This window comes from Vibrio sp. TH_r3, from assembly GCF_033101115.1.
Lineage (GTDB): Bacteria > Pseudomonadota > Gammaproteobacteria > Enterobacterales > Vibrionaceae > Vibrio.
Map to the genome: position 1 here is coordinate 1 of NZ_JAWMPW010000009.1, position 57,671 is coordinate 57,671.

General features: G+C 40.0%; 42 protein-coding genes (1 of these 42 running past the window's edge). 25 read left to right on the forward strand and 17 right to left on the reverse strand.

Annotation, left to right across the window (positions count from 1 at the left end; translation table 11 throughout):
- Positions 1–61: 61 nt before the first annotated feature.
- From R3X26_RS09830 to R3X26_RS09845, 4 genes are all read right to left on the reverse strand, one after another.
- The gene (locus R3X26_RS09830; protein WP_317717129.1) at positions 62–1,027 is read right to left on the reverse strand and encodes an ABC transporter permease; all 966 of its coding nucleotides are present in this window, start codon (positions 1,025–1,027) and stop codon (positions 62–64) included.
- A gap of 2 nt (positions 1,028–1,029) precedes the next feature.
- A complete protein-coding gene (locus R3X26_RS09835) occupies positions 1,030–2,142 on the reverse strand; it encodes an ABC transporter permease (RefSeq protein ID WP_317717130.1) in 1,113 nt (370 codons plus the stop codon).
- Positions 2,142–3,698: an ABC transporter ATP-binding protein gene (locus tag R3X26_RS09840; protein WP_317717131.1), complete on the reverse strand. Its 1,557-nt coding sequence runs from the start codon at positions 3,696–3,698 to the stop codon at positions 2,142–2,144. Before R3X26_RS09840 ends, R3X26_RS09835 begins: the two co-directional genes overlap by 1 nt.
- A gap of 106 nt (positions 3,699–3,804) precedes the next feature.
- Positions 3,805–4,803, reverse strand: coding sequence for a BMP family ABC transporter substrate-binding protein (locus tag R3X26_RS09845; protein ID WP_317717132.1), 999 nt, complete (start codon positions 4,801–4,803; stop codon positions 3,805–3,807).
- 430 nt (positions 4,804–5,233) lie between these two features.
- On the opposite strand from R3X26_RS09845, the gene R3X26_RS09850 reads away from it, so the two are divergent.
- The 7 genes from R3X26_RS09850 (at position 5,234) to deoD (ending at position 12,488) form a co-directional block, all read left to right on the forward strand.
- Positions 5,234–5,374 (forward strand): hypothetical protein, encoded by a 141-nt coding sequence (locus R3X26_RS09850; RefSeq protein WP_317717133.1) that lies wholly within the window; start codon positions 5,234–5,236, stop codon positions 5,372–5,374.
- Entirely contained in the window at positions 5,367–6,164 is a 798-nt protein-coding gene (locus tag R3X26_RS09855; protein WP_317717134.1) for a TatD family hydrolase, read from the forward strand. The genes R3X26_RS09850 and R3X26_RS09855 overlap by 8 nt, the downstream gene beginning before the upstream one ends.
- A 201-nt stretch (positions 6,165–6,365) precedes the next feature.
- Positions 6,366–7,637: a NupC/NupG family nucleoside CNT transporter gene (locus R3X26_RS09860; RefSeq protein ID WP_317717135.1), complete on the forward strand. Its 1,272-nt coding sequence runs from the start codon at positions 6,366–6,368 to the stop codon at positions 7,635–7,637.
- 562 nt (positions 7,638–8,199) lie between these two features.
- The gene (deoC, locus tag R3X26_RS09865) at positions 8,200–8,976 is read left to right on the forward strand and encodes a deoxyribose-phosphate aldolase (RefSeq protein WP_317717136.1); all 777 of its coding nucleotides are present in this window, start codon (positions 8,200–8,202) and stop codon (positions 8,974–8,976) included.
- A 94-nt stretch (positions 8,977–9,070) separates the two neighbouring features.
- Positions 9,071–10,423: a thymidine phosphorylase gene (deoA, locus tag R3X26_RS09870; protein WP_317717137.1), complete on the forward strand. Its 1,353-nt coding sequence runs from the start codon at positions 9,071–9,073 to the stop codon at positions 10,421–10,423.
- Between the two features lie 2 nt (positions 10,424–10,425).
- Positions 10,426–11,646: a phosphopentomutase gene (deoB, locus tag R3X26_RS09875; protein ID WP_317717138.1), complete on the forward strand. Its 1,221-nt coding sequence runs from the start codon at positions 10,426–10,428 to the stop codon at positions 11,644–11,646.
- Between the two features lie 122 nt (positions 11,647–11,768).
- Positions 11,769–12,488: a purine-nucleoside phosphorylase gene (deoD, locus tag R3X26_RS09880; protein ID WP_317717139.1), complete on the forward strand. Its 720-nt coding sequence runs from the start codon at positions 11,769–11,771 to the stop codon at positions 12,486–12,488.
- 112 nt (positions 12,489–12,600) lie between these two features.
- On the opposite strand, the gene R3X26_RS09885 is transcribed toward deoD, so the two are convergent.
- Positions 12,601–13,206 (reverse strand): YtjB family periplasmic protein, encoded by a 606-nt coding sequence (locus tag R3X26_RS09885; RefSeq protein ID WP_317717140.1) that lies wholly within the window; start codon positions 13,204–13,206, stop codon positions 12,601–12,603.
- Between the two features lie 100 nt (positions 13,207–13,306).
- Between R3X26_RS09885 and serB the strand changes: the two genes are divergently transcribed.
- Positions 13,307–14,275, forward strand: coding sequence for a phosphoserine phosphatase (gene serB, locus R3X26_RS09890; protein ID WP_317717141.1), 969 nt, complete (start codon positions 13,307–13,309; stop codon positions 14,273–14,275).
- Positions 14,276–14,351: 76 nt separating this feature from the next.
- On the opposite strand, the gene R3X26_RS09895 is transcribed toward serB, so the two are convergent.
- The gene (locus tag R3X26_RS09895; RefSeq protein ID WP_317717142.1) at positions 14,352–16,691 is read right to left on the reverse strand and encodes a PilZ domain-containing protein; all 2,340 of its coding nucleotides are present in this window, start codon (positions 16,689–16,691) and stop codon (positions 14,352–14,354) included.
- 201 nt (positions 16,692–16,892) lie between these two features.
- Between R3X26_RS09895 and radA the strand changes: the two genes are divergently transcribed.
- The gene (radA, locus tag R3X26_RS09900) at positions 16,893–18,269 is read left to right on the forward strand and encodes a DNA repair protein RadA (protein ID WP_317717143.1); all 1,377 of its coding nucleotides are present in this window, start codon (positions 16,893–16,895) and stop codon (positions 18,267–18,269) included.
- 195 nt (positions 18,270–18,464) lie between these two features.
- Entirely contained in the window at positions 18,465–20,555 is a 2,091-nt protein-coding gene (fusA, locus tag R3X26_RS09905; protein ID WP_317717144.1) for an elongation factor G, read from the forward strand.
- Between the two features lie 143 nt (positions 20,556–20,698).
- Here fusA and R3X26_RS09910 read toward each other — a convergent pair whose 3' ends face one another.
- The 3 genes from R3X26_RS09910 to R3X26_RS09920 all read right to left on the reverse strand — a co-directional run bounded on the left by R3X26_RS09910 (position 20,699) and on the right by R3X26_RS09920 (position 24,025).
- A complete protein-coding gene (locus R3X26_RS09910) occupies positions 20,699–20,908 on the reverse strand; it encodes a VF530 family protein (protein ID WP_317717227.1) in 210 nt (69 codons plus the stop codon).
- A gap of 89 nt (positions 20,909–20,997) precedes the next feature.
- On the reverse strand, positions 20,998–22,707 hold the full coding sequence (locus R3X26_RS09915; protein ID WP_317717145.1) for an AMP-binding protein: 1,710 nt from the start codon (positions 22,705–22,707) through the stop codon (positions 20,998–21,000).
- Between the two features lie 229 nt (positions 22,708–22,936).
- Positions 22,937–24,025, reverse strand: coding sequence for a sn-glycerol-3-phosphate ABC transporter ATP-binding protein UgpC (locus tag R3X26_RS09920; RefSeq protein ID WP_317717146.1), 1,089 nt, complete (start codon positions 24,023–24,025; stop codon positions 22,937–22,939).
- A 418-nt stretch (positions 24,026–24,443) separates the two neighbouring features.
- Between R3X26_RS09920 and R3X26_RS09925 the strand changes: the two genes are divergently transcribed.
- The 5 genes from R3X26_RS09925 to R3X26_RS09945 all read left to right on the forward strand — a co-directional run bounded on the left by R3X26_RS09925 (position 24,444) and on the right by R3X26_RS09945 (position 33,041).
- Positions 24,444–25,364, forward strand: coding sequence for a sugar ABC transporter permease (locus R3X26_RS09925; RefSeq protein WP_317717147.1), 921 nt, complete (start codon positions 24,444–24,446; stop codon positions 25,362–25,364).
- Entirely contained in the window at positions 25,364–26,215 is an 852-nt protein-coding gene (locus tag R3X26_RS09930) for a carbohydrate ABC transporter permease (protein ID WP_317717148.1), read from the forward strand. Before R3X26_RS09925 ends, R3X26_RS09930 begins: the two co-directional genes overlap by 1 nt.
- 169 nt (positions 26,216–26,384) lie before the next feature.
- A complete protein-coding gene (locus tag R3X26_RS09935) occupies positions 26,385–27,611 on the forward strand; it encodes an ABC transporter substrate-binding protein (RefSeq protein WP_317717149.1) in 1,227 nt (408 codons plus the stop codon).
- A gap of 168 nt (positions 27,612–27,779) precedes the next feature.
- Complete coding sequence (locus R3X26_RS09940; RefSeq protein WP_317717150.1) at positions 27,780–29,891, forward strand: alpha-galactosidase; 2,112 nt, start codon at positions 27,780–27,782, stop codon at positions 29,889–29,891.
- A 12-nt stretch (positions 29,892–29,903) separates the two neighbouring features.
- Complete coding sequence (locus tag R3X26_RS09945; protein ID WP_317717151.1) at positions 29,904–33,041, forward strand: beta-galactosidase; 3,138 nt, start codon at positions 29,904–29,906, stop codon at positions 33,039–33,041.
- A 116-nt stretch (positions 33,042–33,157) separates the two neighbouring features.
- Here the strand turns inward: R3X26_RS09945 and ptsG are convergent, their stop codons facing one another.
- Positions 33,158–34,546, reverse strand: coding sequence for a PTS glucose transporter subunit IIBC (gene ptsG / locus R3X26_RS09950; RefSeq protein ID WP_317717152.1), 1,389 nt, complete (start codon positions 34,544–34,546; stop codon positions 33,158–33,160).
- A 417-nt stretch (positions 34,547–34,963) separates the two neighbouring features.
- On the opposite strand from ptsG, the gene R3X26_RS09955 reads away from it, so the two are divergent.
- From R3X26_RS09955 to galM, 7 genes are all read left to right on the forward strand, one after another.
- The gene (locus R3X26_RS09955) at positions 34,964–35,689 is read left to right on the forward strand and encodes a response regulator transcription factor (protein ID WP_317717153.1); all 726 of its coding nucleotides are present in this window, start codon (positions 34,964–34,966) and stop codon (positions 35,687–35,689) included.
- Positions 35,690–35,780: 91 nt separating this feature from the next.
- Positions 35,781–37,301, forward strand: coding sequence for an ATP-binding protein (locus R3X26_RS09960; protein WP_317717154.1), 1,521 nt, complete (start codon positions 35,781–35,783; stop codon positions 37,299–37,301).
- Positions 37,298–38,635 carry an ABC transporter substrate-binding protein gene (locus R3X26_RS09965; protein WP_317717155.1) on the forward strand — a complete coding sequence of 446 codons (1,338 nt, stop codon included), beginning with the start codon at positions 37,298–37,300 and terminating at the stop codon, positions 38,633–38,635. Before R3X26_RS09960 ends, R3X26_RS09965 begins: the two co-directional genes overlap by 4 nt.
- A 295-nt stretch (positions 38,636–38,930) precedes the next feature.
- Positions 38,931–39,944: a UDP-glucose 4-epimerase GalE gene (galE, locus tag R3X26_RS09970; RefSeq protein ID WP_317717156.1), complete on the forward strand. Its 1,014-nt coding sequence runs from the start codon at positions 38,931–38,933 to the stop codon at positions 39,942–39,944.
- Between the two features lie 85 nt (positions 39,945–40,029).
- Positions 40,030–41,085 carry a UDP-glucose--hexose-1-phosphate uridylyltransferase gene (locus tag R3X26_RS09975; protein WP_317717157.1) on the forward strand — a complete coding sequence of 352 codons (1,056 nt, stop codon included), beginning with the start codon at positions 40,030–40,032 and terminating at the stop codon, positions 41,083–41,085.
- 160 nt (positions 41,086–41,245) lie between these two features.
- Positions 41,246–42,397 carry a galactokinase gene (gene galK / locus R3X26_RS09980; protein ID WP_317717158.1) on the forward strand — a complete coding sequence of 384 codons (1,152 nt, stop codon included), beginning with the start codon at positions 41,246–41,248 and terminating at the stop codon, positions 42,395–42,397.
- A 131-nt stretch (positions 42,398–42,528) separates the two neighbouring features.
- Positions 42,529–43,584, forward strand: a complete 1,056-nt coding sequence (galM, locus tag R3X26_RS09985) for a galactose-1-epimerase (RefSeq protein ID WP_317717159.1) — start codon at positions 42,529–42,531, stop codon at positions 43,582–43,584.
- A 220-nt stretch (positions 43,585–43,804) separates the two neighbouring features.
- Here the strand turns inward: galM and R3X26_RS09990 are convergent, their stop codons facing one another.
- The 7 genes from R3X26_RS09990 to R3X26_RS10020 all read right to left on the reverse strand — a co-directional run bounded on the left by R3X26_RS09990 (position 43,805) and on the right by R3X26_RS10020 (position 50,756).
- Positions 43,805–44,236, reverse strand: a complete 432-nt coding sequence (locus R3X26_RS09990) for a C-GCAxxG-C-C family protein (protein ID WP_317717160.1) — start codon at positions 44,234–44,236, stop codon at positions 43,805–43,807.
- A gap of 160 nt (positions 44,237–44,396) precedes the next feature.
- Positions 44,397–45,413 (reverse strand): substrate-binding domain-containing protein, encoded by a 1,017-nt coding sequence (locus tag R3X26_RS09995; protein ID WP_317717161.1) that lies wholly within the window; start codon positions 45,411–45,413, stop codon positions 44,397–44,399.
- Between the two features lie 148 nt (positions 45,414–45,561).
- Positions 45,562–46,698: a glycerate kinase gene (locus tag R3X26_RS10000; protein ID WP_317717162.1), complete on the reverse strand. Its 1,137-nt coding sequence runs from the start codon at positions 46,696–46,698 to the stop codon at positions 45,562–45,564.
- Positions 46,699–46,874: 176 nt separating this feature from the next.
- Entirely contained in the window at positions 46,875–48,032 is a 1,158-nt protein-coding gene (locus tag R3X26_RS10005; RefSeq protein WP_317717163.1) for a sugar diacid recognition domain-containing protein, read from the reverse strand.
- A 195-nt stretch (positions 48,033–48,227) separates the two neighbouring features.
- Complete coding sequence (gene dapD, locus R3X26_RS10010) at positions 48,228–49,256, reverse strand: 2,3,4,5-tetrahydropyridine-2,6-dicarboxylate N-succinyltransferase (RefSeq protein ID WP_317717164.1); 1,029 nt, start codon at positions 49,254–49,256, stop codon at positions 48,228–48,230.
- Between the two features lie 315 nt (positions 49,257–49,571).
- Positions 49,572–49,877 carry a YebG family protein gene (locus R3X26_RS10015; protein ID WP_317717165.1) on the reverse strand — a complete coding sequence of 102 codons (306 nt, stop codon included), beginning with the start codon at positions 49,875–49,877 and terminating at the stop codon, positions 49,572–49,574.
- Positions 49,878–50,003: 126 nt separating this feature from the next.
- Positions 50,004–50,756: an amino acid ABC transporter permease gene (locus R3X26_RS10020; protein ID WP_317717166.1), complete on the reverse strand. Its 753-nt coding sequence runs from the start codon at positions 50,754–50,756 to the stop codon at positions 50,004–50,006.
- Positions 50,757–50,868: 112 nt separating this feature from the next.
- Here R3X26_RS10020 and R3X26_RS10025 point away from each other — a divergent pair, with 112 nt between their 5' ends.
- The 3 genes from R3X26_RS10025 to recB form a co-directional block, all read left to right on the forward strand.
- Positions 50,869–51,633, forward strand: coding sequence for a transporter substrate-binding domain-containing protein (locus R3X26_RS10025; protein WP_317717228.1), 765 nt, complete (start codon positions 50,869–50,871; stop codon positions 51,631–51,633).
- Between the two features lie 207 nt (positions 51,634–51,840).
- The gene (gene recC, locus R3X26_RS10030) at positions 51,841–55,311 is read left to right on the forward strand and encodes an exodeoxyribonuclease V subunit gamma (RefSeq protein ID WP_317717167.1); all 3,471 of its coding nucleotides are present in this window, start codon (positions 51,841–51,843) and stop codon (positions 55,309–55,311) included.
- Positions 55,312–55,619: 308 nt separating this feature from the next.
- Positions 55,620–57,671: the 5' portion of an exodeoxyribonuclease V subunit beta gene (recB, locus tag R3X26_RS10035; protein ID WP_317717168.1), read on the forward strand. It continues 1,629 nt past the right edge of the window; 2,052 of the gene's 3,681 nt are visible here — the first part of the coding sequence; its start codon is at positions 55,620–55,622; its stop codon lies beyond the right edge, outside the window.

Consider the following 57,671-nt stretch of genomic DNA (forward strand, 5'->3'; position numbering starts at 1 on the left):
GAGCCAATTGGCTCCATTTTTTGTTAATAATAATCGCTAAAAGCAAACTTAATATTAAACGTTATTCACGTTCCTTAGTATAAGGCACGCCTATTGCTTTTGGTGCGATCGCTTTACCGATAAATCCTGCAAGAAGGAATACCGTTAATACATAAGGAATTGCCTCTATAGCCTGAACCGGGATTTGGAACTCACCAATACTTACGCCTTGCAGACGAATCGCTAACGCATCTAAGAAACCAAATAGCAAACATGCCCCCATAGCGGTAAACGGTTTCCATTTACCAAAGATAAGAGCCGCTAATGCCATATAGCCTTTACCTGCGCTCATATTAGGAATGAACTGCGCGGTTTGACCAACAGAAAGGTACACGCCACCAATACCCACTAACGTTCCGCATATGATCATAGCGCTATAACGCATTTTAACTACCGATATACCAGCTGTATCAACCGCATTGGGTGATTCTCCAACGGCACGTAGACGTAAACCAAAACGAGTCTTGAACAATACATACCACGCTATAGGCACAATCAGTACTACTAGATACTCCAATACTGAGTGTCCACTTAATAGTTCAGAATAGAGTGGACCTATTACCGGTGTATCCGCTAGTGCATCAGCACCCGGTAAGTTGATTGGAGCAAATCGAGAATCACCAGAAAGCGCTGGGGTCTGTCCACCTTGATGAAACCAGTGACGCCCAAGGGTAACGGTTAACCCAGCTGCTAGTATGTTGATAGCCATACCACTAACAACTTGATCTCCTCTATGGGTAATAGAAGCAAAACCGTGTAGTAAAGCAAGTAATATAGATACAGTTACACCACCTAGTAGACCAAGCCACGCCGATCCTGTTACGTGAGCGAGTGCAGCGCCAGTAAAAGCTGCGGCAAGAAGCTTACCTTCTAGCGCGATGTTAACGATACCAGAACGCTCACTAAACATACCGGCTAAAGAAGCAAGAATAAGTGGAGTAGCAACCCGTATGGTCGCGTCAAGCATTAATATAATCGTCTCAAACATGATTAAGCCGCTCCGTTTTCTGATTTAACGAACAGTTTTAAATAAGTTCGTTCTAGAGTGGGTCTAAACATGTGTTCTAATGCTCCGGAGAATAAAATAACTAAACCCTGTAACACCACAACAATGTTTCTATCAACACCGTATTCGAAACTTAATTCTGCTCCGCCTTGGTATAGAAAGCCAAAAAGTAAACTTGCCAGCAATACACCTATTGGGTGATTTCTTCCCATTAGCGCAACAGCAATACCGGTAAAACCAAACCCTTCAACAAAGTTGAGTTTTATTTGATGAAGTTCACCCTGAAGTACGTTTAAGCCAAAAAAGCCAGCTAACATACCCGATACAAGCATAGTTATGACCACAATTTTAATGTAGCTAATACCTGCATATCCAGCTGCTGACGCATTAGCACCAACTGAACGGATCTCGTATCCCCAGCGAGAGTGCCAAATAAATAACCATACAAAAACACAGCAGATTAAGGCAAAAATAAAACTCAAGTTGAGTGGGCTAGGGGCCATTTCGATACCAAAAACAGAAAGTAATTGGTGCATTTTCGGTAACCAGCTACTAACCGCAAATACGCGACTTTCCGTCGCCATTGTATTTTCAGGTTTTAAAATATCAACTAATAGATAAGCCATTAAAGACGCGGCAATAAAGTTAAACATAATCGTAGTAATAACGATATGAGACCCTCTTTTTGCCTGTAAATACGCGGGTATAAATGCCCATGCTGCGCCAAATAAACCACCAGCAATAATGGCGAAAGGGAAGACGATGTACCATGGTGCGTATTCACCAAGTGTTAGACAGATTAATCCAACACCCAAACCACCTACGTAAGCTTGACCTTCACCACCGATGTTAAATAATCCAGCATGAAAAGCGACTGACACCGCTAAACCAGTAAAGATAAAACCGGTCGCATAATAGAGGGTGTAACCGAATCCTTCGGCATAACCAAAGGCACCTGTCCACATAACTTTTGCCGCATCAATAGGGCTAATATCGATATAAACAAAGAGTAATGCCGAAACCAAAAACGCAACCACAACATTGATTGCTGGTAGTAAAGCAACGGTTACCCAAGCAGGAATTTTGGCCTGACTCATTATAGGTCTCCTTGGGATTTAACATGATCTGGTACGATATTCGCCATCATTAAACCTAATGTTTTTTCATCGGCTTGTTCAGGTAGTACTTCACCAACAATACTGCCATCAAACAAAACAATAATTCTATCGGCTAAACTCATTATTTCATCGAGCTCTACCGACACTAATAACACGGCCTTTCCAGCGTCGCGGGTAGCGACAATTTGCTGGTGGATATATTCAATGGCACCTATATCAACGCCACGAGTTGGCTGCCCAACAAGTAATACATTGGGATCTTCTTCCATCTCTCGTGCAATAACCAGTTTTTGCTGATTACCACCGGAAAAATTAGCGGTTTTGAGAGAAACATCATTAGGACGAACATCCCATTTATCCATACTGGACTGACAGAGTTCTCGAATTGCTTGTTTATTTTGTAGTAATCCGTTGTTGTATTTAGGCAGGTTGTGATAACCGAGAATATAAGCTTCTTGTGCTTCAAACTTATTGATCAAACCTTGTTTGTGGCGATCTTCTGGTATGTGCCCAACGCCCATCGCTCTGACTTGTTGAGGATCACTAGGTTGTTCAGGGCTGAGAATATGGCCATTAAGTTCGATAGTTCCTGAGGCAGGTTTTATAATTCCTGACAATAAACTCAGAACTTCAGATTGACCATTGCCCGAGACCCCTGCGATACCCACAATTTCACCTTCACGAACTGAAAAACTGATATCTTTGATTCGTTGAACATTACTGCTATCGAAATAACTTAAATTTTTAACATCAATCAGGGCTTTTTTCGGTTTTGCTGCTTCTTTTTCAACTTTAAGGAGGACTTTTCTTCCTACCATAAGTTCGGCTAATTGATCTTGATTGGTCTGCGCGGTCACAACATGATCAACCATTGTGCCTTGACGCATAACGGAAATATTATCCGTAATTGCCAGAACTTCACGCAGTTTATGCGTGATAATCATAACGGTTGTGCCTTGAGCTCGAAGCTTATCAAGAATAGAGAAAAGGTGGTCAGCTTCTTGTGGTGTTAAAACACCGGTAGGCTCATCAAGAATGAGTATTTTGGCGTCTCTATACAACGCTTTTAGAATTTCAACCCGTTGTTGCAATCCTACTGGTAATTCTCCAACAATTGCATCAAGGGGAACCTCTAAGCCATAGTCTTTTTCAATTTGGACAAGTTTTTTTCTAGCAGAGCTCAAACTTTCCTGCAGCTTCCAGCCACTTTCGGCCCCGAGCACTATATTCTCTAGTACTGTAAAAGTTTCAACGAGCATGAAATGCTGATGAACCATGCCAATACCAGCAGCAATTGCTTCTTGAGAATTAGCGGGTTTATAAGGCTGACCATTTACGAGCATTGAACCAGTATCGGCGAGATAAAAACCGTATATTATGCTCATTAGAGTCGATTTTCCTGCACCATTTTCACCAATAATTCCGTGAATAGTGCCTGCGGGAATTTTTAGATCAATATCTTTGTTAGCATGAACGGCGCCAAAGCGCTTATTGATCTCTTTTAGTTCAATGGCAAAATTTTGAGCTTGAGTCACGTGGAATTCCTAAACTACAAAATAATTATAAGTACGCCGTTGCCTAAAGTTAACACTTTTCAAAAGCAACGGCGTAGAGATTACTCAACTACTGATAATACTAGAGTTAGTAGTTGCAAGTATTGTCTGACATATAATCATGAACACTGATTTTTCCAGAGATAATATCGGCTTCAAGAGCTGAAGCGTATGCTTTCATGTCTTCTGTGATCAGGCTTTCGTTGTTTGCATCTAATGCCCAAGCAACACCGCCTTCTTTAAGACCAAGAACTTTTATGCCTGGCTCCCAATTACCTTCCATGCTGTCAATCCAAGTCTCTTTTGCTGCAACACCAACACGTTTAACCATTGATGTTAGCATTGTACCTGGTTGAAGGTGGTTTTGGTTTGAATCCACCCCTATAGCCAGTTTACCCGCATCTTTAGCTGCTTGATACACACCAAGGCCGGTACCACCTGCAGCTGCATAAATTACATCTGCATTTTTAGAAAATTGAGATTTAGCAAGTTCAGAGCCTTTTGCTGGGTCAGCAAACGCGGCAGGTGTTGAACCCGTCATATTTTGCAGAACAACAGCATCAGCGTTTGCATATTTCGCACCTTGCTCATAACCACAAGCAAATTTACGAATCAGTGGAATATCCATACCACCGATAAAGCCAACGGTACCTGTTTTAGAAGCTTTAGCGGCTAAAGCACCAACGAGGAAAGATCCTTCTTGCTCTTTAAATACAATTGACTGTACGTTCGGCTTATCCACAACCATATCGATGATAGTAAATTGGATGTCTGGGAATTCTGTAGCAACTTTTTCTACTGCTGAAGCCATATTGAAGCCAACGGCTACTATAGGGCTAAAGCCACGGCTTGCTAGACGACGAAGTCCTTGTTCACGTTGGGCTTCATTTTGTGGTTCAAATTCGCGGACTTTAATGCCTTTTTCAGCTTCAAGTACTTTTACACCGTTTTGAAATACTGCTTCGTTAAAAGATTTGTCAAATTTGCCTGCTGTATCATAAATAACGGCTGGTGTTGGTGCTGCAAATACGCTAAATGAAGAAACGGCTAGCGCAAGTGCAGTTAGCTTTAGAGTAGTTTTTTTCACTGTATAATCCCTATGTTGAAATCCAAAATTGATAACTAATAAATGAGTTTTATTTGTATTTATATGCAACTGTGTTATCTGTTTTTGCGAAATTTACACATAAACAGTTATCACTCCCCAGTTTATCGTTTGCGTGCTAAAAAAAAAAGCGTTTTGCTCACACCTAAATCAGCTAACACGACATTTAAGCATTTGACAATGTGATCAGTGTCACGTTTTTTCTCTGATTTACCCCGCAGTAAGCCTGATTTTATACAAATTAATAAAAATGCAATGTTCTTTGTTGAACTATATATAGTTAAGTTAATGTAAATTGATCCAATTAATACAAATATAGCTAATAAGTGCGCAATGAACTTTTTTTTAGATGAATGATTTATAATAAATGTGATTTACCTATTAATTAAAGTGTCAGTTGGGAGGTGTCGGTATGTTTGATAAATTTAATAAGTTAATTAAGCGCTACGATGACTGGTGTAAGAGAATGGGATTGTTACCTGAGCAAAAAAGTTGTTGTGTGCCGATAATAAAACAAGATGTTTTTGATAATAAAGAGACAAAAGATGAATGAGAGTTCTTTTCGGTTATTTGATACCCATTGTCATTTAGACCGAGCTGATTTTTGTAGCGATGATGCTTTTGCGCAACAATTGCAAATGGCGCAGTCAGTGGGTGTAGATAAGTTTCTCATACCAGGTTGCGGTGCGTTTAACTGGGATAAAATAGAACAACTCTGCTCAACGTACCCAGATCTTTATTTCTCACTAGGTTTACATCCTTATTATATCGACCAGCATCTTGACCAACATTTAATTTTACTTGATGCCAAGTTATCGAAAAAACATGAGAAATGTGTTGCTATTGGAGAGTGCGGTCTAGACTTTTATCAAACGCGCAATGATGAGCAGCTTCAAAAACATTATGTTGTAGAACAAATTCGATTAGCTAATAAATATCAACTGCCGCTTATTTTGCACTCCAGAAAATCCCACCAAGATATGATTAAGCTTCTTAAGCAACATCCGCTTGAAGGCAAAGGAATAATACATGCATTTACTGGTAGTTATCAGCAAGCTCTCGACTATATTAATTTGGGGTTTTATATCGGTGTCGGCGGATCTATTACCTACAGTCGAGCGAAGAAAACCCGAAAAACGATATCTTTATTACCTCTAGAATCATTGGTTCTTGAGACTGATTCACCCGATATGCCGCTTAATGGCTATCAAGGGGAAAAAAATCACCCTAAAAATCTGCCAATTACGCTAAATGAGCTGATCTTGTTGCGAAGTGAGTCAGAGCAAACGGTTGCAAAGCAAGTTTATGACAATAGTCTACTTGCCTATAATATTAATTATTAATTGCAAGTAAATATAATAAATAATGAACTAATACTGATGTAAGTGTGAAATGAATCTCATTTTTGTATTTTGTTACATTTTTTTTAATTGATAAGTGTGATCTACGCACTGAATTATTTTCTGATGTCTGTTTATAATCGCCTCGCTTTTAAGCTCCATTTTGTCACACGCCACTTAACTAAAATAAGGAAGCCATAAACCATGAGCCTGTTTATGAGCCTAATCGGCATGGTTGTACTCATTGCAATAGCTGTACTTCTATCCGACAACCGCAAAGCAATTAATTTACGAACCGTGGGTGGTGCATTTGCCATCCAATTTATCCTTGGTGCATTTGTACTTTATGTGCCTTGGGGTAAAGATTTATTAGGAGGTTTCTCTAGCGGAGTTGCCAGTGTTATCGACTTTGGTAAAAGCGGAACCAGTTTTCTATTTGGTAACCTAGTGAGCTTTTCTGTCGATGGACTTGGTTTTATCTTTGCCTTTCAAGTTTTGCCGACTTTGATATTTTTCTCATCATTGATCTCAGTACTTTACTACATTGGTGCGATGCAATGGGTGATTCGAATTCTAGGCGGAGCATTGGAAAAAGCGCTTGGTACTTCACAAGCAGAATCGATGTCTGCAGCGGCTAATATATTTGTTGGTCAAACAGAAGCACCGTTAGTCGTTCGTCCATTTGTACCTAAAATGACCCAATCTGAACTATTTGCGGTAATGTGTGGTGGTTTGGCATCGGTTGCTGGTGGTGTATTAGCTGGCTACGCATCTATGGGGGTACCACTCGAATATCTGGTGGCGGCTTCGTTTATGGCGGCTCCAGGCGGTCTACTATTCGCTAAGATTATTAAGCCAGAAACAGAAGAGTTTGATAACGACATTGAGGCTGATTTAGAGGGCGGCAACGATAAACCCGCTAACGTTATTGATGCAGCAGCAGGTGGCGCTTCATCTGGTTTACAACTCGCACTAAATGTTGGCGCGATGCTTATTGCTTTTATCGGATTGATTGCATTGATCAACGGTATGTTGGGTGGCATTGGCAACTGGTTCGGATATGAATCATTAAGTTTAGAGCTTATTTTAGGATGGGTTTTCTCTCCTCTTGCTTTCCTTATTGGTGTTCCTTGGGAGGAAGCAACATTGGCTGGATCTTTCATTGGTCAAAAGACCATCGTGAATGAATTTGTTGCTTACTTGAATTTTGTTCCTTACGTTGGCGAAAACGCACAAGTAGTTGCAGCAACAGGTCAAGTTATGTCAGAGAAAACAACAGCAATTATCTCTTTTGCTTTGTGTGGATTTGCAAACTTATCCTCGATAGCTATTTTGCTTGGTGGTTTGGGTGGTATTGCACCTGGTCGACGCCATGATATCGCACGTATGGGTGTAAAAGCGGTTTGTGCTGGTACATTATCTAACTTGATGGCAGCGACGATCGCAGGTTTTTGCATATCATTGGCGGCAATGTAATTTAGTCACAACAATATAACTTTAAGCCTTATATAAACACGGCCGCAGTAAATTGCGACCGTGTTTTGTTTTTAAGCTCTAAATTGGAGTGGATGCCGCTAATTTAACGGTGATTGTTAGATTATTTGTTTTTTTTTGAGATGGGAAACGTTTGCTTTAAATGTTGCATCTATCACATTTAAATGAAACGTCTATAATGTATACATCTTAAATGTTAAGAAAAAATCATCTCAATTACCTATATCGCTTAACTGCCTAGCATTATTACTTGAGTGATTGATTAAAGGTTTTGGTGCATTTTTACAATGTCAAACATGGTGTATGGCATTTAATAAATTAGATAAATACCGCAATCATAGATTGTTGTACCACGAATGATATTGGTACTGGCGGTGACAGGGATGGCAATTAATAGTCTGATTGAATATGAGCTATTAAGTCTTCAAGGAACCAAGTCCGTTCATTTCGTAACTAAAAAGTAAATACTAACCTAGTATGTTTAACTAGGTCAGCACAGAATACTTTTTGACTAACAAATTGAATTTTTTGATCGGAGATAGAAATGAGCGATTTAAAAGTAGCAGCTCTACGTGCACTTAAACTTATGGATTTAACCACGCTAAATGATGATGACACTAATGAAAAGGTTGTCGCGCTTTGTCGTGATGCGAAAACATCCGTTGGCAATACCGCAGCAATTTGTATTTACCCGCGTTTTATTCCCATTGCTAAAAAAGCACTTCGCGAGCAGGGTACAGAAGATATTCGTATTGCAACGGTGACTAACTTCCCACATGGGAATGATGATATTGATATTGCCGTTGCCGAAACAAAAGCAGCGATAGCGTATGGTGCCGATGAAGTTGATGTTGTATTCCCTTATCGCACATTGATTGCCGGCGATGAAACAACAGGTTTTGAGTTAGTTAAACGTTGTAAAGAAGCATGTGGTGACGTCTTATTAAAAGTCATTATTGAAACTGGCGAATTAAAAGAAGAAGCCCTTATTAGAAAAGCCTCTGAATTGTCGATAAAAGCAGGTGCTAACTTCATTAAAACCTCCACGGGTAAAGTACCAGTAAATGCTACACCTGAGGCCGCTAAAATTATGTTGCAAGTTATCCGAGATATGGGTGTTGCTGAAACCGTAGGCTTTAAACCAGCAGGTGGCGTGCGTACTGCTGAAGATGCCGCTGAATTTTTAGCTATGGCAGATGAAATTTTAGGGCCTGATTGGGCTGACAATATGCATTATCGTTTTGGTGCATCGAGTCTACTGACCAGCCTACTTAATACACTAGAAGTAACGAAAGACGTTGCGGATCCAAACGCTTACTAATCAAAAGGTGGCCTCTTCATAATCTAGCATCTTTAAATGGTCGCTATGTTAGAAGAGGCGGTTACTTTATTCTTTTAAAAGTAGGACAATTCTAATGTATTTACCTCAAGAAATTATCCGTAGAAAACGCGACGGTGAAACGTTAACTGAGCAAGAAATTCAATTTTTCATTCAAGGTGTTGCGGACAATAGTGTTTCTGAAGGTCAAATAGCAGCGTTTGCTATGGCTATCTTTTTTAACGAAATGACCATGCCCGAACGCATTGCCCTCACTTGTGCCATGCGAGATTCTGGTATGGTTATCGATTGGGCTCATATGAATTTCGATGGGCCTATCGTAGACAAACACTCCACAGGAGGTGTTGGTGATGTTACGTCATTAATGCTTGGCCCTATGATAGCGGCATGTGGTGGTTATGTACCAATGATTTCTGGTCGTGGCTTAGGGCATACTGGCGGAACTCTAGATAAGCTCGAATCGATACCGGGATACAATATAACGCCGACCAATGAATTATTTGGTGAAGTTACTAAACAAGCCGGTGTGGCAATTATTGGACAGACAGGCGATCTTGCTCCAGCAGATAAACGGGTTTACGCCACTCGAGATATCACTGCAACAGTCGACAATATTTCCTTGATTACGGCTTCTATTCTATCAAAAAAATTAGCTGCGGGTCTTGGGTCTCTTGTCATGGATGTAAAAGTTGGTTCCGGTGCATTTATGCCTACCTACCAAGAATCGGAACAGTTAGCAAAATCTATTGTCGCAGTAGCTAATGGCGCAGGTACCAAAACCACCGCTATACTGACTGATATGAATCAAGTGTTAGCTTCGTCGGCAGGTAATGCTTTAGAAGTTCGAGAAGCGGTGCGGTTTTTAACAGGTGAATACCGTAATCCTCGTTTGTATGAAGTCACGATGGCATCTTGTGCTGAAATGTTGGTGTTAGCTAATTTAGCTAAAGATTCAGATGATGCTCGTCAAAAACTGCAAACCGTATTAGATAGTGGTAGCGCTGCGGAGCGATTTGGGAAAATGGTTGCAGGTCTAGGTGGTCCGAAGGATTTTGTCCAGAATTACGATAACTATCTTGATAAAGCTGAAGTTATTAGACCTGTTTATGCTGAAACACATGGCATTGTTAGTGCTATGGATACTCGTGCAATTGGCATGGCCGTTGTTGGTATGGGTGGGGGACGTAAAGTCGCTTCGGACATGATTGATTACGCTGTTGGTTTTGACCATTTTATTCGTTTGGGTGAAACGGCAAACGAAGATAAACCGTTGGCAACCATACACGCCAGAACAGAACAACAATGGCAAGAAGCCGCAAACGCACTACTCAATGCAATTACAGTGGGTAGTGAACCTTATATTTCAACTCCAGAAGTCTACCGCCAAATTAGAGCGGTAGATGTACAAACAGCTTCTGACGGAGAGTAAAAATGAAAAGAGCAATTATTTTAGTATTAGATTCATTTGGTGTTGGTGCAACACAAGATGCTGATAAATTTGGTGATGTAGGCTCAAATACTTTAGGTCATATTGCTGAACATTGTGCAAAAGGCTTAGCCGATAACGACACAAGAAAAGGACCATTAACCTTACCTAACCTTTCTAAATTGGGATTAGGGTTGGCTGGGCAAGAATCTTCAGGGACTTTTCCTCAAGGACTGGATAAAAACGCTGAAATCATTGGTGCTTACGGTCACGCTGCAGAATTATCATCAGGTAAAGATACGCCATCTGGTCACTGGGAAATTGCTGGTGTGCCAGTGTTATTTGATTGGGGGTATTTTTCTGATAAAACCAACAGTTTTCCAGATGAATTATTAGATAAAATTGTTAAACGAGCCAAACTTCCTGGTTATTTAGGTAACTGTCACTCATCGGGAACCGTTGTGTTAGATGAGCTTGGTGAAGAACACATGAGAACTGGTAAGCCAATTTTTTACACCTCGGCTGATTCAGTATTCCAAATAGCCTGTCATGAAGAGACTTATGGATTAGATAATTTACTTGAATTATGTCAAATAGTTCGAGAAGAGCTTGAAGACTATAATATTGGTCGAGTGATTGCTCGTCCATTTATTGGCGCAAAGGCTGGTGAATTTGCTCGTACAGGTAATAGAAAAGATTTGTCAGTTGAGCCTCCTGCGGCCACTATTTTACAGAAATTAGTTGAAGAGAAAAATGGTGAAGTGGTTTCTATTGGTAAAATTGCAGATATTTACGCCAATTGCGGTATTACTAAAAAAATCAAGAAAACAGGATTGGAAGATCTGTTTGATGCTTCTTTAGAGCAAGTGAAAGAAGCGGGTGATAATACTATTGTATTTACTAATTTTGTTGATTTTGATTCGTCTTATGGCCATCGTCGTGATGTGGCTGGGTATGCTGCAGCATTAGAGTATTTCGATAAACGTCTTCCTGAAATGTTGGACATTCTTCAAGAAGACGATGTATTGATTCTTACCGCTGATCATGGTTGCGATCCCACATGGCCAGGAAGCGATCACACAAGAGAGCATATCCCTGTATTAGTTTATGGAAAAAATATACCGGCAGGTTCACTTGGTCGCAGAGATACTTTTGCCGATATAGGACAAAGTTTAGCTAAATATTTTGCGACATCTGATATGGATTACGGCAAAAGCTTTTTGTAATTTTTCTCGTGTAAACTATTTTTAATAGAATTGAGTAGGGCGCGTTTACGTGCCCTACAAATGAGACTGTCCCGGTATTCTCGGGCGTAGTAATGATTTAAAAACAACCAAGGAATAAATTAATGGCAACTCCACATATTAACGCTGAAATGGGTGCTTTTGCAGATGTCGTTTTAATGCCGGGCGACCCATTGCGCGCTAAGTACATTGCTGACACGTTTTTACAAGACGTAGTACAAGTATGCGATGTACGTAACATGTTTGGTTATACTGGTACCTATAAAGGTCGTCAAGTATCAGTGATGGGTCATGGTATGGGAATTCCATCATGCTCGATTTATGTTACTGAGCTTATCAAAGATTTTGGCGTTAAAAAGATTATTCGTGTTGGTAGCTGTGGTGCTGTAAGTGATGACATTAAAGTTAGAGATGTTGTTATCGGTATGGGCGCGTGTACGGATTCTAAAGTTAATCGTATTCGCTTTAAAGGTCATGATTTTGCTGCTATTGCAGATTACAAAATGGTAAAAGCAGCAGAAGAAGCGGCTAAAGCTCGTGGTATTGACGTAAAAGTAGGCAACTTATTTTCTGCTGAACTTTTCTATACTCCTGATCCAAGTATGTTTGATGTAATGGACAAATACGGTATTGTTGGTGTAGAAATGGAAGCGGCTGGTATTTATGGCGTTGCTGCTGAATACGGAGCCAAAGCACTGGCTATTTGTACTGTTTCAGACCATATTAAAACAGGTGAGCAAACTACATCGGAAGAGCGAGCTACCACCTTTAACGATATGATGGAAATCGCGTTAGATTCAGTGTTACTTGGTGATGAAGATTAGTCGTCGCTCTGTCCGCGTATAAATAAAAAAGCTCTGGTCATTAATCAGAGCTTTTATTTAGGTAAATAGTTTCGCAAATAAACATATAGCCAAGTAAGTAATGGTTAGTTAACTATTTTATATCTTGAATGAGCAGGTTCTGATGCTTGTCTTTAGGCTTTCTACTCAGTATCAAAGTAATCAACATCCCACTTAAAAAACTCATTACTATCATAATGTACATATAACGATCACTATTGCGATAATGATGATCGGATACCGCGGTTACCATGCCCTTTTCAAACGTAATACGTATATAGCCAATGAGGCTTTTTTCGGAAAAAATAGGTTCAACAAGTTGTAAGCGACCAATACTGGCTGTTTCTAAAGGCGTATCTAAGCCTAAAATCTCACGGGTTGATTTTGCATCTTGGCTAGCTGCGAGTTTTATCCCTTCGGAATCATAAATCGTTGCATCGAACACTAAACGTTCCTCAGCTAATTGATTACTTAATTGCAATAAGGCTTCTTGATCATTATTGGTAATCATCTCGCTAGCAGAAAGAGAAGCTTGAGAAATAAGAACTTTCGTCAATGTTTCTAGTTGATGAGATTGAATCTGTTCATTTCCTTTACTAATAACGATGCTATTTTTAGCGGTGTAACCAAACATCAATACTAAAAGGATGATGGCAATACTCTTCAAAAATAGACGTATTGAGAAAAGCGATCGTTTCATATTCAACCATTATTGATTATTTTTTTGGGTAATCACATATTGGGGCTTGCCTTTTGAAATTGCAATAGGGTAACGTCTAATAGAATTTAAATGAATGGGCATGGAAGCAGTGAAAACTTTACCAATAAAAAAACACGCGACACTTCTTAAACGTCTACCTGAAACTCGTTTTTCGAGCCAGTTGGATAAATCAAAAGCTAATTGGATTATTTTTTCCGATTATCTTTCGCCAAAATTGTTTAATGATATTGATTTTTATACCGACACATTCAATGCCGTTTTAGATACCTGGAAAGTAGGACAGTATGAAGTCGCACTGATGGATGGCAATTTGACGGCTAAGCATGAAAATATACTGCAATCTCTTCATGTTGAATACGCTTGTTTAACTGATGTACCGGATTTATCTCAACCAGGCTTAATTGTTTTTGATATGGATTCAACGGCTATTCAAATAGAGTGTATAGATGAAATTGCTTACTTAGCTGGCGTAGGAGAACAAGTATCAGAAGTGACAGAAAGAGCCATGCAAGGTGAACTTGACTTTGAGCAGAGTTTAAGACAAAGAGTCGCCGCGTTGGAAGGTGCAGATGAATCGATACTTGAACAGGTTCGGTCAACATTACCATTTATGCCAGAAGTTAGAGAGTTAGTCAGTAGCTTGCAACAGTTTGGTTGGAAAACGGCGATTGCATCGGGCGGTTTTACTTATTTTTCAGATTATTTAAAAGATGAATTATCGCTAGATTATGCCCAATCCAACATGTTAGAAATTGTAGATGGAAAATTGACAGGAAAGGTAATTGGAGAGGTTGTTTCAGCACAAACCAAAGCCGAAATTTTAGAGCAGCTGGCACTTGACCATGATATTGAACTATCGAATACCGTTGCAGTTGGCGATGGTGCCAATGATTTAGTGATGATGGGAGTAGCAGGATTAGGTGTTGCTTATCATGCCAAGCCTAAAGTGACAAAATTAGCACAAACAGCCGTTAGTTATTCAGGCCTTGGTGGGGTGCTTTGTATTTTATCGGGGCAATTAGCTAAGAGCAAAAAAATAACCCTATAATAAATAACGCGTTTTAATTTGAATTCTAAGCCAGAAAAACTCTCACCTCGATACTTCTCTAAAGAGGTGAGAGCTATTATGTTAGCTCCAAGCGTATTAGTATTTCTTCAGTTATGTCAATAAGTTCACCAAATCCAATAATTGAATTAAATTCCTTTTCTAACGCTCTAGCATGATGCGTTGTAGAGGAGGCGAGTTCGATTAGTTCTTTCATTAAAATTTGCGTTGATTTATTACCTGCCGGCATACCGGTCATTCTCAATGCAAAGAATTCGCCTAATTGTTTGGACTTTTTGATAAACCTAATTCTTTCCTGCAACGTTTGAAATTCATCATACAACTTGGTATGAATTGCTTCTATTTCGTTGTCTTTTTTGAGTACTGCTATGTAAATATCATGGTAAGTTGGTTTCGCCTCAGGTACTGGACGAAGTGGGTCTTTTAATAGTCTTGCTGTACGATGCTTTAAAATGCACTCCAAAGAAAAAGCATTTCGATTTTCTGGTTTCTGTAGCAATTTCACATAAGAAGGCAGTGGAAAATTTACCCCTATAGCAACTGGTTGAAGTACACTTTTTATCTTTGACATATAGACTGGGGTACTTGCTAACCTTGATAGTAGAACGTCATACATAGCGTTCAATAAATCATTGCTAGGCAGCCCTTCATTGGTCGGTGGCAGTTTATGCTTATTATGATTAATCAGTTTTTTCAAAAAATTGATGGTACGCATTGTTTGCGATGTTTCTTCTAAAGAAAGGTGCAATATCAAGGTTTTGGGGTCAAAACGCACAACTTTATAAACAACGTTAGTTAGAAGAGCTGATTCATCATACCGCTGTAGTTCAGTTAAACTGACATTTATTCGGTCGTTTACTTTTGCCTCTAGAGGTTGAGATAGAGCAATCAGTAAACCATGTGCCGAAAAATTGATGGTTTCACCTGAAATTTGTTCTTGATTGCTCTGGCCTAATTTAACCGGTGATTTGAATTGGTAACGTTGAGCTTTTCGCCGTGAAATTGTATCGTAATAAAGCCCACGAGGTTGGCCAACTATTTTTCTTGGATGCCTAAATTTATTCAACACACTTGAGTTGATATTTGGTTTTTCAGTCAAAAGGTAATCTCTGATTGAACTGGTGTCCGAGATTTCTTGTAATAGACCAAAATGAGTTAATGGCTGTTCATCGTCTGCCGAAGCTATTGTTGAAAATTGAGTCAGCTCCTCTTCGTTCAGCTCAAACATGTGAATACGGAATACTTTCCAACTTTTACGTCTGGCTCCACTATGCCAGAAAAGATGTCTTTCCGTGCCAGTTGCTTCTGGTAACATGAGTGAGAAATATAAATTTTTACCCTGATGGTCATGTATAAAAGAATATACGACATTACTAGAATGTCTCACTCCTGATTTAGTTAATTCTGCCATTCTGGATGGGTTGAAAAGAGAACCAAAAGAAGCTTGCCCACGTTCATCATGCCAGTAATCCCAAATTTCTTTGTTGAAATCGTTTAACAATGCAAACTTTAGTTCGTTGCCAGAGAAAAACAGTGGCAAGTTGAGTGTGTATTTGATGTACGTGTATTCGTAACAGTGAGTTCTGGCCCTTAGTATTTTATCCTGATTGTCGTGATTGGCTTTTTTTGAATAGCTATCGAGCATGATTTCTATCGCTCTCGCGATGATAGTTGTATCCGAGATTCTAATGGCTCTTAGCCAGCGGATACTTTCATTTTCATGACACTCATCAATGCCAATTATTCTGTATTTTATTGGTGTGTTGAGTTCGTTTAAATGACTTTGTTTTAGTATCTGAACAAAATTTGCGTCGATTATCTCGCCAAGATTGTATTCGAATGCACTCGGTACTTTGAGTTTTACGCCTGAGTTAGATAAATCGACACTAGTAGCACAAATTTCTTGGCCACTTTGCAGACAAATATCAACCTGAGTGGCCATTCTTAAACGTTGCTCTTGTCGATTAAGAGTTAGGCCAAGCTTTATTGCTTCTACATTAAACGGGCTTTCTTGATCTTCAATAGAAGGACCAGGTGGTGTTTTGGCATTTTGATGCATGACACGAAAATTATTTCTCGTGTTGACCATCGCTTCATAAACGCCTTCAGTATAACTGCCAAATCGTTTGATTTTTTTATGGTAGGAATTAATGGCAACATCGTCTAACCAGTGTGTTCTGCCATCCAGTTTATATTCTCGACACTCACCCTGAACTCGCCCTCTCAAATCAATTGATTTTGTACAAGGGGTCATTAATCTGTTTAATTCCATTTTTGCAATTACTTTTGCTGAGGCCGGCTCGCCTTCTGTTAGCTGAGCTAACACATTTTCGAAGTCGGGGGCTCCATAAACTGGAATTAATCGTTCTACTAAAGAGAGTATTTCAGATTGTTGCATCTTTTCTGTTAGAGTGTCCTGAATCAGTTGGTATAGCTATATATCGACAATTTATTGGTTAACTTTAAAACATATAAATAATGTATTTTAAAGTTATAACCATTTATTTGAAAAATATAAACATGTAAATTTAGGCTAACTGTTACTGACTCCTTGTCAAATGATTAGGGCGATAGAGTAGCCATAACTTATTGAGGAATTATGGCAAAAGTAAAACGAGCCTACGTATGTAACGATTGTGGAGCGGATTTCCCTCGATGGCAAGGGCAATGTAATGCCTGTGGGTCTTGGAATACAATTACGGAGGTGCGTATGGCGGCATCTCCTCAAGTTGCAAGAAACGAGCGATTAGCTGGATATGCAGGCGCAGCCGAGTCAACGGTACAAGTCCTTTCTGAAATTGATTTGCAAGAAGTACCTCGTTTTTCGAGTAGCTTCAAAGAGTTTGATAGGGTGCTTGGTGGTGGCATAGTACCAGGTGCGGCTATCTTAATTGGTGGATCTCCTGGTGCAGGTAAATCTACATTGCTTTTACAAACAATGTGTCTACTTTCTTCTCAGATGCCCACGCTGTATGTAACCGGCGAGGAGTCACTACAACAGGTTGCGATGCGTGCTTCTCGTTTGGGTTTACCGAAAGAGCATCTTAAGATGCTATCTGAAACTAATGTTGATAAAATATGTCAAATTGCAGAGCAAGAACAACCTCGTATTATGGTTATCGACTCAATTCAGGTTATGCATGTTTCTGATGTTCAGTCGTCTCCAGGTAGCGTTGCTCAAGTAAGAGAGTCTGCAACAACTCTAACTCGGTACGCTAAACAAAATAATGTAGCGGTTTTTATTGTTGGTCATGTTACTAAAGATGGGTCGCTTGCTGGACCTAAAGTGCTTGAGCACATTATAGACTGTTCAGTTTTATTTGATGGTAACTCTGATAGCCGATTTAGAACATTACGCAGTAACAAAAACCGTTTTGGTGCAATTAACGAGTTGGGCGTATTCGCGATGACTGAACAAGGGCTTAAAGAAGTCAGTAATCCTTCAGCTATCTTTCTTTCTCGCGGAGAAGAAGAGACCTCAGGCAGTTCAGTGATGGTGATATGGGAAGGTACTCGTCCTTTATTAGTTGAGATTCAGGCCTTAGTTGACTATTCCCAACAAGCAAACCCTCGACGAGTGGCCGTAGGTTTAGACCAAAACCGTTTGTCGCTATTGCTTGCTGTTCTGCATAAGCATGGTGGATTACAAATGGCAGACCAAGATGTTTTTGTTAATGTGGTCGCTGGCGTTAAAGTAACCGAAACCAGTGCCGATTTAGCGTTAATTATGTCGTTATTATCCAGCTTTAAAGATAGGCCGCTAGCCAAAGATGTCGTTGTGTTTGGTGAAGTAGGGTTAGCTGGTGAAATAAGGCCTGTACCTAATGGCCAAGAACGATTAATGGAAGCGTTAAAACATGGGTTTAAGACGGCTATTGTACCGGCGGCAAATATGCCAAAAGGTGGTATTCAAGGAATGAAAATCCATGGAGTAAAAAAATTGTCAGAAGCTATCGAAGCATTTGACGAAGTTTAATTGTAAAAAGTAATGTACGCATTAATAAAAGAGCCATCAATTTTTTGTTTAACCGTAAATAAATTCTAACCACAATTAGATGTACGTGGTAAGATGAGCCACTTTTTATAGAATCAACGCACGTTAGGGTATCAGTCTTGAGGGATTGTGGTATACTCTGCGCGCATTTTTATACCTTATTAACAGAGTAAGACAATGACTGATTTATCAAAATACAGAAATATTGGTATTTTCGCGCACGTTGATGCGGGTAAAACTACTACAACAGAGCGTATCCTTAAACTAACTGGTCAAATCCACAAGACTGGTGAAGTTCATGATGGCGAATCTACAACTGACTTCATGGAACAGGAAGCTGAGCGTGGTATTACCATTCAGTCAGCGGCAGTAAGCTGTTTCTGGAACGACCATCGCTTGAACGTTATCGATACTCCTGGACACGTTGACTTCACAGTAGAAGTATATCGTTCACTTAAAGTACTCGATGGTGGTATCGGTGTATTCTGTGGTTCTGGTGGTGTTGAACCTCAATCTGAAACTAACTGGCGTTATGCGAACGAATCTGAAGTATCGCGTTTGATCTTCGTTAACAAATTGGACCGTATGGGTGCTGATTTTTATAACGTAGTTGATCAAGTTAAAAACGTTCTAGGTGCGACACCGCTTGTAATGGTTCTACCAATCGGCCGCGAAGATGACTTCGTTGGTGTTGTAGATCTACTAACTCGTAAAGCATACGTTTGGGATGACACTGGCCTTCCTGAAAACTACGAAATTCAAGACATCCCAGCTGACATGGTTGACGATGTTGATCAATATCGTGAAGAGCTAATCGAAACTGCAGTAGAGCAAGACGATGATCTAATGGAAGCTTACATGGAAGGTGAAGAGCCTTCTATTGAAGATATCAAGCGTTGTATCCGTAAAGGTACTCGTGATCTTGCATTCTTCCCTACTTTCTGTGGTTCTGCCTTTAAAAATAAAGGTGTTCAAATCGTTCTTGACGCAGTTGTTGATTACCTACCTTCTCCAACAGAAGTTGAACCTCAACCTCTAATGAACGAAGAAGGCGAAGAAACAGGCGATCACGCTATTGTTTCTGCTGACGAAACATTTAAAGCTCTTGCATTTAAAATCATGGATGACCGCTTTGGTGCACTAACGTTTGTTCGTATTTACTCTGGTAAATTGAACAAAGGTGACACGATTCTTAACTCGTTCACTGGTAAAACAGAACGTGTTGGTCGTATGGTTGAGATGCAAGCTGACGATCGTAACGAACTTACTAGCGCACAAGCGGGTGACATCATCGCGATTGTTGGTATGAAGAACGTGCAAACTGGTCACACTCTTTGTGATCCTAAGCACCCAGTAACACTTGAGCCAATGGTATTCCCAACTCCAGTAATCTCAATTGCTGTATCACCTAAAGATAAAGGTGGTTCTGAGAAAATGGGTATCGCAATTGGTAAAATGGTTGCAGAAGATCCTTCTTTCCAAGTTGAAACTGACGAAGAAACTGGCGAAACTATCTTGAAAGGTATGGGTGAGCTTCACCTAGACATTAAGGTAGATATCCTTAAGCGTACTTACGGTGTTGACTTAACTGTTGGTGCTCCTCAAGTTGCTTACCGTGAAACGATCACTAAAGCAATTGAAGATAGCTACACGCATAAGAAACAGTCTGGTGGTTCTGGTCAGTTTGGTAAAATCGACTACCGTATCAAGCCAGGTGAACCAGGTTCAGGTTTCACGTTCAAATCAACAGTTGTTGGTGGTAACGTACCTAAAGAATTCTGGCCTGCAGTAGAGAAAGGTTTCGCTAGCATGATGGAAAACGGTGTATTAGCTGGTTTCCCAACGTTAGATGTTGAAATTGAATTGTTCGATGGTGGTTTCCACGCAGTGGATTCATCTGCAATCGCATTTGAAATCGCAGCAAAAGGTGCTTTCCGTCAATCAATGCCTAAAGCTGGTGCACAACTTCTTGAGCCTATCATGAATGTTGATGTATTTACTCCAGACGACCACGTTGGTGATGTTATCGGTGACCTTAACCGTCGTCGTGGTATGATCAAAGATCAACAAGCTGGTGTTACTGGTGTTCGTATTAAAGCAGATGTTCCTCTTTCTGAGATGTTTGGTTATATCGGTCACCTACGTACTATCACTTCTGGTCGTGGCCAATTCTCAATGGAATTCGCTAACTACTCTCCATGTCCAATGAACGTGGCAGAAGCAGTAATTGCTAAAGTTAAAGAAGATAAAGAGAACGAAAAGAAATAATTCGTTTTCAAATCTGAACTGAAAAAACCCGAAAGTATATACTTTCGGGTTTTTTATTAACCATTAAAAAATAAAGAGATTAATAACTAAAGCTGATTTGATAGCGACTCAAACCGTATCAACTAATCAGTGTTAATTAATTTTTATTGTAAATCTAACCAAATACCCTCAACTTTTGTTCTGGCCCATTCTGTTTTACGTAAAAATTTCAAACTTGATTTAATGCTCGGATCTTTTTTAAAACAGTTAATGTTGACCATATAGCTTAATTCCTCCCAGCCATAGTGCTCAACAAGATCAGTTAGCAGTTTTTCCAGTTTTATGCCGTGTAGAGGGTTGTTCGGTTGCATGATAATATGCCTAGTCGGTTATTTTTATATATTATACGATATTTAATCGCAGGTTAGTTAGCTTGCAAGGCATCCATTGATAGTTTTAATCATCACTCTTCCCACACGACTATTTTATCTTTTGGCCAGTTAACTCCAATGTCGTGATATTTTTTCTCTAACACATGACGTTTGATCTTTAACGTTGGTGTTAGGATGGTATTCTCTATGCTCCAAGGCTCTTTTATCATAAGCACACCTTTAATTTTTTCGTGAGACTCGAGCTCTTGGTTAATTGTTGAAATAACGCGTTCTAGTCGTTTTTGATAACGTTGTTTGTCAAAGTTTGGGAACTGATGAGGTACTGCTAATAATATTGGCGCAGGCATACCTAAACCAACTAAACACATCATCTCTATCCGACTATATTCGTACAGTTTTTTTTCTATAGGGACTGGTGCAACGAATTTGCCTTTGGCTGTTTTGAATGTATCTTTTTTTCGTCCTTGAATAGTAAGATAACCATCGTTGTCAATTGAGCCTATATCACCAGTGTGAAGCCAACCTTGCTCGTCAAAAGATTCGTCGGTTGCCGATGGGTTTTTATAGTAACCAGAGAACGTGCCTTGGCTGCGAACCATTATTTCTTCGTCTGATGCAATCTTTAATTCGATACCAGGCGCACTGTTTCCTACCGTGCCAATTTTATCTGCTTTAAACGGATAATTAAGCGTGCTATAAGCAAAAGACTCCGTCATTCCCCATGCTTCAGTAATATTGATTCCTATACTGTGATACCACTTTAATAGAGCAGGTGAAACAGGGGCAGAGCCACATCCTAAAATTCGGGCTTCATTTAGTCCCAAACCTTCAATAATTTTCTTCTTAATTAACGAACTGATGAATGGAATTTTCAATAAAAGATTAAGTTTCTTCTGTGGCATTTTGTCTTGAATTCGTTGTTGGAACAGAGCCCATAATCTAGGCACTGAAATAAACAGGGTTGGCCTATGCATTTTCACATCGTCAATAAAGGTATCTAGCGACTCGGGGAAGGCGACTTGCACACCGCCCGCTATGGAAGACCCGAGAATATAGACACGTTCAGTAATATGAGCGAGAGGTAAGTATGAAAAAGCTCGATCTTCTTTAGTGATATTTAAATGTTCTACCAAGCGTTGAGCAGACCAACTGAATGCTCCATAAGTTAACATTGCGCCTTTGGGTGTACCGGAAGTGCCAGATGTATAGACGATAGACATTAACTTATCATCAGAATGTACAGGACGATCTTCAGTTGGTATTGAATTTTTGATCATTTCCTCAAAGGTCAACTGGCATTTGGCTGCACTTTTATAGGGGAGAGAAATAGTAATAAGTTGCGGGTGAGACTGAAGCGCCTTTTCGACTGCGGATGCATCGTCTAATTTACCGATAAAAGCAGCTTTACTCTCGCTGTGTTGAAGGCAGAATTCAATTGTCTCTGCGCCAGCAGTTGGAAAGATAGGGACGCTAATAAAATCACCCATCATTAAGGCCAAATCAGTAATAAACCACTCAGCACAATTTTTGGAAATGAGTGCTATTTTATCACCAGGTTGAAGACCTTGTTTACGTAAGGCGGTAACCAATTTTCTTGCCATAGTCGCAACTTGAGAAAATGTGTAAGTAACAAATTTTCGATCGATAATCTGCTTCAAGTAGATATCATCAGGCCTAGAGGCTGCCCATTTTAATATGAGCTCATTGGGTGGTGGTAATACACAAAGACTTACGGACTTTTCTGCTGTTGATATTTGCTGGTCACGGCCATCTAAGCTCATAACATTCTCGCTAGTTTGTTATAATATTGTTAATTCAGTCTAGCATGTATGACTTTGCTTAGTGGCTTTTAAACTGGTGTTTGAATACCTAATTAGTCGATTAGTGAGTAAGATCAATATTCCGCTTTAGTTACGGTAGACGGTAAAAAGAGTTGCGGCAGGCAGTAAAAAGGCGAACTAAAGGTCCGCCGTAAGTATAAACTGAGTGAGCTACGTGATTAAATTTTACCTAGTTACTCGTAATACAAATATCATTCTCGTCAAATAAATGCACGTCAGATGATGCGCAGCTGAGAGTAACTTTTTGGAAACTTTTAATTTCTTGGTCACCGGGCAAGTGAACAGTAAATCCATCGATACCAGATGACTGCCCAAACATATAGGTGCTGTTACCAAGTCTTTCAACCACTTCACTTTGGAACGCTATGTTTATATCGGCTTGATCATTAAGAAGCAAATGTTCAGGACGAATCCCAAAAGTAATTTTGTCGCCTACTGTTAGCGTTTTTTTGTTATACGGCACAGAGAAATGATCGCCATTTGTTGCTTTTAATGTTATTTGCTCTGAGTCGACTTGAGTAACTGTTGTCGGGACAAAATTCATTTTTGGCGAACCAATAAAACCAGCCACGAATAAATTACCAGGACGATGGTAGAGATCGAGTGGAGAACCGACTTGTTCGATTCGACCATCTCTCAGGACAACAATCTTATCCGCTAAAGTCATCGCTTCTACTTGGTCATGAGTGACATACACCATGGTATTTTGTAGCTCTTGATGTAGTTTTGCTATTTGCAAACGCATTTCAACCCTAAGCTCTGCATCGAGATTAGACAATGGCTCATCAAATAGGAACACCTTTGGATCGCGCACAATTGCTCTACCAATAGCAACACGTTGACGTTGCCCTCCGGACAGTTCTTTAGGTTTTCTTTTACGCAGAGGATCAAGTTGTAATGTCTTGGCTGCAATATCTACCTGTTTTTGTATCTGCTCTTTGGCAACACCGTTCATTTTAAGACCGAAACCCATGTTTTCTTCTACGGTCATGTGTGGATAAAGTGCGTAAGACTGGAATACCATCGCAACTCCGCGTTCAGCAGGATCAATGTCATTAACTAGGGTATTGTCGATATGTACTTCACCTTCAGTAATATCTTCTAAACCAGCAATGAGTCGTAATAAGGTCGATTTACCACAACCAGATGGGCCAACAAATACGACAAACTCTCCGTTTTCTATTTCTAGATCGATCCCATGAATAGTTTGAACATCACCAAAACGTTTGATGACTTTTTTTAGAGTAATGTCCGCCATTACGACTCCTTTACTACAGCGCTGATGAATAGTGTTTCGCATCAGTATTGCGCTCGGTATTTATTTATAGAAAGCTTTATTTAGATAAAGCAATATTTGTATAAAACATACTCGTTTTAATAAGATTTGTTAGTAAGGAAATTTGAATTGTTGATCTCAGTCATATTTATAGAGTGAATTAAAGCTATTTTTGTGAAAACGTTTACAAAATGACATCTTGCTTGTGCAAATAACTTACCTTAGATCTATTATAAATCAATCATCCGTCGTGCAATATAGTGAGTACTTTATAGCTTTTAGCCACTATTCGATGTTGTTTTTAAATATTCAAAATACTATTTTTTATTATTTAAAACATTGTGTTACAAATATTCGAATCAAGCAATAGCACGATGTTATTAGTGGGAGTGTCGGACTAATGGAGCCTTCAGTGAAAACGATCTACCCAGAAAACCGTATGCCTTCGGTAAGTAACAAAAGGCGAATCAGTTCTAAATTGTCACCGTGGCTATTTTTAGCACCTGGAATGATAATTTTTGCTATTTATGTCGTTTATCCTATCCTCTCCAGTATTTGGTTAAGTTTTTTCGAGTGGGATGGACTGGGTGAAAAGGTTTGGGTTGGATTCGATAACTACGTCGAGTTGTTCGATTCAGGTGCTTTTTATACCGCGATTAAAAATAACCTGCTGTGGCTGATGTTTTTTATGTTAGCACCGCCGATAGGGTTAGCTATAGCGCTGTTCCTAAATCAACAAGTTAGAGGGATTCGAGTAGTAAAGTCGTTATTCTTTTTTCCATTTGTTATCTCTCAAGTTGTCGTAGGTCTAGTGTTTGCTTGGTTTTATGACCCGAGTTTTGGTTTGCTCAATATTGCTTTAGGTTGGTTTGGTATTGAACCGATATCGGTACTAGCCGATGAAGATTGGGTAACCTACGGTATTATCGCTGCCGGCCTTTGGCCACAAATCTCTTATTGTATGATTTTGTACCTGACTGGTTTGAACAACTTAGACCCAGAACAACTGGAAGCGGCGCGATTAGATGGTGCTAAAAAATTCAAGATGCTTTGGTACATTGTTATTCCCCAGTTAAGACCAGCTACTTTCATTGCTATCGTTGTGACTGTGATTGGCGCATTACGCTCTTTCGACTTAGTGGCTACCATGACATCTGGCGGACCATGGGGCAGCTCGACGGTATTAGCTTACCTTATGTATGAAGAATCTATCTTTAACTATCGTATGGGCTACGGTGCTTCGGTTGCCGTGATGTTATTCCTCATTATGGATGTCTATATCGCTTACTTCTTGTGGCGTATGTTAAGGAGTGAAAAATAATGTTTCCAAAACCAATTGAAAAATCAGGTCGTTTCACCAATATTAGTTATCGTGTTGCCTTGCCCATTGCTTTAGGTATGTGGTTATTGCCGCTAATGGCTGTGATGATGACGTCTATTCGCTCAATGGAAGATATTAATAAAGGTAATTATTGGGGATGGCCGACAGATTTTAATCTGGTAGAAAACTATACCCAAGTCTTCACCGCTACTCCAATGGGCCAGTATTTAATAAATAGCTTAATGATAACCCTTCCTGCGGTTGCAGGAGCGGTGGCTCTGTCTACCTTAGCGGGTTTTGCTTTAGCTAAGTATAAATTTAAAGCTAATTTGTGGATATTTGCGCTGTTTATTGCCGGTAACTTTGTGCCTTTCCAAATTTTGATGATTCCAGTGCGCGATATTACCATTGCCTTTGGCATCTATGACACGCATTGGGCGCTGATCTTTTTCCATATCGCATTTCAATCCGGATTTTGTACCTTATTTATGCGTAACTTTATGGTTGGTATCCCTGACGCACTTATTGAGGCGGCACGAGTCGAAGGTGTCAGTGAAATGAAAATCTTTTGGCATGTTGTGTTACCTCTGGTAAGGCCTGCTTTGGCGGCACTCGCTGTATTGGTGTTCACTTTTATCTGGAATGATTTTTTCTGGGCGTTGGTATTAGTACAAAGTGATGAAGTTCGTCCTGTTACCGCCGGATTAAGTGCTTTGCAAGGACAATGGTTAGCATCGTGGCAATTTATGTCTGCTGGTGCAGTTGTTGCCGCTGTACCACCCGTTATCTTGTTCTTTACTATGCAACGTCATTTTATTGCTGGATTAACGTTAGGGGCGACCAAAGGGTAATGTTAAAAAAATGTTGATTAGAACACCAGAGTGAGAGACCGTTCAAAGAGCAAAGACTCTAGATAACGTAAGCTAACTCACTTCTGAAAAAGAAACGTGAAACAAATAGAACAATATAATTAGAAATCGGACCAACCTGAGCAATAGCTCAAAAAACAAGGACCTCAATATGAAATATGTGAAACATATTGCTACCTCTACACTGCTTGCTGCAACTGTATCGACGACTGCGTTTGCAGGTGTACTCGTTATTAACTCCGATCAAGCTGATCCGGCACCAAAAGCCGCATGGGCAGAGATTATTCAGCGGTTCGAGACTGCAAATCCGGATATTACAGTAAAATATAATCTTTATGATAAAGAAGCGTATAAAACAACAATTCGTAACTGGTTAGTGACCTCACCACCAGATGTTGTTTACTGGTATGCCGGTAATCGTATGAAAACTTTTGTTGATCGCGGCTTAATTGAAGATGTCAGTGATTTATGGCAAGAACAAGACATGATGAGTGACTTTAAATCTGCCGCTCCAGCAATGACGGTAAATGGAAAGCAATACGGTGTTCCATATACTTACTATCAATGGGGGGTGTACTATCGTAAAGACCTGTTTGAAAAATTTGGTATTGCAGAGCCAAAAACATTTGAAGAGCTAAAATCAGCTGCAGCAACACTGAAGAAAAATGAGGTTGCCCCATTTGCTATCGGGACTAAGTATCTTTGGACAGCAGCCGGTTGGTTTGATTATCTTAACTTACGTACAAACGGTTTAGATTTCCATATTCAATTAATGGATGGAAAAGTACCTTATACTGATGAGCGAGTTAAGAAGACCTTTGAAAATTGGAAAGAACTGGTAGAGCCTGGTTATTATTTGAAAAATCATGCGTCATATTCTTGGCAAGAAGCTCAACCGTTCTTATATAATGGTCAAGCAGCTATGTATCTAATCGGTAACTTTATTGCGCCTAATTTCCCAGAAGAGATCAAAGACAAAATGGGCTTCTTCCAATTCCCAGTAATTGATCCTTCAGTGCCAATGGCCGAAGATGCACCAATGGATACTATTCATATTCCTGCCAAAGCAGAAAACAAAGCTGACGCACGTAAGTTCCTTAAATTTGTTGCTCAGCCAGACATACAACAGCTTATTAACAGTAAAATGTTGCAGATCCCAACCAACAGTAAAGCGAAAGCGGTCGATAATGAATTCCTCAATATCGGTGTAAAAATGCTGTCGGAATCAGCTGGTACTGCACAGTTCTACGACCGTGATACTAGCCCTGCGATGGCAAAAGAAGGTATGAAAGGTTTCCAAGAATTTATGGTTAAACCTGAACGTTTAGATGCCATTCTAAAACGTCTGGAAAAAGTACGTCAGAGAGAGTTCAAATAACTTCTGTTTAATTGAGTCTGACTATGAAACAGCCGCAGCCAATTTGGTTGCGGTTTTTTCCTCTTTTTATATTTATTGGAGAGGTTAATTATCTCTCAAGCACACGTCACTTATCCCCTTGAGTCTAAATTAATTTCTCCAATTGATATCACTTGCAGGTTATAGAATATGAACACTATTCATTTATTTAGCGCCAATACCAGCGTTGTTATTCTTACAAAACCCACACCACAAATTCTCTATTGGGGGCAAAAACTCGATCAGTGTGATGATTCGATTGCATTATTAACAGAACGAGCGGTTTCACAAGCACGTCTAGATATAGATATTCCTTTATCACTGTGTCCTGAAAATGGCAGAGGCTTATTTAGTACGGCAGGGTTAGAAGGTTTTCGCACGGATCCACAAGGGCGAAATGTTGATTGGGCTCCTGTTTTCCAAACCACACAAGTTCAAGCTGATGAGAAGTATGCAACATTGACCTGCTTGGATGAAATGGCGCAATTACAACTTACGATCGAATTGTATTTGGACAGCTCTGGGGTGTTGAGAAAAACGCTGTGTATAAAGAATAGTGGTAAAACGTGTTATCACTTGAATCGTTTAGTTAATACATTACCGTTACCACATCGTGCGGATGAAGTGATGAGCTTTCATGGCCGTTGGAGCCGAGAATTTCAAACTCAACGAGTCTCTTTGCAACATGGCGCTTTTAGCCAAGATAATCGACGCGGGCGGACATCTCACGAATATTTTCCGGCTATGATGGTGGGCAATAAAGGTTTTTCAGAGCAGAACGGTGAAGTATGGGGAATGCATTTAGCTTGGAGTGGCAATAATCATATTCGCTGTGAAAGCAAAAGTGATGGTCGACGTTTTGCTCAAATGGGCGAGTTACTTTTGGCAGGGGAAATATCCCTTGCGCAAGGTGAATCTTATACGACACCAGAACTCTATGCATGCTATAGCAACATAGGGCTGAACGGTATTCGAGCACAATTTCATCGATTTGTTCGGCAAAATATCCTTGCATTTCCAACCGATACAGTTAGACCCGTACATCTTAATACCTGGGAAGGGATCTATTTTGACCATGACCCAGATTATATTAAAAACATGGCAACTGAAGCTGCCAACATCGGTGTTGAACGTTTCATTATTGATGATGGTTGGTTTATTGGCAGACATGGAGAAAAATCTGCATTAGGTGATTGGTTCTTAGATAAAAATAAATACCCAGATGGGCTCGAACCGGTGATCGAACATGTTAATCAATTGGGTATGGAGTTTGGTTTATGGGTGGAACCAGAAATGGTGAATCCTGATTCGAATTTATACCGTAAACACCCAGATTGGATACTTGGCCTTGATGGTTATGAGCAGCCAAGTGGCCGATACCAATATGTGTTGGATTTGCAAAATACACACTGCTTTAATTATTTGTTCAATTGCCTAGATGCATTACTTACTGATTATAATATTCGCTACTTCAAGTGGGATATGAATCGAGAATTAGTTCAACCAGCACACGAAGGCAGCCCGGCCGTTAACGGGCAAACCAAAGCATATTATCGACTTCTGGATGAGTTAAGTAATAAGCATCCAACCGTCGAAATTGAATCATGTTCTTCTGGAGGTGGGCGTATTGATTTTGAAGTACTCAAGCGCACACACCGTTTCTGGACCTCAGATTGTAATGATGCATTAGAAAGACAAACCATTCAGAAAGGGATGAGCTATTTTTTCCCACCTGAAGTAATGGGCGCTCATATTGGCCCATTTGAAAGTCACACTACTCGTCGTCGGCACGATATTAATTTACGTGGAATTACCGCACTGGGTGGTCACATGGGGGTGGAGTTGGATCCAGTGAAAGAGAGTGATCAAGAAAAATCACGCTTTGCACATTATATAGCCTTACATAAGCGTTTCCGTACATTATTGCACTCTGGTGAGCAGTTCTATTTAGATTCCAATGACGTCAATCGTACCGTTTACGGAGTCACTAATAGCAATGAAATGCTCCTTACTGTCTGCCAACTTGCTATGCCTGACTACGCCAATGCAGAACCTATTCGTTTGGCTTACTTGCAGCCCAATAAGCAATACAAAGTAGACGTAATTGATTTTCCACAAGCCAGCAAAGGGTTGATGAAACAGATGCCACATTGGATGCATGAAAGCCGCATATTTAGTGGTGAATTACTTAATAAAGTTGGTTTAAGTATGCCTATTCAAGATCCTGAAACCGCCATGTTAATTAGTATTCAAGCAGTATAGAGGATATAACCAATGATAACTTTTGAAGCCTTGATCGCACGTCGAGATTGGGAGAATCCACTCTGTTTTCAAACTAATCAGATAGAGGCTCATAGTCCACTCAACCATTTTATCTGCGTGGAAGATGCACTAATCAAGAAAAATAGCGCCAAGATGAGTTTAAATGGTCATTGGAAATTTAAACTATTTTCTCAGCCGGAAATGGTACCCGATGCATTTGCTGCCGCCGATTTTGATGATTCCACTTGGAATAGCATCAAGGTGCCAAGTAATTGGCAGTTACAAGGTGAAGATATTACGGTAATGCACGGTGCCGACCCACAAAGATTAGATCATCCTATCTACTTAAATATAAAGTATCCATTCGATGTTAACCCACCATTTGTACCCAAAGATAATCCAACAGGCTGTTATCGAACCTCTTTTGAAATGAACGCAGCGGATCTTGAAGCGCAAACCCGCATTATATTTGATGGGGTTAATTCTGCATTTCATTTGTGGTGTAACGGAGTATGGGTTGGGTATTCACAAGATAGTCGGTTACCCGCTGAGTTTGATCTGTCTGACCACTTAGTGTCAGGTACTAATACGTTATCGGTCATGGTATTACGTTGGAGTGATGGTAGTTATTTAGAAGATCAAGACATGTGGTGGTTAAGCGGTATTTTTCGGGATGTATCTTTGTTGTACAAGCCTCAAACGCACATTGCCGATGTATTTGTCACCCCTTCACTCGATGCTTGTTTTCGTGACGGTACGATTGCCACGGAAGTTGTTTTAGCCAATCCAAAGCAGCATAAAGTACAAATTCAATTGTTTGATGGGCAGACAGCAGTAACAGAGCCAGTAGAAGGGCAAGTGCAAAATAGGATTGTTGATGAGAAAGGTGGATGGGACGACCGAGTTTTTCTCAGCTTAAAGATTGAACAACCTAAACATTGGACAGCGGAGACGCCGAATTTATACCGATTTGTGGTATCGCTCATTGATAAAAATGGCAAAGTAGTTGATGTTGAAGGCTACGATGTTGGTTTTAGAAATATTGAAATTACAAATGGGCAACTGCTCGTGAATGGCAAAGCTCTATTGATAAAAGGAGTTAATCGACACGAACATGAGCAAGATAACGGCCATGCTATCAGCGAAGCCAGCATGATTGCCGACATCAAATTACTCAAGCAATCGAATTTTAATGCGGTGCGTACCGCGCATTATCCGAATCATCCACGGTGGTATGAATTATGTGATGAATACGGGTTGTATTTAGTTGATGAAGCGAATATTGAAACACACGGTATGTTTCCAATGGAACGATTATCGGCTCATACTCAATGGAGCGCGGCTTACATGATGCGCTTTACTCAGTTAGTCGAAAGAGATAAGAATCATCCTAGTGTAATTATATGGTCGCTTGGTAATGAATCAGGACAAGGTGCGACTCATAATGCCATGTATGCATGGGCAAAAGAGCGCGACCCATCTCGTCCTGTGCAATATGAAGGCGGCGGTGCGGATAGTACTGCGACCGATATTATTTGTCCTATGTATTCTAGAGTCGATCAGGATCAGTTGTTCCCTGCCGTACCTAAATGGGCGATAAAAAAATGGATTGGTCTACCGGGAGAAAATAGGCCGTTAATATTGTGTGAATATGCTCATGCAATGGGAAATAGTATTGGCAGTTTTAATAAATATTGGCAAGCATTCAGGCAGTACCCTCGTTTACAAGGTGGATTTATATGGGACTGGGTTGATCAAGGTTTAACTAAAGTTGATCAGAACGGCATTAAATATTGGGGTTATGGCGGTGATTTTGGCGATGTAAATAATGATCGACAATTTTGTATTAATGGCCTCATTTTTCCAGATAGAACGCCTCATCCGACTTTATTTGAGGTCAAGTATTGTCAACAACCTTATCAATTTTCCCTGATTAATAGCCAACAAATAGCACAGTCTGTTCATTGGACAGTTCAAGTAACTAACGAATACTTTTTCCGTACAACCAGCAATGATCGGTTTACTTGGACGTTACTAGAAGATGGTAAACCAGTGTCACTAGGCGAATCAGAGTTAACAATACAGCCTGATGACCAATACCAATGGCAGATTGAGTGTGATTATCAACTGAAGATTGGTTGTGATTATTGGCTTAATATTGATGTCAAACTCAAAGAGGAAACGCAATGGGCAGAACAGGGTCATGTTGTAGCCACAGAGCAATTTAAGGTAACCAATAAAAATCGTTTATCACTAGAGAGTGGCGTGTGTACCAACGCTCATTCAAGTATTGAGATAACAGAACAACCGGATAGTTGGATTGTTACAGTCAATAATACCGAATTTAGCTGGGATAGAAACAGTGGGGAGCTTGTTAGCTGGAGCAAAGCTGGAAAAGCGATGTTAGCTGAATCGATAAAAGATAACTTCTATCGAGCGCCGATAGATAATGATATTGGCACCAGTGAAGCTGATTTTCTCGATCCTAATGCACCGATTGCACGTTGGAATGACGCTGGATTAGGGGCATGGCAAAAAGAATGTATTTCAACTCAGCTCACAACGATTGGTGATGAGGTATTGATTACTAGTCAGTTCGCTTATCGTTATAACAATCAACTTATGGCGCTGACGAAATGGAAACAATACGTTACGATAAATGGTCAAGTTACCTTAGATATTGAAGTGCAAATAAACGAGCACTTGCCACCATTGCCACGAATAGGGCTCGAAATACCGTTATGTCCTGATTCAATCAGTAACAATGTTTCTTGGTATGGCTTAGGGCCTTTTGAAAATTATCCTGATCGTTTATCTGCTGCACGGCTAGGGCATTATCAACTTCCACTGGAAGACATGTTTACCCCTTACATTTTCCCAACGGAAAGTGGCTTAAGATGTGATACTAGCTGTATTGATTTAGATGGAATAAAGGCAAACGGGCAATTTCATTTTACCGTAAACCAATATGATCAACTGCAATTGAATCAAGCAAAACATCCGAATGAATTAGTGAAACAGAATATTGTGTATTTGCGTTTAGACCATAAACATATGGGAGTTGGCGGTGATGACTCATGGAGTCCAAGTGTCCATAAAGAATACTTAATTGAAGAGAAACAATGTCGATATCAAATTAAACTTAGTTGAATCTGATTGTTCTAACTTTATTTTTTAGCGTTGTTTAAAAAAAGAGCTTATTAGATAGATAAAACCCCCGAACTTCATAAAATAGAGGTTCGGGGGTTTTTAATTAAAGAGTCATATTAAGAAAGAGCTTCTATTTGACCTTTAATTATTTCAGAGTGAGTACCAAATACTGCTTGGAAATTATCACCTTTAACAAATACACCCGCGGCGCCTAGTTCTTTTAGTTTGTCGGTATCAACAAGCTCAGCGTTGTGTACAGTAATACGTAAGCGAGTAATACAAGCTTCTAACTCTTTAATGTTAGCTTTGCCACCAAATGCAGCCATGATATCAATTGCCAACTCATCGTTACTAGTATTCGCTTTTGTTTTTGCTTCACTTTCATCTTCACGACCTAGTGTTTTTAGATTGAGCGTTTTGATTAGAGTAGTAAAGACTACAAAGTAAATTACGGCATAAACCAAACCAATTACCGGCAGCATCCAGCCATTCGTTGAATTACCAAACAGCAATGTAAAGTCGAACAATCCGTGGCTGAATGTTGTACCGTGCTTAATTCCTAACAGAATCATTACAACAAAGGCTGAGCCAGCAAGTAATGCGTGAGCAACATAAAGTAGTGGCGCAACAAATAGGAATGCAAATTCAATTGGTTCAGTAATACCAGTTAGGAATGACGTTAACGCTGCAGACCCTAAAATTGAAGCCACTTTAATTTTGTTTTCCGATTTTGCGGTTACATACATAGCCAGACATGCAGCCGGAAGACCAAACATCTTGAACATATAACCACCCGCTAAGTTACCCGCTGTAGGGTCACCTGCTAAATAACGAGGTATTTCACCGCGAACTACTTCACCAGCTGCTGTTGTAAATTCACCTACTTCATAGAAGAATGGCGCATTCCAAATGTGGTGTAGACCGAAAGGTATTAGTGCTCGTTCAACCAGACCGTATATGCCAAATGCCACTTCTGGAGACTGATAAGCCGCCCACTCAGAAAACATAGCGATACCAGCACCAATAGGCTGCCACACGATGGCAAGAATAGCCGCAACCACACAAGCTGCAAGTGACGTAACGATTGGAACAAATCGTTTACCACCAAAGAAACCTAAGTAAGTTGGGAGTTTAATTGCGTGGTAGCGATTAAATAGCTCGGCTGCAACCAAGCCCATGATAACCCCGCCAAATACCCCCGTATCCGTACCTTCAGCAACAACACCGAGTACACGAGTCATGGTTAGGTAACCTAGTGTCGCAGCAAGTGCCGCTACACCATCATTTTTAGTAAAACCAAGTGCTACACCAATAGCGAATAAAAGTGCCATGTTAGCAAATACACCTAACCCTGCTTCGGTCATTATTTGCGCTACGATGTCAGGCAAGAATTTTGCAACTTCTGAGTTACCACCAATACCAAGTAAAATACCAGCAGCTGGCATACAGGCAACAGGTAGCATTAAACTGCGACCCATTTTTTGCATTGTACTAAATAAGTTCATTAGAACTCCTTATTAATATAATAGTTAATCAATTAATTAATAGAATGATTAAATTAAATTTTTTGTTTTATTTGTTAAAGTTAATAAATATTGATTTAAACGTATTAATAAAAGGAAGCGATACTAAGGCGCTAAAAATTTATTTTTAATACATTTAAATAGAAGATATATATCTCGTTTACGGCGAGTATATTACCTGAGGCATAATGCTCTGAACGAGTTAACTGTCACGCTGAACGTAACAAAACGTAACATAATGCAATACTCGAGTAAGAGTCTGGTAAGATGTGTCGAATATACGTTACAAAGGCGATTTCAGTGAATAATGTGAATTTTAACTTCAGAAAATGATGTTAATAACAGCAGATAATTTACGATTACCTGATAGTAAAAAATAATAAGAGAAGAGGTAAGCTTATGTATGCAAATAAACGAATACTAGTCGTGGATGATGATGAAGAAATTCGCGATCTTCTTGAGGAATATTTAACCAAAGCAGGTTATACCGCTATTTTAGCGTCTGAAGGTGAAGAGATGAAACGTCGCCTTTTAGAAGCTGAACCGGATTTAATATTACTTGACGTGATGATGCCTGGAGATGATGGTTTTACTTTATGTCAGTACGTAAGAAAGTCTTCCAATGTACCTATTATTATGCTGACCGCAGTTTCTGACGAAACCGACCAAATTGTTGGATTAGAAATAGGCGCAGATGATTATGTCGCTAAGCCATTTAGTCCAAGGCAGTTAACGGCTAGGATTAAAGCCATGCTGCGGCGCACACAAGTAACCGATTCTGCACCAGAAAAACCAAAACCGAAGTATATTCAGTTTGCTGATTGGAAATTACATGTTCAGTCGCATACGTTAACCAATCAGTTAACAAACAATGAGTTTGAATTATCGGGAAAAGATTTCACTTTGTTAATGCTATTTTTGCAAAACCCGAATCAAATTCTTGATAGAGACAGTATTTCGCAAGTAATCAAAGGTAGAAATGCGCTGCCTACAGAGCGAGGACTTGATGTACAGTTATCACGATTGCGTCATCAACTCGGCGACAGTGGTAAAAAACCCAAACTGATTAAGACTATGCGTGGAGACGGTTACATACTTTCTGCAGATGTTACTTATGAAGATTGATGCTATTTGCCAGTGCTAATACCGCATACTAAATGTTGATTACGATATACAAATGTATAAATAACGCTCATTATGAAAACGAGTACCATCGATGGAAACTAACAAAAATATGGGCTATGTATTTTGCACTAAGTTTACCCGTTTAGGCTGTAAAGTGAAGGAAAAATGTGTCTCCATCATTCCTCGATCTCTCGTCTCTCGTACGTTATGGCTTACATTACTTTCGGTTATTTTTGCGCAACTTATTGCTACCACGATCTGGTATGCCCAATCAAAAGATAGAGAGTTAGAAGGGCTCAAATCTACTGCCACTAGTATGGCAAATAACTTTGCTTCAACCGCCAATTTTTTCCAATCTTTACCTTTACAATATCGACATATGGTATTGAATCAATTAAGAAATATCGGAGGAACACGTTTTTTCGTTTCATTTAATGAAGAGCAAATAACGATTGATCCAGCCGGTAGTAGTGAAATGAAAACCGCGACCGTTGAGGTATTTGAGTCGGTTTTGGCACAGAAATTAGAAAAGATTAATGATATAGAAAATATTAAAGTTGAATTCTCTCGGCCAGAAAATCTTCATGTGCTAACCAACGATACTTTGTTAAGTGATCTTCCTAAATCTTGGGCACATTATACTCTGCGTTTAGAACCGCTAAATCCGCCCATTTTAGTGGTACAAATTAAGTTAGCCGCTAATGAATGGCTGTATATTGCCGCGTTACTGCCGTCGCCTTACGTTATGCTAGAAGATGAAGTGATTACTAATCAACAACTGTTTTTTATCTTTTTTATCACCGCACTATTAATGAGTTTTACCTACATTATGGTAAGGCGGCAAGTTAAGCCTTTAAAAAACTTAGCCAAAGCAGCAAATGCATTGAGTACTGATATCAATCAACCGCCATTAGTTGAAGAAGGTGCAAGTGAATTGGTCACCGCAACCCGCGCATTTAATCGTATGCAAGAAAGCTTGAAAAAGTATATAGATGATAGAGAGCGGTTATTTAGTGCGATTTCCCATGACTTAAAAACACCCATTACTCGTTTACGGATCCGCTCTGAATTAATAGAAGATGAGCAGAGAGAACTTAAATTTAACCGCGATTTGGATGAGTTAGAGTTGATGGTAAAAGGTGCCTTACAAACGGTAAAAGACACCGATATCCATGAGAACTTAGTCCAAGTTGATGTAGTAGAGTTGCTCAAGACTATTGCTGAGCAATACAACACAAAAACAGAGCACGTGTTGTTACAAACGTCTAAAAGTATTCCTTTGGTTTGTAAGCCGTTAGCGTTAAAACGATGTTTATCTAATTTAGTTGGTAATGGCGTCAAGTACGGTAGTAAAGTCACTATTACTATACGTGATAGTGCCAAAGAACTGGAAATCAATATCATTGATCAAGGCCCTGGTATCCCCGAAACCAAAATGGAACAAGTATTTAAGCCTTATGTGCGATTAGCTAACGACAGTGATGGACACGGGCTAGGGCTAGGAATTTCGAGAAGTATTGTTCACTCATTAGGTGGGCAATTGGTTATGTGCAATTTAGATGAAGGTGGATTACAAGTGCAAGTAAATTTACCAAGAGTGGCGTTAAGATGAGAATATTACCATCAAAAATAACCGTTAAATCTGGTGCTAAACTTAACATTATTCCTGAAATTAAAGCGTTGGCAACCCTGAAAAATATTGCAAGGTTACTGTTGTGCTCTGCGTGGTTCAGCTTGTTAATTAGCCCTATTGCCAACGCGGCCGAAGTGGAAGTACTGCACTGGTGGACTTCTGGTGGAGAAGCTCGTTCCGCGAAACTATTAGAACAAGGCATCGAAAGTAGGGGACATATTTGGAAAGATTTTTCGGTTGCTGGCGGTGGTGGACAAAGTGCCATGATGGTACTCAAAGCTCGAGCCGTGTCTGGTAATCCTCCAACTTCGGCTCAAATCAAAGGTTATGATATCCAAGAGTGGACAAAATTAGGTTTTCTGACCAGTTTGGATGATGTAGCAAAAGAAGACGATTGGGATTCACTTTTACCATCAACGATATCCGAAATAATGAAATATAAAGGTCGTTACGTTGCGGCTCCAGTGAATATTCACCGAGTTAATTGGCTTTGGATTAACCCTAAAGTTTTACAACAAGTTGGGGTGCCTGTCCCTACAACGTTAGATGAATTTTTTGCTGTTGCAGATGCAGTAAAGGCAGCGGGTTATATCCCTTTAGCTCACGGGAGACAGCCTTGGCAAGATGCGACTGTTTTCGAATCGTTAGCCATTGCCATACTTGGGCCAGAAGATTATTACAACGCTTTTGTTGAACTTGATTTCGATGTGTTATCCGGTAAAAAGATGCAGCAGGTGTTTAGCGCCTTCAAGAAAGTCGCGAGCTACATTGATGAAAATGCACTCGGTAGAGACTGGAATGTGGCGACTCAAATGGTCATGAATGGTGAAGCCGCAATGCAGTTAATGGGCGATTGGGTAAAAGGCGAAATGACATTTGCTGGTAAAGTACCCGGAGAAGATTATTTGTGTGTTGCCGCTCCAGGAACAGAAGATATATTCAGCTACAATATTGACAGTTTTGTGTTCTTTAAATCTCATGATCCATCAAGAGGTTTAGGGCAAAAAGAGTTAGCTAAAACAATCATGTCTAAAACATTTCAACAGCAATTTAATTATAGTAAAGGCTCACTTCCTGCTCGCAATGATGTGTCTATGCAAGGGTTTGATGAATGTACCTTCAAGTCTAGGAATGCATTTACCCAAGCGGAAAACAATCACACATTAGTACCTAGCCTTTCCGCGGACATGTCAACAACCAGCTTTATTCGTGACGCGATGATAGATGTCATTAGTGAATTTTTTAGTGATCCATCTGCTGATCCTAAAAACGCGCCCGCTCGCTTAGCTAAAGCAGTGAGAGCGGCTAAATAAACTAAAGCTCTCAATTCTGGTTAATAGCAGCACATATTATTTTGATGCGCTATTAATAATGATTTACGTTTACATGAAAAATCCTCAAGTAATTCTACATATTTGAGGATTTTTTCGCCTTTAATGAGATATAATGATTTATTTGTGGAAACGTTTACACTATTTGAGTTTGATCACAGCAATTAAGGTTGATAGCCTCTACACTTCATTCATCGTCTATTGAGTGTACTGATTTGAATTACAACGCCAATAGATTCTAATTTTTAGCGCGTAGTTGCGTAAAAGAGAGGCTAATGTGAAAGTTTTAGTTACGGGTGGGATGGGGTATATCGGCAGCCATACTTGTGTCCAAATGTTGGATGCTGGTATTGAGCCAATTATTGTCGATAACCTTTGCAATAGTAAAACCGCTGTACTAGATCGAATTGAAGCACTAACGGGTGCTCGTCCTGCTTTTTATATAGGTGATATTCGTGACGAAGCATTTTTGGATAACGTTTTTTCAGAACATGATATCGACGCTGTTATTCATTTTGCTGGTTTGAAATCGGTCGGTGAATCTGTTGCAAAACCTCTTGAATATTATGATAACAATGTAAATGGTTCTCTTGTGCTTGTACGTTCTATGCATAAAGCAGGAGTTAAAAGTATTGTATTTAGCTCTTCTGCGACCGTTTATGGTGACCCTGATGTTGTGCCAATTACTGAAGATTCTCCAGTAGGTGCAACAACCAATCCATATGGCAGCAGCAAGTATATGGTTGAAGGGGTATTAACCGACTTTTTTAAAGCTCAACCCGATTGGAGTATCACACTACTTCGATATTTTAACCCAGTTGGAGCTCACCCTTCAGGCACCATGGGAGAAGACCCACAGGGTATCCCTAATAATTTAATGCCATTCATTGCACAAGTTGCAGTCGGCCGACGTGAAAAACTGTCGGTGTTCGGTGATGATTATTCTACACCTGATGGTACTGGTGTACGTGACTATATTCATGTTATGGACTTGGCCGACGGCCATATTGCCGCGCTAAATTCTGTTGGTAAAAAAGAAGGTTTGCATATTTATAACTTAGGTACAGGTAAAGGATCTAGTGTCTTAGAGATGGTGGATGCATTTGCAAAAGCAAGCCAACAGCCTGTTCCTTATGAAATATGCCCTCGTCGTCCTGGTGATATTGCTGAGTGTTGGGCAAGTACTGCTAAAGCAGAAAAAGACCTTGGTTGGAAAGCGACCCGTACGGTTGTCGAAATGACAACAGATACATGGAATTGGCAATCTAAAAACCCACAAGGTTATAAATAAAATCTAAGGCTAGATATCTGACATTACTCCCTAATACTAATAATTAGGTATTTAGCCATTCAACTCAATTGCAGTGAGAATTTGTATGTCTGAAATTAAATTTAACCCTGTAGATCATCCTCATCGTCGTTTCAATCCTTTGACAGGTCAGTGGATACTAGTCTCTCCACATCGAGCTAAACGTCCTTGGAGCGGTCAGGATGAAGTCCCTAATACGGCAGAACTCCCTCACTACGATAAGAACTGTTTTTTGTGTGCAGGCAATACTCGTATCTCTGGTGATACAAACCCAGATTATGAGGGAACTTATGTATTTAGTAATGATTTTGCAGCGTTAATGCCAGATTCTCCTGATGCCCCTACATCTGATAACCCATTATTTAAAACGCAAAGCGCACGTGGGTTGAGCCGAGTGATTTGTTTTTCTCCCGATCACAGTAAAACCTTGCCCGAACTGCCATTGAATAAAATACGTGGTGTGATTGATACATGGAACGAGCAAATAGAAGAGCTAGGTAAAGATTACGTTTGGGTTCAAGCGTTTGAAAATAAGGGTGAAACTATGGGGTGTTCTCAACCTCATCCACATGGACAAGTGTGGGCAAATAGCTTCTTACCTAATGAAATTGAACGCAAAGAAAAGCATTTAAAAGAATATTATCAAACTCAAGGCTCAAATTTACTTTGTGATTACGTTAAAGCCGAATTAAAAGATGGCGAACGCATTGTGGTTGAAACCGAGTATTGGGTAGCGGTTGTCCCTTATTGGGCGGCATGGCCATTTGAAACTATGTTGTTACCCAAAGAACATATTCGCCGTATGAGCGAATTAACCGACCAACAACGTGATGATCTTGCGCTTGCCATTAAGAAATTAACCAGTCGTTATGACAATTTATTTCAATGTTCTTTTCCTTATTCCATGGGCTGGCATTATGCTCCTTTCTTTGAGCAAGGCACGAATATAGATCATTGGCAGCTGCACTGTTTATTTTATCCGCCGTTATTACGTAGCGCTTCCGTTCGTAAGTTTATGGTGGGGTATGAAATGTTGGCTGAATCTCAACGAGATTTAACTGCCGAACAAGCGGCAGAAAAATTACGTCAAGTGAGTGATATTCACTTTAAGCAGCAAGACTAATCGTAGGTATCGGTAGCGAGTCGTTTTGAGCACTTGTGGACAAGTGTTCAAGCTTTATTTGCTTTGGTTACAGGTAAATCGAAATAGTTACACCTAAACAACAAATAAATTTTGCTTAAATCTGATCCTGATGAATTGAAAATTAAAAGAGAAAGAGACTATGACTACATTATCAAACCGCGTTAAAGCGTCTTTTAGCCAAGAGCTGGGATATCAACCGACGCATCTTATTCAAGCGCCGGGACGTGTTAATTTAATTGGTGAACATACCGATTATAATGATGGCTTTGTGTTGCCTTGCGCAATTAACTACCAAACGTTAGTTGCAGCAGCAAAACGGGACGACAATATTGTTCGTGTCGTTGCGGTTGATTATGATAATCAAGTTGACGAGTTTGATTTGACTCAGGAAATTAATTTTCATGAAAAGCGCATGTGGGCCAATTACATTCGTGGTGTTGTTCATTGCTTAATTCAACGCGGTTATCAATTAAAAGGCGTCGACATTGCGGTAAGTGGTAACGTACCACAGGGAGCAGGTTTAAGTTCTTCTGCTGCGCTCGAAGTTGTTATTGGTCAGACGTTTAAAGAGTTGTATTCACTGCAAATAAGTCAAGCCGACATCGCACTCAATGGCCAACAAGCCGAAAATGAATTTGTTGGTTGTAATTGTGGCATCATGGATCAACTGATTTCTGCTAAAGGCAAAAAAAATCATGCTTTACTGATTGATTGCCGTTCACTAGAAACCCAACCTGTATCAATGCCAAAAGACATGTCAGTTGTTATTATCAATTCGAATAAAAAACGTGGATTGGTTGATAGTGAATATAACGCTCGTCGTGAACAGTGCGAACAAGCGGCTCGTTTCTTTGGTGTAAAAGCGTTACGTGATGTCACTATTGAACAATTTGAGGCGCGTAAAGCGGAACTCGATCCTGTTGTTGCTAATCGAGCCAGGCATATTATTACAGAAAATGATCGTACCGAAGAAGCAGCTGAAGTACTTAAATCTGGCAATATGAAGCGAATGGGAGAGCTGATGGCTCAATCTCATGCCTCTATGCGCGACGACTTTGAAATTACCGTTAAAGAAGTCGATATTCTGGTTGAGCTAGTTAAAGATGTTATTGGTGACGCTGGTGGCGTTAGAATGACTGGTGGTGGTTTTGGTGGATGTATCGTTGCTTTAGTGCCGCCAGAGCTGGTTGAAAAGGTACGCGCAGTAATAGAAGAAAAATATCAGGCTGCAACTGGTCTTAAAGAATCGATTTATGTGTGCCAAGCAACAGATGGCGCAGGATTGCTTTAATGATGCCATTCTTTGTTCAATGACATCGGCCTAGCTGTTCAGTGATATTAGGCTCAATTGATAGATGTTATTACTTGCTGAGCATCGTCATTAATAAAATTAGATTATTAAAATGAGGGAATAAAACTGTCATGGTCGAAACGTTAAAACAAACAATGACAAGTGAGGCTGCCTTCGATGGGCAGCCTGCATTGTTAATTGAGCTTCGCAATACTTGTGGAATGTCGATTACTTTAATGGATATTGGTGCTACTTGGCTTAGCTGTGTGTTACCAATTGATAATAAAGGCCGTGAAGTGCTACTAGGCACGTCAACAATGGCTAATTATAAAAAAATGTCGTCATATATGGGAGTAACCGCGGGGCGGTTTGCTAATCGTATTGCAGCAGGACAGTTCCAGATCGATGGCAAGAAGTATCAAGTCTCAATCAATCAATCAGGAAATACCCTACATGGTGGTCCTGATGGGTTTAGTCACAGACGCTGGAAAATCGCGTCTCAGGGAATAAACTATGTCCAGTTTAACCTAACGTCACCTGATGGAGACCAAGGCTTCCCTGGAAACCTAGATGTATTTGTTACCTACCAGTTGACAGAAGATAACCAAGTTATCATTAGCTATAAAGCATCAACTGACAAAGCTACGCCAATCAATTTAACCAATCATGCCTATTTTAATTTGCAAGGTGAGTCATCAGGTACCGACTGTAAATCTTACTCACTTTATATTAATGCAGACCATTACTTACCCACCAATAATATAGGGGTTCCTTTAGGAGAATTAGCGCCAGTAATTGATACTGGTTTTGACTTCAGAGTGGCGAAAAAAATAGCTAAAGACTTTTTGCTTGATGAACAACAACAGTCCCCTAAAGGGTACGATCACTCCTTCTATTTGAATGCGGAGTGTCGCAACGGTGCATGTGCTGCTATTGTTAGCACCGAAGATAGAAGTGTTTCAATGAAAGTTTACACTAACAAACCCGCTATTCAGCTTTATACAGGTAACTGGCTTGGTGGTGAAAATGATAGAAATGCTGGTCAATATGAAGATTACGCAGGGGTGGCTTTAGAAACGCAATTTTTACCTGATTCACCAAATCATCCAGAATGGGAACAAGAAAGCTCAATTCTTCGTCCCGGTGAGCAGTATTGCTACCAAACTAAATATGCCTTTGAGTTTTAATCACAAATTACATCGACGCGATATGGTTTTGAACTCACTATGGCTTTTGAACTTACTATGGCTTTTGAAATAAGCAAAAGCTAATGAGCGAGAAGTAGCGCAGAGTTTATTAACCGTTAGGAAATTCTGTAAATTACTTAGTGATCTTAGAAGGCCTTTGTCTGCATACCTCGTGTAAGAAAAAACGGTTTTAGGAATAGGTGTTTTAGCAAAACCTATTTTAGACACATGACTGGCAAGGAATCATTGTTCGCTCTCTTATTTCTCTGCTATTAGCATATTCTGCATTATTGCCATTTATGTGTTGTATATGTTCAGTGGTGAGTTCCGCCACTTTGGCAACATAACCACGGCAACCACATTCAGACTGTTTAATGTCACTGCATAGCGTCGATCCAGTTGTTTGTAAGAATTGCTGAGTGACTTGCTTACTCTGGTTATTTTCTCCTAGTAATATATGAGCGGCGTAAAGTGCACCACAAGTGCCTTCTTTAGCTCGTCCACCACCAATTACTTTAGCTGAACGAATGGTTAACTCAGACATACCAGACTCATTTTGATAGGCCTTTAATACTGCCTGAGCACAGTTATATCCTTGTTCTCCATGAAAAAAATCCGCTGCTAATTGTTTTTTTGAGTGGCTGTCTTTCATTGGTCTATTTCCTTATGATACTTAAGGTGACGCTGTGTTGATTATGCTACTCTCGTTCAGCACAGAGTCAATCTGTGCTTATGGTGTTTAGTTTGTTGCTTGAATAGAACGCTAATGATTTTGGCGATAGGGTCATAACGGTCGGTTATTTTTACTATCCTTATGTCGCTCGATCATCTTTTGGTTTTGCGACAGATTCTCGACGAACGATGGTTGGAGAAAATCGATTTGCTTCTACTTCAATTTGTTCTTTTTTAGCCAGAGAAAGAGAAAGTCGAGCGGCTTTTTCGGCCATTAACTGGATTGGATAGCGTATTGTGGTGAGAGTTGGGTGAATATAACGCGCGATTAATCCATCATCGAAGCCTACTATGGACATTTGTTCAGGGACTTGTAAGCCGTTTTCTTCAAAAATAGAAATCGCCCCTGCTGCCATATAATCGTTATATGCTACTACAGCGGAAAAAGGAATCGATTTGGCTAATAAGTTCGTTGCGGCGTATTCGCCACCTTCACTGTTAGGTTCTCCATATTCGATATAGCTTTGCGACGGATTTAATCCGTTATCTTTCATTGCGGTTAAGTAACCCTCGATACGCTCTTCTACATCTTCAATCGCATGGGAAGAAGCAATACAGGCAATTTGAGTGTGTCCGTGACGGATCAGAAACTCAGTAGCTAAATATGAGCCTTTTCGATTATCGAGTGAAATACACCGGTGGCCTAATTCAGGAATGTGTCGATTAATAATGACCATGCCGGGTACTTCATCAGCAAACCCAATCAACTCTTTATCTGTTAGGCTTTTAGAATGAATAATCAACGATTCACAACGACTATTAATAAGCAGTTCTATTGATTCTCTTTCACGTTTTAGATCATGGTAACCATTACAAATAAGAATATGTTTACCGTGTTGCTGCGCAATATTATCAATCGCTTTTACTGCGGTGCCGAAAAATGGGTCAGAAACATCAGAGACCAGTACACCAACGGTATTAGTGGTTTGGTTAACCAACGCTCTGGCGTTGGCATTTGGCCTATAGCCCAGCTTACGCATTGCGAGCTTTACTGCCTCTACAGAGGTGACGCTTGCTTTAGGTGATTTGTTTATCACCCGTGAAACGGTAGCAACGGATACACCGGCTTCCTTTGCTACATCTTTGATCGTTGCCATAAGTTACCTCTACTCTCAGTGTCTTTTATTTAACAATGTAAGTGAAAATAACGCAATGCGGTGTGTCGCATAATCAATAAGTAGTACCTAACTTCCTGTTTTATTGAAAACTATTATTTTGTAAACGTATAGCATTTTTTATCCACAGTTAGCATTCAGGTAAACGCCAGAGTCTAGCCACGTTTTCAGCAAGATCTGCAAGATTAATATCAGCTTCAGCGAACGCAGTACGGAGATCAAACGCTCGTGGAATCGCAACGAATACCGCGTCTATACCGCAGTTATAGACAGCTTGATAATCGTTACCTACACACCCGACCATCGCAATGACAGGTATATCGGTCTTTTTCGCAGCTTGAGCAACACCCATTGGCGTTTTTCCATGCGCAGTTTGCCAATCAATACGGCCTTCACCTGTAATAACAAGATCGGCTCCCACGAGTTGCTTATCTAACTTAACGGTATCGATAACAATCTCAATGCCTGGTTTGAGTTCGGCATTAGAAAAACCGATCAAAGCGCCGCCCATACCGCCTGCTGCACCTGCACCTGCTGCGGAAATAATTGATTTACCCAGCTGCTGCTGTACTTTATTACCGAAGTTGAGCATACCTGCATCAAGTAAACTTATATCGCTATCGGTTGCGCCTTTTTGTCGGCCAAAAGTGGCTGTGGCGCCGTGCTCCCCACATAATGGATTATCGATGTCGCAAGCAACGAGAATGTCACAATTTGCAAAACGAGTGTCTATAGCAGAACAGTCAATGGTATTTATATCGGCAAGTCCGGCGCCGTTGGTTTCTACTGGTTGATTATGAGCATCAAAAAATTTAACGCCAAGTGCGTCCAGCATTCCAATACCCCCATCATTGGTTGCACTACCACCTAAGCCGATGATTAACTTTTTCGCACCAGCATTTAAAGCATGCACAATCAATTCGCCCGTGCCATAACTTGAGGTTAATTTTGGATCTCGTAATGAATTTTCTACATGATGTAAACCACTGGCGGCCGCCATTTCTATGACCGCAGTTTCTCCGTCACCTAGCATGCCATAGAATGCGTTAACGCTTTTTTTCAATGGCCCAGTCACACTTAGGTGAACAATTTTTCCATTGGTTGAATCGACCAGAGATTGCACCGTGCCTTCTCCGCCGTCGGCAACCGGGACATGCAATATTTCTGCGTCTTTCCAGACTCGGCGTAAACCATTTTCTATAGACTGACAGACTTGCTTGGCAGTGAGACTTTCTTTGAATGAATCTGGCGCAATAACTATTTTCACAATATATCCTCATTCATAATGGAGCATTGGTTAAGGTAATTAGTCTCACTTATTATGCAGAAGTATCGGTCAAATATCCTTGTGCAAGTGACTAATTATTTTGGATTTATTTATCCAATTATTGAGCTTGTGAATAATTTTAATGGCAATTTTGCGTTATTACTAAAATAAACCGATTAACTAGAAAGCATATGCGCTAAGTAAAGTTCAACTAATCCAGAAAATTCATGTGGTGAAGTGTTCGTTATTTTTTCTATTTTATTTAGACGATAGCGTAAAGTGTTTCTATGAATGAACAGTGATTCAGCACAAGCTTTTAGGTTACCTTGATGAGTAAAAAGGGCCTGTAACGTTTTGACTAACTGTCCGGATTTGTCAGCGGCTAGTAACTGAGAATAGGGAGCGGACAGTTGCGTGCCTTGCCATGTATCGGTTAATGGCGAAAGCAGGACTGGTAATCTGACTTCATCGAATAGAAACAGGTTTTTGTTTGGTTGATGCAGTTGGCCAAATGCCATCACTTGCTGAGCACTTTTGAATGAAATAGCTATATTTTCAGCTCCTTTGAAATACTTGCCTAGAGCGATATTCACATTACCAATGCCCTTATGTTGTAAATTTTGCAAAAGGTGTCGTAAACGTTGAAAAAGTTGCTCAAGAATTTGCTGATCTTGTTCGTTGACGTCGCGAGCATTGTCAACCTGATACGGCTTTAAAATCACCATCTCATTAAACGACAACACCGCCACAAGATCGTCTCCTTGAGGATATTCAAGTAATTCAACCACTTTACGAATAGTCTCTTGACTTACTGGAACGACTGACCGTTCAAAGCGAATAATAGCGGCCACCCTAGGTACAGATAGATCAATTTCGAGTCGAGATGACCAATCCTCTAGCTCCGTCTTGGATAATTTGTTTTGTACCCACGCGGTTATAAATTCTTCTTTGTGGCGTCTGTCCCATTGAAGTTGTTCGATGAGTTTGGCTTGTTCCACTATCATTTCTGCGGTCATTTTAACTAATTCCGCATAGCTACGAATAGAGTTGGGATCGCCGGTAATTCCAACCACTCCAATCACTTGCTGTGAAACTTTAAGCAGTAAATTTATACCGGGTTTAACGCCTTTTAGGGTAGGGGTATCACCGTGATTAACTTCAAGGGTATCGCCATGTTTAAGTGCCAATAAAGCACCGTCATGTATTTTTCCTATTCGGTCATTATCACCACTGGCGATAATGGTACCAGCGTGGTTCATTACATTGATATTGTTGCCAATGATAAGCATAGTACGGTCAACAATTTGTTGGGCTAACTGATGATCAAGAAGCATGGTTCGGTACCATTTTTATAGAGCAATGAGTTGTGATTTTAACGTTTAAACAGTCATTCTTGTTGATAGTAGCGCGTAACCTTGAAAACAAAAAGGACTGGTAATCCAGTCCTTTAAGTTAATCAACTTAATTTGGCAAATTGTGCGAGTGAGTTATTGTTATAAAATAATGCTTGCAGCATTTAAGGCTGTGAATTAGTTGTTGTGTAACTCGCTGTTAAGTTCAACCGCTGACTTGTTGGTTAGACACTCGATTTGACCCGTTACAGAGTTACGACGGAAAAGAAGGTCGGATTTACCGGCAAGATCTCTTGCTTTAACGACTTCAACTTCTTGTCCTTTAGCATCTAGCATGCGTACTTTAGAACCTGCGGTAACGTATAATCCGGACTCAACAGTACAGCGATCACCTAGTGGGAAGCCAAGACCCGAGTTGGCACCTAATAAGCTATTTTCGCCGATAGAAACAACAACCGTACCCCCACCAGAAAGCGTCCCCATGATAGAAGCACCACCACCAATATCAGAACCGTTACCAACCACAACACCAGCTGAAATGCGACCTTCTACCATGCTTACTCCACTGGTTCCTGCATTGAAGTTGATAAAACCTTCGTGCATAACGGTTGTCCCTTCCCCAACATGAGCGCCTAGACGAACACGAGAAGTGTCTGCAATACGAATACCATTAGGAACAACGTAATCAACCATTTTAGGGAACTTGTCTACACAGTCAACGACGATCGCTTCACCCGCTAGACGAGCTTCTATTTGACGTTCCGCTAACTCAGGTAGGTCGATTGGCCCTTTATTCGTCCATGCAATATTGTGCATTAGACCAAAAATGCCATCCAGAACGGTACCGTGAGGTTGAACCAAGCGATGTGAAATCAATTGTAATTTCAAATATCCTTCCGCGACAGATTGTGGTTTTTCATCGGATTCTAAGATAACCAAAACTAATGCTTGTTCAGACGCTGCTGCTTTCTCTGCAAACGCGGCATTTTCAACATCTGCATTTGCTGCAAATGCGGTAGCAAGTTCAGCGCTGAGTGCATTAGAAACTTCAATTGCTTGGTTGCCAGACTCATAACCTGTTAATTTGCTTAGTGCAGCAACAAGTGACTCGCTAGGGTTTAAAACTGGGTTTGGAAAAAACGCTTCAATAATTTTGCCTTCACGGTTTTTGGTTGCCGTGCCGAATGCGAGAGAAAAATAAGCCATTTGTTGTATCTCCAAATATAAGTGTGATGGTTCGATTGCCACAGAAGAAAGCATCCAATTTACGGGGCTTTGCGCTACGGCGTTATCCAACGCAATTTGAGTTAGGTTTTGCTCTGTTTGCCATCATAAAGATAGCGAACCCGAGATTAAAGAGCTAAACAGTATAAAGTCTGCAAATTGATATGGCTTGTCTTTTTAGCGATATATTTCTTTAAAAAGAAAGCTATTTTCAGTAATCAATTGGTTCGTCGCATTAAAAAACGCAGCGATTGCTGCGTTTTTTGTCAGGTCATTCTTGGCGTTGCTAAGCTTAGATTAAGCGGCGTTTTCTTGTGAGTCTTGTTGTGTCTCTTCGACCGCAGCGACTTTTTTCGGTTTTTTAGGCGCTGGTTTGCGTTTTGCACCTAGAGCATAAAGTACTTCATCTTTGTTCTGAGCCAAAAATAGTGAAAGTTCTTCTTGTTTTGCTTCATCTTCAACAAGATCACTTTTACCAATCAGCTCAAAAAGCTCATCTGCCATATCTAACATTTTGTCATAAGCGTCAGCTTCAGCTTTAGAGGTAAAAGTCATCTTTTCTTCTCCGTTGCGCTCGACCACGTACTTGACGATTACAGCCATGGTTATTCCTTAAATATTATCCTATTTGTTACTGTGCTTTTATACAGCTTATTACTGGTTAAGTCCACAATCATCTGTGGTTTTTAGAGCAAGCAACAAGTCTACGACTGACTTAGTTACCAATTATTAATAACTCGGAATTTCAAGCCGTTTCTCTAACATCCTGACGCCTTGAGACACAATTAATATAAGAATTAAGTATTCTAAAACAAGGAAGCTATAAATCTCTAATGGCAAATACTCATTGACGACCAATTCATTCGCTTTTCTGGTGAGATCATTTAAACCGATAACACTGACAAGCGACGACATTTTGAGAATATAGACAAATTGATTACCTAGAGGAGGCAGCATTTGCCTTAACGCCAGCGGTAAAATAATCAAACGCATTTTTTGCCAATAAGAGAGACCAAGTGACTTGGCTGCCTCATGTTGGCCTTGTGAAATAGATTGAATTCCACCTCGAAACACTTCTGCCAGAAAGGCACTTTCAGCAATCGATAGCGCAATAATGCCAGCCCAAAAATGATTAAGACTAATCTCTAATAATGTTGGTAAGCCATAATAAACCCACAATAGTAGTACCAATACTGGTATCGCTCGTATTATTTCAACATACGCTCGGTTGAGCATTCGTAGAATTCGCCACTTAGATAAAGCGAACAGCGCGACAACTAAACCAATGATCATAGCAAACAGCATACTTATTAATGAAATGGTAATCGTGTCGTAGAACCCAGACACTAAAAAATTAAGGTTTGCTGAGCCTTGCTTTGTATTTGGATCGAGTACATACCAACCCCATTGATAATCACTGCATCCTGTTAACGCTAGCAAAGATAAAGTAAGAATTAGGTATTTCTTATGAAAAAACAGCATGAATAGAGTCTAGATATTTAAAGTGTAAGTGTTATGTTAACAACTTATAGAAAAAAAGCATAAATCATACGGGAATAACCTAAATCATATGGGAATAAACATGAAGAAATGGATGCTACTTTTTTTGACCGCCACGTTAAGCATAACTAATGCGATGGCAGAAACCAGCCGCTTACAAAATATATTAAGCTCAGGTGTACTCAGAGTTGGGACGACAGGGGATTGGAACCCTATGACGGTAAAAGACCCAACAACCAATAGTTACAAGGGATTCGATATTGATGTGACGACTGAGTTAGCCAAAGATTTAGGCGTTGAAATTGAATATGTTGCCGCCGATTGGAAAACATTGGTTAACGGCATAACGGCGGATAAATACGATATGACAGGCAGTGCGTCATTAAACATGTCTCGTGCTAAAGTGGCGGGTTATAGCCAACCTTATTTCTATTTGGCTTTCGTTCCTGTCGTGCAAAAAAAATCATTAGATAAATTTACCGATTGGCAAGATATTGATAAACCGGACGTTAAGGTTGCAGCAACACTTGGTACGGTACAAGAAAAAATGGTAAAAGACTTTTTCCCTAACGCTGAACATATCGTAATTGAAGCGCCTGCTCGTGATTTTCAGGAATTGCTTGCCAGAAGAGCGGATGTCTCCGTTACCTCAAATGTTGAAGCGGCCACATTGGTTGAACGTTTCAAACAGCTCGCGATTGTTCCAGTAGAACAAGCTCGTAAGCCGACACCTATTTCAATGCTTCTTCCACAAAATGATCAGGTATGGATTAACTATATTAATCACTGGATTGAATTGAAAAAAACACAAGGTTACTTTGAAGAAACAGCTGCAAAGTGGGGTCTAAAAAGCCTGTAGTTTTTTGTCAATTAGTCTTATCAATTTGATAAAAACATCAATCCCCTTAATTTGAATTGAGGGGATTTTTTTATTTATCGATAGGTTAGGTTATTTCTAACCCTAAGGTTACTTGCTTAAAGCAATATGCTAATCTTCTTGTATATTATGATGCCAACTTCGTTATGTCGTAGCCATTGAGCGATCGGTTCATTGATCTTCGCTTTAATGGGCAGAGGATTTGCCTTGTTTACTGTTTATCACTCCAACCAAATTGATGTTCTTAAATCTCTTCTTGCTGAACTTATTCGAGCTAACCCTTTAGATAATCCATTTGATAAAGAGCAAATCTTGGTGCAGAGTCCAGGTATGTCTCAATGGCTAAAAATTGAGTTAGCCAAAGAACTGGGTATTGCGGCGAATATTGAATTTCCCTTGCCCGCTACGTTTATCTGGTCAATGTTTGTAAAAGTGCTCGATGATGTCCCGACTAAAAGCGCATTCACCAAAGAATCAATGATTTGGAAGTTAATGCATGTGCTTCCTCAGCAACTAAATAATCCAGATTTTGTCCCATTACAAAGCTATTTAGTTGATGACGATGATCAGTCTAAACTGTATCAATTGGCAGAGAAAATAGCCGATATCTTGGATGGCTATTTAGTTTATCGTCCAGAATGGATTACTCAGTGGGAGAAAGACCAATTGGTGGCCGATCTTGGTCAATCGATTACCGACTCTGACAAACCAGTCATTGATCTTGGTAAACAAGAAGCATGGCAAAAAACATTGTGGCAAGCCATGTATGATCACACGGTTAATCTAGGCCAATCTCCCTATCACCGGGCCAACCTTTATGATGACTTTATTGACACGTTAGAGCATTACACCGGCACCCTTGAATCATTACCTAATCGGTTGTTTGTCTTTGGTATATCGTCTATTCCGCCACGTTACATGGATGCGTTAGCTGCTCTAGGACGCCATATTGATGTACATTTAATGTTTACCAATCCATGTCGTTTTTACTGGGGTGATGTTAGGGATAAAAAATATGTCGCCAAACTAGCGGCGAAAAATAAAAAACCAGATGAATTGGTTGACCGTGTCGTGAGCGATTCAGATGAGTCGCCAGAACAGCAACCCCTTCATACTGATGTTATTGGCAATAGTTTACTTGCTTCAATGGGAAAATTAGGTCGAGATAATATGTTGTTATTATCTCAACTGGCTTCGAATGAAATTGAAGCCTTTGTTGAGGTGAACAGAGACAGTGTCTTGCATCAAATTCAAGCTGATATTTTAAATCTTGAAGAGCGACAAGATGATCAAAACCTATTGTCGAGCCAACACAAAAATCCAATAGTTGTAAATGATACCTCGCTTAGTTTGCACGCCTGCCATAGCCCAATGCGCGAAGTGGAAGTGCTGCACGACCGTTTATTGGAAATGTTTGAACAAGATCCGAACCTTAAACCACGAGATATTATTGTTATGGTGGCAGATATCAATAACTACAGTGCAGCGATTCAGGCGGTATTTGGTAACGCACCAGGCAAGCGAAGTATTCCTTTTTCTATTTCAGATAGAAGTGCGACTCAAGAGAGTCCTATTTTAAATGCTTTTCTTCGGCTGATTGCTTTACCACAAAGTCGTTGTGGTGCTCCTGAGATATTAGAACTGTTAGAAACACCCGAAATATTGAATCGATTCGACTTGAATGACAATGAATTTGAACGAGCTCGACGCTGGGTTGAAGAGTGTGGCATTCGTTGGGGGTTAGATAAATCAACAGGAAGTGAATTTGATTTACCTGACACAGAACAGAATACTTGGTTGTTTGGCATTCAAAGAATGTTACTTGGTTACGCGATGCATAGCAGTACGGATGTTTATCATGCCCCCAATGGCTTGATCGCGCCTTATAATGAAGTTCAGGGAATGGATGCCGAAATAGCCGGTAAATTGGCCAGTTACATTGATAAGATTTCTTCGTATCGCGGCATACTTTCTAGGACACAATCGCTTGAAGATTGGTTGGATCTGCTTTATCGCCTAATGGATGACTTTTTCCTAGTTGGCATAGAAGGCGAAGTGGCGATGAAATCCATTCGAGATGTGTTGCAACAATTATCTTCTCAGTTAAAAGATGCGGCTTATAGTGAACCAATGTCAGCCAATGTTATGGTTGAATATTTGCAAAGTAAGTTATCCAGTTCTCGTGTTAGTCAGCGTTTTCTCGCCGGACAAGTTAACTTCTGTACTTTGATGCCGATGCGATCTATCCCTTTTTCTGTGGTTTGTCTGTTAGGAATGAACGATGGTGAGTATCCTCGAGTGATGCCAAAAGAAGGTTTAGATTTAATGAACCAGCAAGCCAGACCGGGTGACCGCTCACGACGAGATGATGATCGATATCTGTTTTTAGAAGCAATACTTTCCGCCCAAACTCGTTTGTATATTAGTTACGTGGCTCGTTCTATTCAGGATAATAGTGAGCGCTCACCTTCTACATTGGTATCTGAATTACTTGATTACTGTGGGCAAAACTTCTGTTTGTCGGGACATCAAGATTTAACGAGTGATGAATCTTATCTCGCGTTGGTTGAGCATTTAACTTGCCGTTATCCTTTAGTTCCGTTTAGTCCAAGTGCATTTAGTGGTGATTATCGTAGTTATGCTAAAGAATGGTTACCAGCAGCAAAAAGACAAGGACGACAAGCGGATAAATTCATACAAGAGTTGCCCGATTATCAAATAGTCTCTGAGCTAAAAGACTCGCTGCCTCTGATTGAATTGCAACGCTTTTGGCGTTTACCGGTGCAATATTTCTTTAATCGACGACTAAAAGTGTTTTTTGAAGATTTTGCTCCAACGATGGAAGATGACGAACCGTTTTTATTAGATAATTTGCAAAATTATCAGATAAGGCATGAACTATTACAAACATTATTGGATGCCCGGCTTAATCAACAAGATGAGTCATTGGTTTATCAAAATTTTGTTCAAGAGCAAAGAGCTAAAGGCAGTTTGCCTATTGGTTCTTTTGGTGAACTAGAAATGACTGCTAATTTAGATAAAACCGAGCAAATGGTTGAGGTTCTTTATTTTCTTTGTCAAAACCCGTTAGACGATATTGAAGTTGATTTGCAAATCGAATCTGATCAATTGAACGAATCGATTAATTTAACTGGCTGGTTAGGTGGACACTATCAATCGGGTCTTATCCGTCATCGCAGCGGTACTATTCGTAGTCAAGATTATCTTAATGCTTGGATAGAACACTTGTGCCTGGCTTTGAATGGGCAAAATAAAATGACTCACCTTATTGGCTTTAATAATAAATCGGGCCTTGAGCATAAAGTTATCTTGCCAGTCGAGAAAGCTAAAGCGAGTAAATATTTGGCCGAATTAGTTGAATATTATTTTCAGGGGTTGAATCAACCGTTAGCTTATTTTCCAAAAACCGCTCTGGTCGGAGTGCAGAGGATCATGGCAAGCAAAGATGATGCGCAGAAGCAGATGGCCACCACTTTTAATGATGGTTATCAATTTCGTGGCGAAGGCAGCAATCAATATATCAATCGAGTTTGGCCGGAATGGAATGACCATTTGTGTCAGCAAACGACCAATATCGCTGTAGAAGTATTATCAAATGCATTTAAGCAGATCAAAGACCGAGATGAGATGGAATCTTAGCGTATGTGTACCGCGATGACTGATAAAGAGCTAACGCAAAGCGGGCCGCCTGTAAATCATTATTATTTGTAGGGTGTTTACAGTACGGCCAAAGGTCAGAGGGACCAAGAATTTTTCTGTTGATGCGAGCTTTTGATTAAATATATGCTCCGTAAATCGATTGGCTAGGATACTAAAGGCAAACTAATTGGTTAACAGTGACGATCGTCTCGCTATCAGACAGCAGTTTTGTATAAAGACAAAGATATTTTAAATATTTGTTATAGCTCACACATCATTTTTACAATGGATAATCGAGAACTGAAATTATGCCACAAACCCTAAACACAATGACTTTTCCTCTTCACGGCGCAAGGCTAATAGAAGCTTCTGCAGGAACAGGAAAAACGTTCACAATTTCTGGTTTGTACTTACGTTTGTTGCTTGGTCACGGTGATAAAGAGACCACTCATGGAATGCCTCTTACCGTTGATCAAATATTAGTGGTGACTTTTACCGAAGCTGCTACGGCAGAATTAAGAGAACGCATTCGGAGCAAAATCCATGACGCGCGAATTGCATTTTTGCGCCAAGAGAGTAGCGATCCAGTTATTAAGTCGTTATTAATTGAAGTAAAAGATACCGATTGGGCGATAGATATTTTGCTAAATGCCGAGCGTCAAATGGATGAAGCGGCTATTTTTACCATTCATGGCTTTTGCCAAAGAATGCTTACCCAAAATGCTTTTGAGTCGGGCAGCCGTTTCAGTAACGAATTTGTTACCGATGAAAGTAAACTTAAAGCGCAAGTGGTGACCGATTATTGGCGTCGAAATTTCTATTCGCTGTCAGTCTCTTTGGCTAATGAAGTAAGAACGATATGGAAATCACCAGATAACTTGCTCGGTGACATCTCATCGTTACTAACCGGTGCGCCAATAGCGCTTACCGTCGCCCCAATGGAAAATTCATTAAATCATTTACATCAAAAAAATATTGAGTCTATTGAACAATTCAAAGCCAATTGGATAAAAAATTCAGCTGATATACCTCAAGTTATTAATGAGTCTAACGTAAGTAAGCGCTCATTTAGTAAAAAAAATCTCCCCGCGTGGTTCAATGAAGTATTGAGATGGGCTAATTCACCTACCACGGATTATCGCTATCCCGATAAACTGGAAAAATTCACTGACGAATTTGTACAAGATAAAACAGCGCAAGATCAAGTGGTGCCTCAACACCCATTATTTTCCGCAACCAGTGAATTTATAGCTAACAAACCAAGTTTAAAAGAGCCTTTACTTGCCCACGCGATACATATGTGCCGAGAGCAGTTGAAGCAGGTCAAGCAACAAAAACATTGGTTGTCATTTGACGATTTATTGACCAATCTTTCGGCTGCAATTGATAGCGATGAACTTGGTATTCTGACTAGTCGAATCCGCCAACTTTATCCTGTCGCCATGATTGATGAATTTCAAGATACCGATCCGCTGCAATACAGTATTTTCAGTCGAATTTATTTGGATAATCCAGAGACTGGATTATTTATGATTGGCGACCCGAAACAGGCGATTTATGCTTTTCGTGGTGCGGATATTTTTACTTATATCCGTGCTCGAAATGAAGTGAAAAATCATTACACTCTCGATACTAATTGGCGGTCAAGTGCCGATATGATTGAAGCGGTAAACGGACTGTTTTCTCAAGCCAGTTCGCCTTTCATGTACGATAAAGATATTCCATTTTATCCAGTTAATCCGAGCCCAAATGCTGAATATCGTCGTTGGTGGTTAGCGGGTGAACAACAAAAAGCGCTGACTTATTGGTTCGACAATGCCGAGCAACCGATACCAAAAAACGCTTATTTAAATACTATGGCGGCTCAAACAGCACAAAAAATCAGCCAAATATTGAGTAGTAATCAGCAGAAAACCTATTTTGTCGATGCCAAACAACAACATCAACCAATCGAAGCCGGTAATATCGCCGTACTGGTGAGGACTGGTTCGGAAGGGCAACTTATTCGACGAGAGTTGGCTAATAATGGTGTCGCGAGTGTGTATTTATCCAACCGAGACAGTGTTTTTCAAAGTAGCATGGCTACGGCAACATTACGTTTGTTACAAGCGGTACTTTATCCAGAAGATGAACGGTTACTAAGAGCGGCACTTGCATCTGATATTTTACTTAAAACCAGTCGTGAATTAGATAATCTTAATGATGATGAAATTGAACTAGAAAATAAGATAAATCAGTTTAGAGGCTTTCGAAAAATTTGGCAGCAACGCGGTGTCATGCCAATGTTGAGAGCCATAATGACAGCTGAGAGCATTGCTGAGAACTTATTAACTCAACAGTTTGGCGAGCGTCTTATTACC

Bases quoted from the DNA above. Each gene is read 5' to 3' on its own strand.
- deoD (WP_317717139.1), top strand. From the start codon at position 11,769: ATGGCAACTCCACATATTAACGCTGAAATGGGTGCTTTTGCAGATGTC.
- R3X26_RS09975 (WP_317717157.1), top strand. From the start codon at position 40,030: ATGTCTGAAATTAAATTTAACCCTGTAGATCATCCTCATCGTCGTTTC.
- dapD (WP_317717164.1), bottom strand. From the start codon at position 49,256: ATGGCTTATTTTTCTCTCGCATTCGGCACGGCAACCAAAAACCGTGAA.
- R3X26_RS10015 (WP_317717165.1), bottom strand. From the start codon at position 49,877: ATGGCTGTAATCGTCAAGTACGTGGTCGAGCGCAACGGAGAAGAAAAG.
- R3X26_RS09855 (WP_317717134.1), top strand. From the start codon at position 5,367: ATGAATGAGAGTTCTTTTCGGTTATTTGATACCCATTGTCATTTAGAC.
- R3X26_RS09990 (WP_317717160.1), bottom strand. From the start codon at position 44,236: ATGAAAGACAGCCACTCAAAAAAACAATTAGCAGCGGATTTTTTTCAT.
- R3X26_RS09965 (WP_317717155.1), top strand. From the start codon at position 37,298: ATGAGAATATTACCATCAAAAATAACCGTTAAATCTGGTGCTAAACTT.
- R3X26_RS09925 (WP_317717147.1), top strand. From the start codon at position 24,444: ATGGAGCCTTCAGTGAAAACGATCTACCCAGAAAACCGTATGCCTTCG.
- serB (WP_317717141.1), top strand. From the start codon at position 13,307: ATGGAAGCAGTGAAAACTTTACCAATAAAAAAACACGCGACACTTCTT.
- deoA (WP_317717137.1), top strand. From the start codon at position 9,071: ATGTATTTACCTCAAGAAATTATCCGTAGAAAACGCGACGGTGAAACG.
- R3X26_RS10025 (WP_317717228.1), top strand. From the start codon at position 50,869: ATGCTACTTTTTTTGACCGCCACGTTAAGCATAACTAATGCGATGGCA.
- R3X26_RS09885 (WP_317717140.1), bottom strand. From the start codon at position 13,206: ATGAAACGATCGCTTTTCTCAATACGTCTATTTTTGAAGAGTATTGCC.
- R3X26_RS09995 (WP_317717161.1), bottom strand. From the start codon at position 45,413: ATGGCAACGATCAAAGATGTAGCAAAGGAAGCCGGTGTATCCGTTGCT.
- R3X26_RS09930 (WP_317717148.1), top strand. From the start codon at position 25,364: ATGTTTCCAAAACCAATTGAAAAATCAGGTCGTTTCACCAATATTAGT.
- R3X26_RS09960 (WP_317717154.1), top strand. From the start codon at position 35,781: ATGGAAACTAACAAAAATATGGGCTATGTATTTTGCACTAAGTTTACC.
- R3X26_RS09895 (WP_317717142.1), bottom strand. From the start codon at position 16,691: ATGCAACAATCTGAAATACTCTCTTTAGTAGAACGATTAATTCCAGTT.
- R3X26_RS09850 (WP_317717133.1), top strand. From the start codon at position 5,234: ATGTTTGATAAATTTAATAAGTTAATTAAGCGCTACGATGACTGGTGT.
- R3X26_RS09915 (WP_317717145.1), bottom strand. From the start codon at position 22,707: ATGAGCTTAGATGGCCGTGACCAGCAAATATCAACAGCAGAAAAGTCC.
- deoC (WP_317717136.1), top strand. From the start codon at position 8,200: ATGAGCGATTTAAAAGTAGCAGCTCTACGTGCACTTAAACTTATGGAT.
- ptsG (WP_317717152.1), bottom strand. From the start codon at position 34,546: ATGAACTTATTTAGTACAATGCAAAAAATGGGTCGCAGTTTAATGCTA.
- R3X26_RS10020 (WP_317717166.1), bottom strand. From the start codon at position 50,756: ATGCTGTTTTTTCATAAGAAATACCTAATTCTTACTTTATCTTTGCTA.
- R3X26_RS09835 (WP_317717130.1), bottom strand. From the start codon at position 2,142: ATGAGTCAGGCCAAAATTCCTGCTTGGGTAACCGTTGCTTTACTACCA.
- R3X26_RS09860 (WP_317717135.1), top strand. From the start codon at position 6,366: ATGAGCCTGTTTATGAGCCTAATCGGCATGGTTGTACTCATTGCAATA.
- R3X26_RS10005 (WP_317717163.1), bottom strand. From the start codon at position 48,032: ATGCTTCTTGATCATCAGTTAGCCCAACAAATTGTTGACCGTACTATG.
- galM (WP_317717159.1), top strand. From the start codon at position 42,529: ATGGTCGAAACGTTAAAACAAACAATGACAAGTGAGGCTGCCTTCGAT.
- R3X26_RS09955 (WP_317717153.1), top strand. From the start codon at position 34,964: ATGTATGCAAATAAACGAATACTAGTCGTGGATGATGATGAAGAAATT.
- R3X26_RS09935 (WP_317717149.1), top strand. From the start codon at position 26,385: ATGAAATATGTGAAACATATTGCTACCTCTACACTGCTTGCTGCAACT.
- R3X26_RS09945 (WP_317717151.1), top strand. From the start codon at position 29,904: ATGATAACTTTTGAAGCCTTGATCGCACGTCGAGATTGGGAGAATCCA.
- deoB (WP_317717138.1), top strand. From the start codon at position 10,426: ATGAAAAGAGCAATTATTTTAGTATTAGATTCATTTGGTGTTGGTGCA.
- fusA (WP_317717144.1), top strand. From the start codon at position 18,465: ATGACTGATTTATCAAAATACAGAAATATTGGTATTTTCGCGCACGTT.
- galK (WP_317717158.1), top strand. From the start codon at position 41,246: ATGACTACATTATCAAACCGCGTTAAAGCGTCTTTTAGCCAAGAGCTG.
- R3X26_RS09920 (WP_317717146.1), bottom strand. From the start codon at position 24,025: ATGGCGGACATTACTCTAAAAAAAGTCATCAAACGTTTTGGTGATGTT.
- R3X26_RS09940 (WP_317717150.1), top strand. From the start codon at position 27,780: ATGAACACTATTCATTTATTTAGCGCCAATACCAGCGTTGTTATTCTT.
- radA (WP_317717143.1), top strand. From the start codon at position 16,893: ATGGCAAAAGTAAAACGAGCCTACGTATGTAACGATTGTGGAGCGGAT.
- R3X26_RS09830 (WP_317717129.1), bottom strand. From the start codon at position 1,027: ATGTTTGAGACGATTATATTAATGCTTGACGCGACCATACGGGTTGCT.
- recC (WP_317717167.1), top strand. From the start codon at position 51,841: ATGGGCAGAGGATTTGCCTTGTTTACTGTTTATCACTCCAACCAAATT.